Origin of the sequence: Tateyamaria sp., from assembly GCF_039945315.1 — a bacterium.
Classification (GTDB): domain Bacteria; phylum Pseudomonadota; class Alphaproteobacteria; order Rhodobacterales; family Rhodobacteraceae; genus Tateyamaria.
Genome location: NZ_JBDUXB010000052.1, coordinates 1 through 56,082, shown reverse-complemented (window position 1 = coordinate 56,082; position 56,082 = coordinate 1). Strand labels below are relative to the sequence as shown.

The 56,082-nt window shown below is 58.7% G+C and carries 56 protein-coding genes, 1 tRNA gene, 1 pseudogene and 2 riboswitches (1 of these 60 only partly in view); of the genes and pseudogenes, 31 read left to right on the top strand and 27 right to left on the bottom strand.

The features are described 5' to 3' along the window. Positions 1-535: the 5' portion of a DMT family transporter gene (locus ABJD00_RS16335; protein ID WP_413832582.1), read on the bottom strand. 335 nt of this gene lie to the left of the window's left edge; only the first 535 of its 870 coding nucleotides appear in the window; it begins with the start codon at positions 533-535; the stop codon falls past the left edge of the window. 131 nt (positions 536-666) lie between these two features. Here ABJD00_RS16335 and ABJD00_RS16330 point away from each other — a divergent pair, with 131 nt between their 5' ends. Beyond that, on the top strand, positions 667-2,034 hold the full coding sequence (locus ABJD00_RS16330) for a DUF3179 domain-containing protein (protein WP_413832580.1): 1,368 nt from the start codon (positions 667-669) through the stop codon (positions 2,032-2,034). A 57-nt stretch (positions 2,035-2,091) separates the two neighbouring features. Here ABJD00_RS16330 and ABJD00_RS16325 read toward each other — a convergent pair whose 3' ends face one another. The 3 genes from ABJD00_RS16325 to ABJD00_RS16315 all read right to left on the bottom strand — a co-directional run bounded on the left by ABJD00_RS16325 (position 2,092) and on the right by ABJD00_RS16315 (position 5,770). Then, a complete protein-coding gene (locus ABJD00_RS16325) occupies positions 2,092-2,379 on the bottom strand; it encodes an HU family DNA-binding protein (RefSeq protein ID WP_413832578.1) in 288 nt (95 codons plus the stop codon). 131 nt (positions 2,380-2,510) lie between these two features. Beyond that, the gene (locus tag ABJD00_RS16320; protein ID WP_413832576.1) at positions 2,511-3,971 is read right to left on the bottom strand and encodes an AMP nucleosidase; all 1,461 of its coding nucleotides are present in this window, start codon (positions 3,969-3,971) and stop codon (positions 2,511-2,513) included. Continuing rightward, positions 3,968-5,770, bottom strand: a complete 1,803-nt coding sequence (locus ABJD00_RS16315) for an adenine deaminase (protein WP_413832574.1) — start codon at positions 5,768-5,770, stop codon at positions 3,968-3,970. Before ABJD00_RS16315 ends, ABJD00_RS16320 begins: the two co-directional genes overlap by 4 nt. Positions 5,771-5,887: 117 nt before the next feature. On the opposite strand from ABJD00_RS16315, the gene ABJD00_RS16310 reads away from it, so the two are divergent. The 4 genes from ABJD00_RS16310 to ABJD00_RS16295 all read left to right on the top strand — a co-directional run bounded on the left by ABJD00_RS16310 (position 5,888) and on the right by ABJD00_RS16295 (position 9,575). Then, the gene (locus ABJD00_RS16310; protein WP_413832572.1) at positions 5,888-6,313 is read left to right on the top strand and encodes a VOC family protein; all 426 of its coding nucleotides are present in this window, start codon (positions 5,888-5,890) and stop codon (positions 6,311-6,313) included. Positions 6,314-6,358: 45 nt separating this feature from the next. Next, positions 6,359-7,585, top strand: coding sequence for an adenylate/guanylate cyclase domain-containing protein (locus tag ABJD00_RS16305; RefSeq protein WP_413832570.1), 1,227 nt, complete (start codon positions 6,359-6,361; stop codon positions 7,583-7,585). 213 nt (positions 7,586-7,798) lie between these two features. Next, positions 7,799-8,554: a class II aldolase and adducin N-terminal domain-containing protein gene (locus ABJD00_RS16300; RefSeq protein WP_413832568.1), complete on the top strand. Its 756-nt coding sequence runs from the start codon at positions 7,799-7,801 to the stop codon at positions 8,552-8,554. Beyond that, positions 8,544-9,575, top strand: coding sequence for a sterol desaturase family protein (locus ABJD00_RS16295; protein WP_413832566.1), 1,032 nt, complete (start codon positions 8,544-8,546; stop codon positions 9,573-9,575). The genes ABJD00_RS16300 and ABJD00_RS16295 overlap by 11 nt, the downstream gene beginning before the upstream one ends. 26 nt (positions 9,576-9,601) lie before the next feature. On the opposite strand, the gene ABJD00_RS16290 is transcribed toward ABJD00_RS16295, so the two are convergent. Then, positions 9,602-10,228 (bottom strand): class I SAM-dependent DNA methyltransferase, encoded by a 627-nt coding sequence (locus tag ABJD00_RS16290; RefSeq protein WP_413832564.1) that lies wholly within the window; start codon positions 10,226-10,228, stop codon positions 9,602-9,604. A 76-nt stretch (positions 10,229-10,304) separates the two neighbouring features. On the opposite strand from ABJD00_RS16290, the gene ABJD00_RS16285 reads away from it, so the two are divergent. After that, a complete protein-coding gene (locus ABJD00_RS16285; protein WP_413832562.1) occupies positions 10,305-11,162 on the top strand; it encodes an SDR family oxidoreductase in 858 nt (285 codons plus the stop codon). Here the strand turns inward: ABJD00_RS16285 and ABJD00_RS16280 are convergent. The 7 genes from ABJD00_RS16280 to ABJD00_RS16250 are packed head-to-tail and all read right to left on the bottom strand — an operon-like array spanning position 11,159 to position 17,056. Further along, on the bottom strand, positions 11,159-11,818 hold the full coding sequence (locus ABJD00_RS16280) for a hypothetical protein (RefSeq protein WP_413832560.1): 660 nt from the start codon (positions 11,816-11,818) through the stop codon (positions 11,159-11,161). The genes ABJD00_RS16285 and ABJD00_RS16280 overlap by 4 nt on opposite strands. Before the next feature lie 38 nt (positions 11,819-11,856). After that, on the bottom strand, positions 11,857-13,785 hold the full coding sequence (dxs, locus tag ABJD00_RS16275; protein ID WP_413832558.1) for a 1-deoxy-D-xylulose-5-phosphate synthase: 1,929 nt from the start codon (positions 13,783-13,785) through the stop codon (positions 11,857-11,859). 9 nt (positions 13,786-13,794) lie between these two features. Next, positions 13,795-14,661: a polyprenyl synthetase family protein gene (locus ABJD00_RS16270; protein WP_413832556.1), complete on the bottom strand. Its 867-nt coding sequence runs from the start codon at positions 14,659-14,661 to the stop codon at positions 13,795-13,797. 3 nt (positions 14,662-14,664) lie between these two features. Continuing rightward, positions 14,665-14,907 carry an exodeoxyribonuclease VII small subunit gene (locus ABJD00_RS16265; protein WP_108836683.1) on the bottom strand — a complete coding sequence of 81 codons (243 nt, stop codon included), beginning with the start codon at positions 14,905-14,907 and terminating at the stop codon, positions 14,665-14,667. Continuing rightward, on the bottom strand, positions 14,904-15,842 hold the full coding sequence (locus ABJD00_RS16260; protein ID WP_413832554.1) for a histone deacetylase family protein: 939 nt from the start codon (positions 15,840-15,842) through the stop codon (positions 14,904-14,906). The genes ABJD00_RS16265 and ABJD00_RS16260 overlap by 4 nt, the downstream gene beginning before the upstream one ends. Before the next feature lie 3 nt (positions 15,843-15,845). Further along, on the bottom strand, positions 15,846-16,547 hold the full coding sequence (locus tag ABJD00_RS16255; RefSeq protein ID WP_413832552.1) for a response regulator: 702 nt from the start codon (positions 16,545-16,547) through the stop codon (positions 15,846-15,848). Beyond that, a complete protein-coding gene (locus ABJD00_RS16250; protein WP_413832550.1) occupies positions 16,544-17,056 on the bottom strand; it encodes a MarR family winged helix-turn-helix transcriptional regulator in 513 nt (170 codons plus the stop codon). Before ABJD00_RS16250 ends, ABJD00_RS16255 begins: the two co-directional genes overlap by 4 nt. Positions 17,057-17,211: 155 nt before the next feature. Between ABJD00_RS16250 and ABJD00_RS16245 the strand changes: the two genes are divergently transcribed. Then, positions 17,212-18,078 carry a branched-chain amino acid aminotransferase gene (locus tag ABJD00_RS16245; RefSeq protein ID WP_413832548.1) on the top strand — a complete coding sequence of 289 codons (867 nt, stop codon included), beginning with the start codon at positions 17,212-17,214 and terminating at the stop codon, positions 18,076-18,078. 4 nt (positions 18,079-18,082) lie between these two features. Continuing rightward, entirely contained in the window at positions 18,083-18,424 is a 342-nt protein-coding gene (locus ABJD00_RS16240; RefSeq protein WP_413832546.1) for a nuclear transport factor 2 family protein, read from the top strand. Here ABJD00_RS16240 and ABJD00_RS16235 read toward each other — a convergent pair. Together ABJD00_RS16235 and ABJD00_RS16230 are read right to left on the bottom strand one after the other, a co-directional pair. Further along, positions 18,421-19,362 carry a DMT family transporter gene (locus ABJD00_RS16235; protein WP_413832544.1) on the bottom strand — a complete coding sequence of 314 codons (942 nt, stop codon included), beginning with the start codon at positions 19,360-19,362 and terminating at the stop codon, positions 18,421-18,423. The genes ABJD00_RS16240 and ABJD00_RS16235 overlap by 4 nt on opposite strands. A gap of 42 nt (positions 19,363-19,404) precedes the next feature. After that, positions 19,405-19,797, bottom strand: coding sequence for a DM13 domain-containing protein (locus ABJD00_RS16230; RefSeq protein WP_413832542.1), 393 nt, complete (start codon positions 19,795-19,797; stop codon positions 19,405-19,407). A gap of 146 nt (positions 19,798-19,943) precedes the next feature. Here ABJD00_RS16230 and ABJD00_RS16225 point away from each other — a divergent pair, with 146 nt between their 5' ends. Then, complete coding sequence (locus tag ABJD00_RS16225) at positions 19,944-20,525, top strand: TetR/AcrR family transcriptional regulator (protein ID WP_413832540.1); 582 nt, start codon at positions 19,944-19,946, stop codon at positions 20,523-20,525. Here the strand turns inward: ABJD00_RS16225 and aroC are convergent. Then, complete coding sequence (aroC, locus tag ABJD00_RS16220; RefSeq protein ID WP_413832538.1) at positions 20,522-21,622, bottom strand: chorismate synthase; 1,101 nt, start codon at positions 21,620-21,622, stop codon at positions 20,522-20,524. The two genes, ABJD00_RS16225 and aroC, sit on opposite strands and share 4 nt — an antisense overlap. A gap of 220 nt (positions 21,623-21,842) precedes the next feature. Beyond that, positions 21,843-21,943: riboswitch (TPP riboswitch) on the top strand. 39 nt (positions 21,944-21,982) lie between these two features. Between aroC and ABJD00_RS16215 the strand changes: the two genes are divergently transcribed. From ABJD00_RS16215 to ABJD00_RS16205, 3 genes are read left to right on the top strand one after another with little or no spacing between them, the layout of a single operon-like run. Further along, entirely contained in the window at positions 21,983-22,963 is a 981-nt protein-coding gene (locus ABJD00_RS16215) for a thiamine ABC transporter substrate binding subunit (RefSeq protein ID WP_413832536.1), read from the top strand. Next, on the top strand, positions 22,939-24,501 hold the full coding sequence (locus ABJD00_RS16210; RefSeq protein ID WP_413832534.1) for a thiamine/thiamine pyrophosphate ABC transporter permease ThiP: 1,563 nt from the start codon (positions 22,939-22,941) through the stop codon (positions 24,499-24,501). Before ABJD00_RS16215 ends, ABJD00_RS16210 begins: the two co-directional genes overlap by 25 nt. Further along, a complete protein-coding gene (locus ABJD00_RS16205; RefSeq protein ID WP_413832532.1) occupies positions 24,488-25,180 on the top strand; it encodes an ATP-binding cassette domain-containing protein in 693 nt (230 codons plus the stop codon). The genes ABJD00_RS16210 and ABJD00_RS16205 overlap by 14 nt, the downstream gene beginning before the upstream one ends. Here the strand turns inward: ABJD00_RS16205 and ABJD00_RS16200 are convergent. Continuing rightward, positions 25,169-25,609 (bottom strand): 6,7-dimethyl-8-ribityllumazine synthase, encoded by a 441-nt coding sequence (locus tag ABJD00_RS16200; RefSeq protein WP_413832530.1) that lies wholly within the window; start codon positions 25,607-25,609, stop codon positions 25,169-25,171. The two genes, ABJD00_RS16205 and ABJD00_RS16200, sit on opposite strands and share 12 nt — an antisense overlap. Positions 25,610-25,689: 80 nt before the next feature. Then, positions 25,690-25,849, bottom strand: a riboswitch (FMN riboswitch). Positions 25,850-25,910: 61 nt separating this feature from the next. On the opposite strand from ABJD00_RS16200, the gene ABJD00_RS16195 reads away from it, so the two are divergent. From ABJD00_RS16195 to ABJD00_RS16175, 5 genes are all read left to right on the top strand, one after another. Then, a complete protein-coding gene (locus ABJD00_RS16195) occupies positions 25,911-26,528 on the top strand; it encodes an FMN-binding negative transcriptional regulator (RefSeq protein ID WP_413832528.1) in 618 nt (205 codons plus the stop codon). Positions 26,529-26,587: 59 nt separating this feature from the next. Beyond that, complete coding sequence (locus tag ABJD00_RS16190) at positions 26,588-27,190, top strand: glutathione S-transferase (protein WP_413832526.1); 603 nt, start codon at positions 26,588-26,590, stop codon at positions 27,188-27,190. 341 nt (positions 27,191-27,531) lie between these two features. Further along, positions 27,532-28,095, top strand: coding sequence for a ubiquinol-cytochrome c reductase iron-sulfur subunit (petA, locus tag ABJD00_RS16185; RefSeq protein WP_413832524.1), 564 nt, complete (start codon positions 27,532-27,534; stop codon positions 28,093-28,095). Positions 28,096-28,109: 14 nt separating this feature from the next. Continuing rightward, on the top strand, positions 28,110-29,453 hold the full coding sequence (gene petB, locus ABJD00_RS16180) for a cytochrome b (RefSeq protein WP_413832522.1): 1,344 nt from the start codon (positions 28,110-28,112) through the stop codon (positions 29,451-29,453). A 13-nt stretch (positions 29,454-29,466) separates the two neighbouring features. Continuing rightward, complete coding sequence (locus ABJD00_RS16175) at positions 29,467-30,255, top strand: cytochrome c1 (RefSeq protein WP_413832520.1); 789 nt, start codon at positions 29,467-29,469, stop codon at positions 30,253-30,255. A gap of 86 nt (positions 30,256-30,341) precedes the next feature. Here ABJD00_RS16175 and mtaB read toward each other — a convergent pair whose 3' ends face one another. Continuing rightward, positions 30,342-31,589 carry a tRNA (N(6)-L-threonylcarbamoyladenosine(37)-C(2))-methylthiotransferase MtaB gene (mtaB, locus tag ABJD00_RS16170; RefSeq protein WP_413832518.1) on the bottom strand — a complete coding sequence of 416 codons (1,248 nt, stop codon included), beginning with the start codon at positions 31,587-31,589 and terminating at the stop codon, positions 30,342-30,344. Next, positions 31,586-32,425 (bottom strand): diaminopimelate epimerase, encoded by an 840-nt coding sequence (gene dapF, locus ABJD00_RS16165; RefSeq protein ID WP_413832515.1) that lies wholly within the window; start codon positions 32,423-32,425, stop codon positions 31,586-31,588. The genes mtaB and dapF overlap by 4 nt, the downstream gene beginning before the upstream one ends. A gap of 98 nt (positions 32,426-32,523) precedes the next feature. Between dapF and ABJD00_RS16160 the strand changes: the two genes are divergently transcribed. Together ABJD00_RS16160 and ABJD00_RS16155 are read left to right on the top strand one after the other, a co-directional pair. Further along, positions 32,524-32,599, top strand: a tRNA-Lys gene (locus ABJD00_RS16160). Between the two features lie 200 nt (positions 32,600-32,799). Further along, positions 32,800-33,843 carry a LacI family DNA-binding transcriptional regulator gene (locus tag ABJD00_RS16155; RefSeq protein ID WP_413832513.1) on the top strand — a complete coding sequence of 348 codons (1,044 nt, stop codon included), beginning with the start codon at positions 32,800-32,802 and terminating at the stop codon, positions 33,841-33,843. A gap of 24 nt (positions 33,844-33,867) precedes the next feature. Here ABJD00_RS16155 and hutU read toward each other — a convergent pair whose 3' ends face one another. From hutU to hutI, 4 genes are read right to left on the bottom strand one after another with little or no spacing between them, the layout of a single operon-like run. Further along, complete coding sequence (gene hutU / locus ABJD00_RS16150) at positions 33,868-35,538, bottom strand: urocanate hydratase (protein ID WP_413832511.1); 1,671 nt, start codon at positions 35,536-35,538, stop codon at positions 33,868-33,870. Next, positions 35,535-36,335: an N-formylglutamate deformylase gene (gene hutG, locus ABJD00_RS16145; RefSeq protein ID WP_413832509.1), complete on the bottom strand. Its 801-nt coding sequence runs from the start codon at positions 36,333-36,335 to the stop codon at positions 35,535-35,537. Before hutG ends, hutU begins: the two co-directional genes overlap by 4 nt. Further along, complete coding sequence (hutH, locus tag ABJD00_RS16140; RefSeq protein ID WP_413832507.1) at positions 36,332-37,867, bottom strand: histidine ammonia-lyase; 1,536 nt, start codon at positions 37,865-37,867, stop codon at positions 36,332-36,334. Before hutH ends, hutG begins: the two co-directional genes overlap by 4 nt. After that, on the bottom strand, positions 37,864-39,057 hold the full coding sequence (hutI, locus tag ABJD00_RS16135) for an imidazolonepropionase (RefSeq protein ID WP_413832505.1): 1,194 nt from the start codon (positions 39,055-39,057) through the stop codon (positions 37,864-37,866). Before hutI ends, hutH begins: the two co-directional genes overlap by 4 nt. A 76-nt stretch (positions 39,058-39,133) precedes the next feature. Between hutI and ABJD00_RS16130 the strand changes: the two genes are divergently transcribed. Then, positions 39,134-40,498 carry a formimidoylglutamate deiminase gene (locus tag ABJD00_RS16130; RefSeq protein ID WP_413832503.1) on the top strand — a complete coding sequence of 455 codons (1,365 nt, stop codon included), beginning with the start codon at positions 39,134-39,136 and terminating at the stop codon, positions 40,496-40,498. Then, positions 40,495-41,196: a UTRA domain-containing protein gene (locus ABJD00_RS16125; RefSeq protein WP_413832501.1), complete on the top strand. Its 702-nt coding sequence runs from the start codon at positions 40,495-40,497 to the stop codon at positions 41,194-41,196. Before ABJD00_RS16130 ends, ABJD00_RS16125 begins: the two co-directional genes overlap by 4 nt. A gap of 4 nt (positions 41,197-41,200) precedes the next feature. Here ABJD00_RS16125 and pobA read toward each other — a convergent pair whose 3' ends face one another. The 4 genes from pobA to ABJD00_RS16105 all read right to left on the bottom strand — a co-directional run bounded on the left by pobA (position 41,201) and on the right by ABJD00_RS16105 (position 47,203). Continuing rightward, positions 41,201-42,370: a 4-hydroxybenzoate 3-monooxygenase gene (gene pobA, locus ABJD00_RS16120; protein WP_413832499.1), complete on the bottom strand. Its 1,170-nt coding sequence runs from the start codon at positions 42,368-42,370 to the stop codon at positions 41,201-41,203. 59 nt (positions 42,371-42,429) lie between these two features. Further along, positions 42,430-43,959 (bottom strand): trimethylamine methyltransferase family protein, encoded by a 1,530-nt coding sequence (locus ABJD00_RS16115; protein WP_413832497.1) that lies wholly within the window; start codon positions 43,957-43,959, stop codon positions 42,430-42,432. Continuing rightward, a complete protein-coding gene (locus ABJD00_RS16110; protein ID WP_413832495.1) occupies positions 43,956-46,361 on the bottom strand; it encodes a GcvT family protein in 2,406 nt (801 codons plus the stop codon). The genes ABJD00_RS16115 and ABJD00_RS16110 overlap by 4 nt, the downstream gene beginning before the upstream one ends. Positions 46,362-46,462: 101 nt before the next feature. Continuing rightward, the gene (locus ABJD00_RS16105; protein ID WP_413832493.1) at positions 46,463-47,203 is read right to left on the bottom strand and encodes an IclR family transcriptional regulator; all 741 of its coding nucleotides are present in this window, start codon (positions 47,201-47,203) and stop codon (positions 46,463-46,465) included. 141 nt (positions 47,204-47,344) lie between these two features. Here ABJD00_RS16105 and ABJD00_RS16100 point away from each other — a divergent pair, with 141 nt between their 5' ends. The 10 genes from ABJD00_RS16100 to ABJD00_RS16055 all read left to right on the top strand — a co-directional run bounded on the left by ABJD00_RS16100 (position 47,345) and on the right by ABJD00_RS16055 (position 55,872). Further along, positions 47,345-48,184, top strand: coding sequence for a cyclase family protein (locus tag ABJD00_RS16100; protein WP_413832491.1), 840 nt, complete (start codon positions 47,345-47,347; stop codon positions 48,182-48,184). 84 nt (positions 48,185-48,268) lie between these two features. Next, the gene (locus ABJD00_RS16095) at positions 48,269-48,622 is read left to right on the top strand and encodes a cupin domain-containing protein (protein ID WP_413832489.1); all 354 of its coding nucleotides are present in this window, start codon (positions 48,269-48,271) and stop codon (positions 48,620-48,622) included. Beyond that, positions 48,619-49,416, top strand: a complete 798-nt coding sequence (locus ABJD00_RS16090) for an SDR family NAD(P)-dependent oxidoreductase (RefSeq protein ID WP_413832487.1) — start codon at positions 48,619-48,621, stop codon at positions 49,414-49,416. The genes ABJD00_RS16095 and ABJD00_RS16090 overlap by 4 nt, the downstream gene beginning before the upstream one ends. Beyond that, positions 49,413-50,330, top strand: a complete 918-nt coding sequence (locus ABJD00_RS16085) for a 3-hydroxyacyl-CoA dehydrogenase family protein (protein WP_413832485.1) — start codon at positions 49,413-49,415, stop codon at positions 50,328-50,330. Before ABJD00_RS16090 ends, ABJD00_RS16085 begins: the two co-directional genes overlap by 4 nt. 29 nt (positions 50,331-50,359) lie before the next feature. Further along, on the top strand, positions 50,360-51,631 hold the full coding sequence (locus ABJD00_RS16080) for an ABC transporter substrate-binding protein (RefSeq protein ID WP_413832483.1): 1,272 nt from the start codon (positions 50,360-50,362) through the stop codon (positions 51,629-51,631). A 6-nt stretch (positions 51,632-51,637) separates the two neighbouring features. Next, positions 51,638-52,366 carry an ABC transporter ATP-binding protein gene (locus tag ABJD00_RS16075; protein ID WP_413832481.1) on the top strand — a complete coding sequence of 243 codons (729 nt, stop codon included), beginning with the start codon at positions 51,638-51,640 and terminating at the stop codon, positions 52,364-52,366. Next, the gene (locus ABJD00_RS16070; RefSeq protein WP_413832479.1) at positions 52,359-53,069 is read left to right on the top strand and encodes an ABC transporter ATP-binding protein; all 711 of its coding nucleotides are present in this window, start codon (positions 52,359-52,361) and stop codon (positions 53,067-53,069) included. The genes ABJD00_RS16075 and ABJD00_RS16070 overlap by 8 nt, the downstream gene beginning before the upstream one ends. After that, positions 53,066-53,932 carry a branched-chain amino acid ABC transporter permease gene (locus ABJD00_RS16065; RefSeq protein ID WP_413832477.1) on the top strand — a complete coding sequence of 289 codons (867 nt, stop codon included), beginning with the start codon at positions 53,066-53,068 and terminating at the stop codon, positions 53,930-53,932. The genes ABJD00_RS16070 and ABJD00_RS16065 overlap by 4 nt, the downstream gene beginning before the upstream one ends. Beyond that, positions 53,929-54,939, top strand: a complete 1,011-nt coding sequence (locus tag ABJD00_RS16060; protein ID WP_413832475.1) for a branched-chain amino acid ABC transporter permease — start codon at positions 53,929-53,931, stop codon at positions 54,937-54,939. The genes ABJD00_RS16065 and ABJD00_RS16060 overlap by 4 nt, the downstream gene beginning before the upstream one ends. A gap of 3 nt (positions 54,940-54,942) precedes the next feature. Further along, positions 54,943-55,872: a 3-keto-5-aminohexanoate cleavage protein gene (locus tag ABJD00_RS16055; protein WP_413832473.1), complete on the top strand. Its 930-nt coding sequence runs from the start codon at positions 54,943-54,945 to the stop codon at positions 55,870-55,872. Here the strand turns inward: ABJD00_RS16055 and ABJD00_RS16050 are convergent. After that, positions 55,869-56,082 (bottom strand): annotated as a pseudogene (locus tag ABJD00_RS16050) (sulfopyruvate decarboxylase subunit beta); the annotation flags it as partial. The gene ABJD00_RS16055 and the pseudogene ABJD00_RS16050 overlap by 4 nt on opposite strands.

Genomic DNA, 56,082 nt, shown 5'->3' with positions numbered 1-56,082 from the left:
CCATCATCAGGTTGCCCCCCGCCGACATGGTGCGCATCGAAAGAGTCGCAATGGTCAAAGCAATTGTGGCGATCAGGCATAGCGCGACGCCATACATGTCCACTCCTGCCTCCATCCGCGCCGACATGATCAGAGCAACGCCCGCGATGCCGAGGATCAGCCCGATGATGCCCAGCGCCGGCAGACGATCACGAAATACGATCCATCCAGCAAAGGCCACCAACAGCGGCATAAGCGAGGCGATGATTGAAGCCAGCGACGCTTCGACCGTCTGCATCGCATAGAAATTGAGGCCAAGGTAAATCGCGTTCTGGCAGACGCCAAAGATAATTGTCGCCCGCCACTGATCCCGCGTCAGCCGCCACGACTGGCCAAGCAGTCGCGCGATGCCCACGCCAATCAGCCCGGAAACAAAAAAACGCAGAGCCAGAGACGCCAAAGGCGAGGCATCGGCCACAATGATCCGCGCCGACGTAAAGGCCGAAGACCAGATTAGGGCAAAGGTCAGCCCCATCAGTAACGCGCGAATGTCCATGAGCCTGCCCCTTCTTGCGCGGACGTTCGGGGAAATACGGCGGGGATGCAAGACGCGTCATCACGCGCCTTTGTGATGAATGTGATCATCAAGCCGTGCACATAGGAACTGTGGAGCCGGGAGGTACATCAATGCAGTTCAATCGCCGTCAGTTTACAGGTTTGGCAATGTCCACGGCCGCGCTGCCACGGGCAGCCCTTGCTCAGGATTTAACCCCAGAGGCGGCACAGCGCGCCGCTTTGTATGGAACATCATCCGAGTTCAACGACGCGATGTCCTACATTGGAGCGCGCGGCGATTTGGACATGGTCGCAGGTCTGCTTTTGTCATTGCGCTTTTCCCGCGCGCGCGGGCTGGTCATAGGAGAGACCCTCGAGGCACTCACAGGTGAGGATCATGGCAACGATTGGTTTGAATGGATGCTTTGGCAGGAATCGAACCCACAAATCGTGCCCCATGCCAGTTACCCCGCCTTCGCACGGGAAATGTATCTGCGGATCGACCCCAACTTTGACGAATTCCTGCGCACTGAACACATCGGTCAAGACCGCACGCAAATCCGGCTGGAAGAGGTCACATGGGGCGGTGTCCTAAAGGACGGCATCCCGTCGCTCGACAACCCGGACCTTATCCCGGCTGGGGATGCGGAGTATCTGCGTGGCGACGATCTGGTGTTTGGTGTGTCGATCAACGGGGACGCCCGAGCCTACCCCCTTCGGATCATGGGGTGGCACGAGATGTTCAATGAAGTGATCGGGGGCGTGCCTGTGGCGTTGGCCTATTGCACGTTGTGCGGATCGGGCATCTTGTTTGAAACGAATGTGGCCGGGCGGTCTGAACCGTTCATTTTTGGGTCTTCCGGGTTCCTTTACCGCTCGAACAAGCTGATGTTTGATCGGGGCACAAACAGCCTTTGGAACCAGTACACCGGTGAACCGGTCATCGGGCCGCTTGCAGACAGTGGGATCGTCCTGAAACAGCGTCCCATTGTGATCACCTCATGGGACAAGTGGAAGGCATCGAACCCGAGCACCAAAGTTCTTTCAGTCAACACCGGACATCGGCGCAACTATGGATCAGGCGTGGTCTATAACGAATATTTCGCCTCGCCCGATCTGATGTTCCCCGCGCAAGTCGATCAGAAATCGCATGCACAGAAAGACTATGTCTTCGCCATCCGGCAATTCGGTGCCGCACGGGCCTGGCCGCTGGACGCCTTTGACGGCATGCCCGTGATCAATGACGGCATTAGCGACACACCATTGTTGCTGGTGGGTGACGCCGATGCACGCAGTGTGCGGGCCTATGAGCGAGGCGCGCGAACATTCACGCCTGCCGCAGGGCGGATCAAGGATCAGGACGGTGTCGAATGGAGCGTCACTGAAAGCGCCGTAGTTGGCCCGGACGGTACGCGCTTGCCGCGTGTGGCGGGGCATATCTCTTACTGGTTTGCGTGGGACAACTATATGGGTGACACCGCCACCGTGTACGAAGGTTGATCGGACATCAAAAAAGGGCCGCCCTTGGGCGACCCTTTCATCAGTCTGAAAGCTGACTTAGCCGTTCACGCTATCTTTCAGCGCTTTGGCGATTGTCATTTTGACAACCTTGTCCGCGTCCTTCTTGAATTGCTCGCCGGTGGCTGGGTTGCGCACCATACGCTCGGGGCGTTCGCGGCAGTAGATTTTGCCAACACCGGGAAGAGTCACGGCACCGCCGCCGGATACTTCCTTGGTGATCAGGCCGCACATTGCGTCGAGTGCAGCGCCTGCAGATTTCTTGTCAGTGCCCATTTCCTCGGCCAGTGCGGCGACGAGTTGGGTTTTGGTCATTGGTTTTGCCATTTTCTGGTCTCCTTCGTCTGCCCGACAATTAGGGCCTCCTACCGGATTTGTAACGGTATGTTGTAGGAAAACACAACGAATAGTGGCCTGTTGCAAGGGAAAAACCGCTATTTTTCGCAGTTTTCAGCCCATTAAAGGAAGGCTGTCTCGTCAAACGCACGCAATTTCCGGCTGTGGATGCGTTCCAGCGGCATTTCGCGGAGCTGTTCCATGGCCCGGATTCCGATCATCAAGTGGCGCGCGACCTGCTCTTTGTAGAAGTTTGAGGCCATACCTGGGAGCTTCAACTCACCATGCAGCGGCTTGTCCGAAACACACAACAGTGTGCCATAGGGCACCCGGAACCGATATCCATTGGCAGCAATCGTCGCGCTTTCCATATCAAGCGCAATGGCACGAGATTGGCTGAGGCGTTGAACGGGGCCATGCTGGTCGCGCAATTCCCAGTTTCGATCGTCATAGCTCGCCACTGTTCCGGTCCGCATAATCCGCTTCAGTTCATACCCTTCCAGCTGGGTCGTTTGAGCGACCGCCTGTTCCAGTGCGATCTGGATTTCCGCCAGAGCCGGGATCGGCACCCAAGGGGGCAGGTCCGTGTCCAGCACGTTGTCTTCACGCAGGTAGGCGTGCGCCAGAACAAAGTCCCCTAAAGCCTGGCTATTGCGCAGCCCAGCGCAGTGCCCGACCATGATCCATGCGTGAGGACGCAAGACGGCTATGTGATCTGTCGCAGTCTTGGCGTTGGATGGACCGACGCCGATATTGACCAGAGTGATGCCAGACCCATCCTCACGCTTGAGGTGGTATGTCGGCATTTGCGGCATCTTCGGACTTGCGGCCAGGGGTTGGTCGCCTGCCGTGATCTCGGCATTGCCGGTTGATACAAAGGATGTGTAGCCACTGTCCGGATCATCAAGCTGCGTGCGCGCATAGGCTTCGAATTCGGACACATAGAACTGGTAGTTCGTGAACAGCACGTGATTCTGAAAATGATCTGCATCCGTTGCCGTATAGTGAGCAAGGCGCGCCAGCGAGTAGTCAATGCGCTGCGCCGTGAAGGGTGCAAGCGGGTGGATCCCGCTGACGGGTTCGTGCGTGCCATTGACGATGTCATCATTGGTGTTGCTGAGGTCAGGCACATCAAACACATCGCGCAGTGGAAAGGCCGCTGCCCCCTGTTGCGGAACAGTAATGTTTGGATCGTTGGCGACCGCAAAATGAACAGGCATCGGCGTGTCTGAGTATCCGATTTCAACGGGCTGGTCATGGTTGGCAATCAAAAGGCCAATCTGCTGTTCGAGATAGTTGTTGAATAAATCGGGGCGAGTGACGGTTGTTGAGTAGACGCCAGGATCAGCGACATGCCCAAAACTCAGCCGCGTATCCACGCGTGCATAGGACGATGTGGTGAACCGGATTTCGGGATAGTACGCCCTGATCCGGCCCTCTGGCGCGCCGTGTTCCATGGCACGCTGGAACTGTCCGCTGAGAAACTGGATCGCGTCTTCGTAAAGGTCGCACAAATGAGCAACGGCCGCCGCCGCATCGTGGAATTCGGAGTGGCCGTGTTCGGCCTGTTCTAAGGTTTTCATGTTGTTGGCTCGAGTATAGGTATGAATTCAAAGGTGCGCACATCGACCAATCCTAGGTCTGAGATGCGCAATTCGGGGATAACGACAAGTGCAAGCAACGAGTGCTGCATGTAGGCGTTGTTGAGTGTACAGCCGCAGTCCACCATGGCCTGCACCATCTTGTCGGCTTTGGCCGCCACTTCGCGCGCAGGGCTGTCGGACATCAGGCCCGCAATGGGCAGTTCGACTAGGGCCATTTCTGCGCCATCGCGCCAGATGGTAATTCCGCCGCCGACTTCTGCCAGCCGGTTCACAGCCAGCGCCATCTGCTCGCGATCGGTGCCGACGACAATCATATGGTGGCTGTCATGCGCGACAGTCGACGCCATCGCCATGCGCCCCTCGTAATTGAACCCAGCGACCAGCGCGTTCGTGACACCACCGTTTGCTTGATGCCGTTCGATCAGCGAAATCTGACAGGTGTCGCCATGGCTTTCGACCTTGCCATCGCTGACGGGCATGTCCCGTTTCAGGGCTTTGGTAGGCGCTTGGTTTTCGACCACACCGATGACGTTGGCAGTCACCGAATTACGACCCTCAGGCGCTTTTATCTCAAAGTCGACGGCGGTCTTGAATGGCCCCATATGTACAGTTTGACGTGCTGCATCAGGCCAGACCAAGTGCGGGCAAGTCACCGTCAGCGCGCCGTCCATGGCCACTGTTTGACCCCGCGCAATCACCTGTTCAATCGGAAGAGTGGTCAGATCTGACGTCAGGATCACATCCGCCCTTCGTCCCGGGGTCAGCGATCCAATCTCGCGCTCCAAACCAAAGTGTGTCGCCGTGTTGATCGTCGCCATCTGCAAGGCGACCAATGGATCGCACCCGCAAGCAATGGCGTGGCGCACGACGCGGTTCATGTGGCCTTCGTTAACCAGTGTGCCGGAATGGCAGTCATCCGTGCACAGGATCATGTTGCGCGGGTCGAGGCCTTTTTCCGTGATCGCGGTGATCTGTGTTTCGACATCATACCACGCACTCCCCAGACGGATCATAGACCGCATCCCCTGCCGCATCCGCGCAATTGCGTCGGCCTCGACGGTGCCTTCGTGATCATCTGCCGGGCCACCGGCGACATAAGCCGCAAAATCAGGACCCAGATCAGGCGAAGCATAGTGCCCCCCCACAGTCTTGCCCGCGCGTTGTGTCGCTGCAACTTCGGCCAGCATTTGCGGGTCACCTGCCGCCATGCCGGGAAAATTCATCATCTCGCCCAGACCAATGATGCCCGGCCATGCCATGGCCTCGGCCACATCATCAGCGCTGATCTCGTAGCCAGTCGTCTCCATCCCCGGTGCGGACGGCGCGCAGGAAGGCATCTGTGTCCAGATGTTAACCGGCTGCATCAGAGCCTCGTCATGCATCAACCGCACGCCCTTGAGGCCCAACACGTTAGCGATCTCATGCGGATCGGTGAACATCGACGTGGTGCCATGTGGGATCACGGCGGCTGCGAATTCTGCAGGGGTTAGCATGCCGCTTTCGATATGCATGTGCCCGTCACACAGGCCAGGGACCATGTAGCGCCCGTTTGCTTCGATCACTTCTGTATCGGGGCCTGTGCAATAGCCGGCATCGGGCACCACACACGCGATACGCCCATGTTTGATGGCAATGTCATGGTCCGGCAACGCCTCTCGGGTGTGCACGTTCACCCATATGCCGCCCCGAATAACGGTGTCAGCCGGACAGCGGCCAGCGGCAACATCAACAAGATCGGGGGCGGTGTCGGGCCACGAAGGGAAGGGCGTGTGTTCCATGTCCCGTTGGATCAAGATTTTTGACCAGACGCAAGGGGGGGGTGGCCATGTCGTCAAAGCTTCATTTCTTTGCCGTTTTTGGTTGAACGGTCGGACAGGCAAGGCAAAGGTGCAATCATGGATTACGGCAGCATAGATGCAGATACCTTCGGACGTGGACTGCGGGGAATCGGCCTGAACCTTTTGGTGCGGGATGTGGCTGTCGAGGTTGCATTTTTGCAGACCGTGTTCGGGATGCGCGCGCACCAGCCAACCGCAGACTTCGCCATCATGACCTATGGGGATCAGGTGTTTCAGTTGCACAGCGATGGGACTTATCACTCCAACCCGCTGCTTGGGCTTCTTCCGGAAAACCCTCCGCGCGGCGGTGGGATTGAAATCAGGCTGTACGATACGGATCCGGAAGAGGCCTGTGCACTGGCTGAGATGGCAGGTGGAACGATCCTGCAAGAACCAACCGACAAACCCCACGGACTACGGGAGGCATATATCCTTTGCGAGAACGGGTATGCTTGGGTGCCGTCGCGTGGGAAAGACGTTTGACGTTCTCTGCTCAGCAACTCGCAAATGATTGGTTGGAATCTTCTGATGTCTGATGTCATCCAACGCACCATTGACCTCATACTTTGGACGCCTCCGGGGATGGAGGGCACAGACGCGCGGTATTACATGTTTCACCGCCTCGGACCTTGGGTTGCAGGCTTTACTCATGGTTTGTGGGCAATTACTTTTGCGTTGAATGGCGTAACCGTGATGGCCTACTACAACATCGCCGTAACTCTTTTGTTCGTTTTGTACGGATATCTTTGGCCGCGTCGCCAGGGTCCCATGTGGTATATCCTCCTTCTCTATTTTGGTGAAATACCGCTGCACGCTTTGCTTGGGACGCTTCATGCAGGAGTAGGAGCAATGTTTTGGCTCTTCCCTCTTGTACCTGCGATCGTATGCTTGGTTACGCCACAGTTTTCATGGGTGCGCAAAACGCTGATCTGCTCGGCACTCGTTGCTTGTGCCATCTCTATTGGAGTAGTCGCGATCACATCGCAGCCATGGGTGATTATGCCCGAAATGTCCGTGATCTTCCTATTTGTCGTAAATACAATCAGCGTTAGTTCGGCATTCATCTTATACTTAGGGATCAACCAGCATCTGGTTGAAACCGCAGAGGCGGGTTTAAAACGCGAATATGAACGTGCCGAGAACTTGCTGCACAATATTTTGCCCTCGCCGATTGCACTTCGTCTGAAAAACGGGGAACGCGTCATTGCGAATGATCATCTAGAGGTGTCGGTAATTTTTTCTGATATCGCAGACTTCACTGCCGCCAGCGCAAAGCTTTCACCTAGAGAGTTAGTCGAGTCACTGAACCTGATTTTCACTGAGTTCGACATTTTGGCAGACAGATTTGGCGCAGAGAAAATCAAGACGATTGGTGATGCCTACATGGTTGTTGTGGGAGTCCCGGAAGACAAACGGAACCATGCGGAAATCGCCATAGAGCTTGCCACAGAAATGCTTGTCGCCGCAAAATCCATCAGTTCTCGCACACATTTCGACATCAATTTGAGAGTCGGCATCAATTCGGGACCTGTTGTGGCTGGGGTCATCGGGAAACGAAAGTTCGCTTATGACCTTTGGGGCGATGCGGTGAATCTGGCGTCGCGCATGGAAAGCCAAGGCACACCGGGTCAGATCATTGTCACAGAAAATACTGCAAAGCTGTTGACCAGCCGTTTCAAAGTGACCTCGGAGGGAATTCGCGACATCAAGGGTAAAGGCGAAATCCCAATTTTTAGCGTGCAATCCAACCTCTAGAAGATGTTCAGGCCTAGTGCTTCTGATTTGGGATACTGCAAGTCATCGCCGGCTGCGAGAACGCGCAATCGAAACTTCCGATTGCTACCAAATGCGCCGGATCAGCTGATGGTTCTAGCAATATGAAATGTCGTATCTGGAACAGCCTTTGGAGTTGAAGTGCGACCCGCACTTCATGCAACCTACAAGCAAAGCTGTAGGGAGCCAAACGCCATGACCGTCACCAATATCCGCCCCAATATGGACCACTGGCAGGAGCGCGTTGACCTTGCCGCCGCCTTCCGCTGGACCGTACGCCTGAACATGCACGAAGCAGTGGCCAACCATTTTTCTCTCGCGATAAATGACGATGGCACCAAATTCCTGATGAACCCCAACCAGATGCACTTTTCCCGCATCAAGGCGTCTGACCTGATCGTCGTAGATGCAAATGACCCGGCATCGATGGAAGGGCCCGATGCGCCCGACCCAACGGCGTGGGGGCTGCACGGCGGTATGCACAAGTTCTGCGCCCACGCGCGCTGTGCGATGCATGTGCACTCGCCATACGCGACAGCCCTTGCGGCGCTTGCCGACAGCACCCTCCCCCCCGTCGATCAGAACGGGTGCATGTTCTTTGACCGCGTTGTGGTAGACGAAAACTATGGAGGGCTAGCATTCGAGGAAGAGGGCGAGCGCTGTGCCACGCTGATGGATGACCCCAAAAAGAAAGTCATGGTGATGGGCAATCATGGCATCATGGTTCTGGGTGATACTGTCGCCGATACCTTCAACCGGATGTTCTATTTCGAGCGGGCCTGCCAGACCTATCTTCTGGCGCTGCAAACCGGCAAACCCTTGCGCATGATCCCCAGCGACATCGCCGAAAAGACCGCTCAGGAGATTGAGGAATACCCTGAACAGGACGAACGTCACCTCAACGAACTCAAGGCGATCCTCGACGAAGAAGGGTCAAACTATGCCAGCTGACCTCGATATGGCCGAAGCAGATCGGGCAACCGATGTTGATCCGGCCGAGGTCAAAGAAGCCGGGCGCTGGAACCACCGCCCCCCGACACCCATCGCGCAGAACCCGCTGTTCCAATGGCCGCCTAGGCCTGCTGCGATTCTCAGATGGTATGCGGCTTTCTGGTTCGAAATTTCGACCACAACTCTGTGCCTTGTGTTGGCGTTGGGTGCGTATTTCCTGATCCTGCCGCCGCTTGAAGCGATGCAGACGTTTCAACCCGGATGGATGATGCGCGTTTGGTTGGCAAACCTTGTGCCGCAATGCCTGATCGCAGGTGCACTGCACTGCTGGTTGATCACGTCCAAAGGCCAAAGTGACAAAACCAAGTTCGACCCGCGCGACCAGAACCGCAACAACGGGTCCTTCACCTTTAACAATCAGGTGCTGGATAATATGTTCTGGCATATCGCCAGCGGCATCACACTGTGGAGCGCGGCGCAGATCGGCGTGTTCTGGATGATGGCGAACGGCTTTGCTCCATCAATGCTGTTCCCGGACAATCCGGTCTGGTTCATCGCGGCCTTCGTTCTGATTCCGATCTGGTCCAGTTTTCACTTTTACTGGGTACACCGCGCGCTGCATTGGCCACCGCTGTACAAGCTGGCGCACGCCTTACACCATCGCAATGTAAACGTTGGCCCCTGGTCCGGCATAGCTATGCACCCGGTCGAACATCTGTTGTTTTACACCAATTTCGCCATTCACCTTGTGGTTCCATCCCACCCACTGCACGTGATGTTTCATGGTTACGTCCAGTCGACGCACCCTGTCTTTTCCCATTCGGGCTTTGAAGAATTGGTGGTAAAGGACAACAACCAGCTGCACATGGGTGTCTTCTTTCACCAGCTGCATCACCGCTATTTCGAGTGCAACTATGGCACTGTCGAGATGCCATGGGATCGCTGGTTCGGCAGCTATCACGATGGCACTGGCCGCGCGACGGAAGAGGCCCGGGCGCGTAAGAAGCAAATGTACACTTAATGCGCCATCAAAGTGCGCCCGCAGCGTTAGACTTTGCGGAAGGTCAGCAACAGCGATGTGTCGCCAGCGTTCGGACCAGTTGATGCAGGCCCGTAGATTGGGACTTTGGTTTCGCTGAAATCTATGATCCGCGCTTGCAATTCATCTATTTTGGCGGCGAACCCTGCGGCGCCGTAGTGCCGCGCGTTGACGGCCAAAACAATCCAGCCACCGGGACGGACGGAGTCCAGCACCGTATCAATCCCCTGTGGACCGACATGCCCGTGGGTAAATGTGCCCGAGCTCACCGCACCTTGATAGAGGCCCTCTGGAAGGGTAAGCCCAGCCAGCAGGTCGCCCTTGAACAAGTTCCGGTATGCGCCTTTTCCGGCTGCGACCTTCAGCATGTCCGGCGATATGTCTGTACCATCCACCGGACCAATCCCGCGCTCGCGCAACGCCTCACCGCATAATCCTGTCCCCGCACCGACATCCAGCACAGGCCCGAACCCGCCCATCAGCACATAATGGCGCGCGACCTCAAGGTGCAGGACATAGTCCGTCGCCTTTGCAAAGGTCTCGTCATAAGTCTCTGCCCATTTTCGATACAGTCGCACCGAGTCTTCGGGCGTCTTTAGGGTGTAGGCGATGTTGGCGCTCAGTTCTTCACTCATATCACCAATTAGGCAAAGGGCGGACACTGTTGGCAAGGGGCTTGTCGAATGCTGCGTCAGTTGGCACCTATGGACCATGACCAAAACGCTTCTTTCCTTCGGCCACGGGTTTTCGGCGCGCGCGTTGACCAATCTGCTTTTGCCACAAGGATGGCGGATCATTGGGACCACGCGCAGTGCGGAAAAGGCCGAGGCTCTGGCAGCCTCAGGTATAGAACCCGCGATTTTTCCCGGCTCTGATGTCGGTGCGGCCATTGCCGAAGCCACGCACCTGTTGATTTCCGCCGGACCGGACGCCGAAGGAGACCCTGTGTTGCGCGACGTCGGGGCACAGATCGCGGCGCACGCAACTTCGTTTGAATGGGTAGGGTACCTGTCTACCACAGGCGTTTATGGCGACCACCAAGGCGGTTGGGTCGACGAAAACGCCGCACTGACCCCGGCAACCAAACGTGGGCTTTGGCGGGTCGACGCCGAAGCCGAATGGGCGGCCATCCCGGGCCTGCCCCTGCATATCTTTCGACTGGCTGGCATTTACGGACCTGCCCGTGGTCCCTTTGCAAAGGTGCGCAGCGGCACTGCACGTCGGATCATAAAGGATGGGCAGGTCTTTTCACGGATCCATGTGGACGACATCGCCCAAGTGATCGCCGCATCCATCGCCCAACCCAATCCGGGGGGCATATACAATGTGTGCGACAATGACCCCGCCCCACCACAGGACGTGATCGGGCACACCGCCGAACTTCTGGGCCTGCCCCTGCCCCCCGCTCTGGATTTCGAGACAGCGGACATGACCCCCATGGCACGCAGTTTCTATGCCGAAAGCAAGCGGGTCAGAAATGATCGGATCAAGGACGAGCTGGGGGTAAAACTACTTTATCCAACTTATCGCGAAGGATTGGCCGCCTTGCTGGCACAAGAAACGGATTAGGCCGCCATGCGCGCGCCCTTAACCCGGCATATGGCAGCGCCAAGCAGGCCAAAGACAACCAGGAGACCCAGCGCCGTTCCCGCGTTCACGGCATAAAACATCGCCCGTTCTGGCAATTCCATGTTGTTAAGGAAGGGATAAGGCAGGCCGCTGGTCACGCTGCCCGTGGGTCGTTCATTGAACCGTTGCACAAAGAATTCGGCCCACGCAACATAGGCCGCGATGATCACCATCAGGGGCAATACTGCCCGCCACACCCGGCGAAACACGGCCGCAATGAACAATGCATCGATGATCTGCAACACAGGCCCGAGTCCATGCAGGTAGTATTCCAGCCACCACACAATCGGGTCGCCATTGTTCACCAGCGCCGGGTCCGTCAGGTAAAGCCGCCAATAAAGGAAAACGACCATGACGTTCAGCACAGCCGCGCACATCGCCGTCACCTCGTGGGACCTGGTGATCCGCCCTTCGGTGCGCGCAAGCATCCTGCTGGCCGAGAAGAAGGACAGGAACAGCGCCCATATCGTTAGGTAGCGAAATGGACCGCCCGGCCCAGTCCACTGACCGAACAGCATCTGGTACAGACAGTATCCTGCGGCCAAGACAAAAACGATCCAGCGGTAGTAAAGGACAGGGCGACTTTGGATATCCATCGTCTCAGCGTGGCGCAACTTGCGCACGCACGCAAGAGTCAGGCGCGTGCTTCTCCGAGAGACGCGATACCAAGCACACTCAGCACCTTGGTCTCGATCTGTTCAGCGTTCATGCCCGCAGCGGCGTACATATCCGCCGGGCTGGATTGATCGATGAATGTGTCTGGCAGTACCATCGAGCGGAACTTGAGCCCTTGGTCGAACACTCCCTCGTCCGCCAATAGCTGTGCGACATGACTGCCAAAACCGCCCACTGCACCCTCTTCGATGGTGATCAGGGCATCATGGGTGCTGGCTAGTTCAAGGATCAGTTCGCAGTCCAGCGGTTTTGCAAATCGCGCATCGGCCACAGTCGGCGTTATCCCCTTGGCGGTCAGGTTTTCGGCGGCCTTTTCAACCTCTGACAAGCGGGTGCCAAAGCTAAGGATCGCCACGCCTTTTCCTTCGCGGATCATGCGCCCTTTGCCAATCTCGATCGGAGTTCCGCGTTCCGGCATCTCGACGCCCGTCCCTTCGCCACGGGGAAAGCGGAAGGCGATTGGGCCATCGTCATGCGCTGCGGCTGTTGCAACCATATGTGCAAGCTCTGCCTCATCCGCTGCTGCCATCACGACGAAACCCGGCAGATTGGAGAGATACGCAACGTCGAACGCCCCGGCATGGGTTGCCCCATCCGCCCCCACAAGCCCAGCGCGGTCGATGGCAAAGCGCACAGGCAGACGTTGGATAGCCACATCATGCACCACCTGATCATAACCGCGCTGCAGAAACGTCGAATACATAGCGCAAAACGGTTTCATCCCACCGGCCGCAAGGGCCGCGGAGAACGTCACGCCATGCTGCTCGGCAATCCCAACGTCAAAACAACGGCTCGGATAGCGTTCAGCAAACAGGTTCAGGCCAGTACCATCCGGCATGGCCGCCGTTACCGCACAGATTTTGTCATCGGCCTTCGCTTCTTTGATCAGATGTTCCGCGAACACCTTCGTGTAACTGGGCGCGTTCGAAGGCGTCTTTTTCTGCGCCCCTGTGAGCACGTCGAACTTGGCCGTAGCGTGGCCTTTGTCCCGTGCCGTTTCGGCCGGGGCATATCCCTTGCCCTTTTTTGTCAGCACATGGATCAGGATGGGGCCTGTTGCGCGTTCTTTGACTGTGCGCAGAACGGGTAGCAGTTGGTCCATGTCATGCCCGTCCATGGGGCCAAGGTAACTGAACCCCAACTCTTCAAACAACGTACCGCCCACGGCCATGCCCTTGAGCATTTCCTTGGCTCGCTTCGCCCCTTCTCGGAAGGGTTCGGGCAGCATGCTGACCGCTCCTTTGGCCGCCGCCTTTAATTCATGGAACGGGTTCTGAGCATAGAGGCGGGACAGGTAGGACGACATCGCGCCAACGGGCGGTGCAATCGACATCTCGTTATCGTTCAGGATCACGACCAAGCGTTTGCCGAGGTGGCCCGCGTTGTTCATCGCCTCGTAGGCCATGCCCGCGCTCATCGACCCGTCGCCAATCACAGCGATCGCATCGCCTGTGCCCTCAGGCGGGGTACCACCCAAATCACGGGCAACGGCGAATCCAAGTGCGGCACTGATCGATGTGGATGAATGCGCAGCGCCAAACGGGTCGTAGGGCGACTCCGATCGTTTAGTGAACCCGCTCAGGCCATCCTTCATCCGAAGAGTACGGATACGGTCGCGCCGTTCGGTCAGGATTTTGTGGGGGTAACACTGGTGGCCCACATCCCAGATCAGTTTGTCCCGTGGGGTGTCGAAAACGGCGTGCAACGCAACGGTTAATTCAACAACGCCGAGGCCTGCGCCGAGGTGCCCGCCCGTCATAGACACGGCAGACACGGTTTCGGCCCGCACTTCGTCTGCGATCTGGCGCAGCTGGGAGTCTGAGAACTGTTTCAGATCAGCAGGGCGTTGAACCGTATCCAGCAGCGGGGTTTTGGGGGCGTCAGTCATGTTTGTCTTTCACGTCTTACGGGTCACAACAAAGCGGGCGGCGTCCCGCAATATGTCTGCGTTCCCCTCATATACACTTAAGGCATCACAGGCTTCCGTCACCAGCGCATCTGCGCGGCGTTTCGCCTCGTCTAGGCCCAGTAGGGAAACAAACGTGGCTTTGCCTGCGTCTGCGTCCTTGCCTGTCGCCTTGCCCATTGTTGCAGCATCGCTGGTCACGTCCAGCACATCGTCGGCGATCTGAAACGCAAGACCAAGGGCGCGGGCATAGGATTGTAGGGGGCCAAGATCGGCCTCAGCCATGCGGGCGCCAGCGGTTGCTGACCATTCGATCAGCGCGCCGGTCTTGCCGCGCTGCAAGGTGGTGATTTCGTCGAGTTTAAGCGGGTCGGAGGCAGTTTCGGCAGCGATGTCGAGTGCTTGTCCGAGAACCATGCCTTGTGCACCGGACGCGCGTGCCAGTGAAAGTGCGAGATCAGCCCGCACGTCACCAGAGCCGACAAGCGGGTGGCTGACCAATTCAAAGGCCAGCGTTTGCAGCGCGTCCCCGGCCAGAACCGCCGTTGCCTCGTCCCATTTGACGTGGACTGTGGGCGCACCGCGCCGCAGGTCGTCATCGTCCATGCAGGGCAGATCATCATGCACAAGCGAATAGGCGTGCAAGGCCTCGATCCCGGTTGCGGGCCAGATGGCCGTGTTTGGGTCGATCCCATGCAATCGCGCGCTTTCCAGCACCATGAAGCCGCGCAGACGTTTGCCACCAAGCGTTGCATGCGCCATGGCGTGGATCACCGGCAGATCACCCAGTCCCGCAAGGACAGCGTCAAACTGCGCCTGAATGGCACGGCCCGCCTCGGTTAGGTGCTCTTGGAACACGACTTAGAGGTCGCTAACCGGTTTCAGACCTGTGGGATTTCCGTCGCCGTCGAGTGTGATGGCGGCAACCTTCTCTTCGGCCTCTTTCAGCTTGGTCTCGCACCGCGCCTTCAGGGCCGCGCCACGTTCATAAAGCGTGATGGAAGCATCCAGCGCCACGTCACCGCGTTCCAGCTGGCCCAGAACCTGTTCCAATTCGGCCATCGCCTCTTCAAAGCTCATCTCGTCTACGGGGCGGTCTGTCATTGTGCGGCCTTCATCAGCGATTGGACATGGGCGCGGGCACACAGCGCCAGCGCGTCGAGATCATAGCCGCCTTCCAACACCGATACCACCCGGCGTTCGCACAGGGTTTGTGCAGTTTTTGTGAGCATATCGGTGAGAGTGGAATAGGTATCTACGGACCAGTTGAGCTGCGCCAGCGGATCGTCCTGATGGGCGTCGAACCCGGCGGAGATCAAGATCAATTCGGGTTGATGCTTGATCAGTGCAGGCAAGACCAGCCGTTCATATTCTGCAATGGCGTGCGCTCCATCGGTTCCGGGGGCCAGTGGGATGTTGAGAACCGTCCCGTGCGGGCCGCGATCAGAGGCCTCGCCCGTGCCAGGCCAAAGCGGCATTTGCTGGGATGTCACCACAAGCGCACGCGGGTCGTCCTGCAACAAAGCCTGAGTCCCGTTACCGTGATGTACGTCAAAGTCGACAACCGCGACCCGGCTGAGCCCATGCACCTCAAGCGCATGTTTGGCAGCGATTGCGACATTGCCAAAGATGCAGAAGCCCATGGGCAGTTTCTGTTCTGCGTGGTGTCCGGGTGGACGCATGGCGACGAAGGCATTGGTCACCTCATCGTCCAGCACCATATCCACAGCTTTTATCGCGCCGCCCGCTGCGCGCCAGATGGCGCTCTCGGAAGTGGGCGACAAAAAGGTTTCGGCATCCGTTTCGCGGTCCAACCCTGCAAAGCCGTCTGTCGGCATCTTGGATCGGACAAAATCGATATAGCTTTGAGGGTGGCACAGAGCGATGGAGGCGTCGCTGGCCAAAGGCGGATCAACACGCACCACATCGAGATCCTCGAGCGCACGCTGTATGTAGGCAAGCCGCGCGACCTGTTCGGGCATCCCGGTCGGGGTGACATGCAACAAACCGTCGGCATGGGTCAGAAGAGCGGTTGTCATGGCTTAATCCGGCGCCAGCATGTAGCCCGCCCCGCGCACAGTTTGGAGGTAGCGGGGTTGCTTGGGGTCGGTTTCGATTTTGCGGCGCAGGCGGGTGATCTGCACATCGACGGCCCGTTCTTGCGCCTGTCCTCGGTCACGGCCCAGATCCTCGACCAGTTGGGCGCGGCTGATGGCTTCGCCGGGCTGGGCCGAAAACAGCTTCATCAACTGCATCTCAGTGGCGGTCAGGCGCACAAGGTCCGAACCCAGCCACATCTCACCGCGTTCCATGTCGTAGCGGATGGGGCCGAGTGTCAGGATCTTTGGCGTCGCCTCGGCCTCGTCCATTTCCGGAACCCGGCGCAGGATGGCGTTTATGCGCAGCAGCAACTCTTTGGGTTCAAAAGGTTTGGCCAGATAATCGTCCGCCCCAGCCTCCAACCCCTCAATCCGGTTTTCGGTGTCGCCCTTGGCTGTCAGCAACAGGATCGGGGTGGCGTGGGTTTCGCGCAGGGCGCGACACAGGCTCAACCCATCCTCGCCCGGCATCATGACGTCCAGTACGATCAGATCAAAATCAAGTCCTGCCAGAATGCGTCGCGCATGTTCGGCGTCGCGCGCAGCCGTCACCAGAAACCCATTGCGCATCAGAAACTTCTGTAAAAGCGATCTGATCCGCTCGTCATCATCCACGATCAGCAGATGGGCATCGAATGTACTCATGTGCCGCTCTCCTTGAGGCGTGTGTAAGCGCGTTGCATTTCGCTGTCCATCATCGCCTCGAGGACCTGCCGGAATCCTGCCACCGCCTCCGGTCCTGCATCGCGGAACGCCGCGCGCATTCGAGCCCGTTGGGCGTCTGACAACCTTCCTTCAAGCAAGCGACCATCATCAGTGAGGTAGAGGTGGCGTTCGCGCTTATCGATGCGGCCTACGCGGCTTTCCACCAGTCCATCGGCAATCAGAGTGCGCAGGACCCGGTTCAGCGATTGCTTGGTCACCCCAAGAATGTTGAGCAGGTTGTTCACGGTCGTGCCCGGAGCACGGTTGATGAAATGGATCGCACGGTGATGGGCGCGCCCATATGCCATGTCTGTAAGGATACGGTCCGGATCAGCGGTGAACCCGCGATACGCAAAGAACATCGCTTCGATCCCCTGACGCAATTGTTCATCTGTCAGGAACAGCAGGTTTTCCCCACTGATCGCGGCACTTGGGCGTCCGTCGGCCATGCTTCCCCCCGTTTCACTCTTGGTCGTTTTGCAGGCAGTTTAAGTCAGCCTTGTTGACATTCCAAGAGCGAAGCGATATCGAATCGCAGGTTTTGCGCAACTTTATGTCCACAACGGACCTACATGCGCAATTTTCGCAAACTACGGAGGCTGACATGGCTGGCTATGATGATCGTGATGGAAAAATCTGGATGGACGGCCAAATCGTCGACTGGCGCACGGCCAATGTCCATGTCCTGACTCATGCCATGCACTATGCCAGCTCGGTCTTTGAGGGTGAGCGCGCGTATAACGGCAAGATTTTTCTCAGCCGCAAACACTCTGAACGTCTGCACTTTTCTGCCAATGAACTAGACTTTCAAATCCCCTACACGGTGGACGAAATCGAAGCCGCCAAGCAGCAAGTGCTGACCGCGAACGGTCTGACGGATGCCTATGTGCGCCCGGTGGCGTGGCGTGGTGCTGGTGAAGACATGGGTGTCGCGTCTGCCCGCAACCCTGTTCATCTGGCCATCGCGGCGTGGGAATGGGGCAGCTATTATGGGGATGCCAAGTTCAAAGGCGCCAAGATCGACATCGCCAAATGGAAACGCCCGTCACCCGAGACAGCGCCTGTACATGCCAAGGCCGCCGGCCTTTACATGATCTGCACCACCTCCAAACACGCGGCAGAAGCCAAGGGCTGCTCCGACGCCCTGTTCATGGACTACCGCGGTTATGTCGCCGAATGCACCGGGGCCAACATCTTCTTCGTTAAGGATGGAGAGGTTCACACCCCCAAGGCGGATGTGTTCCTGAATGGCCTGACCCGCCAAACCGTCATCGGGATGCTGGAAGACCGGCAGATCAAAGTGCACGAGCGCGTCATCATGCCTGACGAACTTGAAGGGTTCGAACAGTGCTGGCTGACCGGTACGGCAGCTGAAGTGACGCCTGTTGGTCAGATTGCGGACTACAACTTTGAAGTTGGTGCCATCGCACGCGATATCGCGGAAGGGTACGAGACACTGGTGCGCAGCTAACTGAATGGATTTCGATGCATTTGCCGAGGCGTGGGAGGCCGCTTGGAACTCCCACGACCTGGATCGCATTCTGGCCCACTATTCGAGTGACATTATCTTTCGCTCGCACAAGGCAGTGCGACTGACCGGAAGTGGCGAGCTGCACGGCAAGGACGCGTTACGCGCCTATTGGGCCAAAGCATTGGCCGAACAACCCGACCTGTCCTTTGTGGTTGTCGATGTTCTGCACGGGCATGGCATGCTGGTGATTGCGTACCGCAATCACCGCGATGTGCTGGCGGCTGAAACATTGCGCTTTGGTCCGGATGGACTGGTGGTGGAGGCTTCGGCCTGTCATCGCCCCTAACCTTTGGGATCGGTCACCTGACGCGCTTTGCGTCGGTCCATTCCCAACTGCCGTTCGCGCCAGATGATCAGCACGCCGCCCAGAACGACCAGCGCTGCACCGGCCACCATGTTCAACGTCGGCACTTCGGCAAAGACGAAGTACCCGATGATTGCCGCAAAGATCAGCGATGCATAGTCGAACGGCGCAAGCATCGACGCCCCCCCGAACCGATAGCTGGAGGTGACAAGGATTTGCGCCACACCGCCGACAAGACCGGCCCCGATCAGCAGGGTTGCATCAAACGCCGACGGGATCACCCAGCCAAAGGGCAGGCTCAGCAAGCTGAGAATCGTCGCCGTGAGTGAAAAGTAAAACACGATTGCGGCGGTGTGCTCTGTCTTGACCAGCGTGCGGATGTGGATTTGCACCAGCGCGCGCAGGATCGAGGCCCCGAGAACCATCAACGCGCCAATCGTGCCTGCCGTGCCCAGCGTATCGGCGTCCACGCTCAACCGAGGCCAGATCACGATCATTACCCCGACAAGGCCAAGGGCGACCGCGCTGATCCGAAACAGGCGCACGGTTTCACCAAGCATAACTGCCGCCAAAATGACGGTGAACATCGGCGTGGCATACCCGATCGCTGTCACTTCGGGCAGGGGCAGCAAACCCAGACCTGCAAAGGTCAGCGCCATCGCAGTGGTGCCAAACAGTCCGCGCCATATGTGACCCATCAGGTTCACAGGCACCAGCGCCTGACGCAAATCACCCCGATGCCAGATCCAAATCATGATGATTGGCATGGCAAAGAAAGAACGAAAGAACACCGCCTGCCCGGCAGGCACAGACTGCGTTGCCTCTTTGATCATCGCGGCCATGACCATGAACAAAAACACCGCCGTCAGCTTGAGGCCGATGGCGGTGCCGGGTTTGTTTTGGGTCGTGGGTGCTTTCATGTTGCCGAACTCATGAAGGGTTCCGTGTCAGGTGGCAAGGTGTCAGTTGATCGCGGCAACACCCAATGGCACGTTGAACTTCAGGCACCAAATGTAGACTTCATTGAAATCGGCGGGGTCCACACCTGCAGGCACGGTAAAGGACTGCTTGCCGCTCAGGGATTTCAGCAGGCTCATGCCTGTGGCCTTGTCATACTTGCCATCTTTGCCGAACCCGACGCGCGGGTCGGGTGCGCCATCAAGGCTGAAGTCGGCGCCAAGGACAACAGTGTGGCTGCCATCGTCGTTCTTGATGACCTCGACGCCACCTGTTGTGATGTGATCTGATGCGCCTGTGAACGTACCGGATGCGACGGCACCCGCATCTGCGGCGTTTGAGAATGCGATGAAGCCCGCCAAAGCGATGGCGAAGACGGTTGAGAGAACTTTAAACATGTCGTTGATCCTTTGCGGAGTTCGTTTGGTTGTGATCCACACTTAGAATTTGGAACCGATCAGTTCAAAACACTTTAATGTGAATTATAGACTAAACAGTTCCGAATGCTATATGAGAGGGCAAAGCCCGTTTTGGAGACAGCATCATGGCACGCCCACGTTCCTTTGACACCGATCAAGCCATCGACAAAGCTATGCAGGTCTTTTGGACCCATGGGTACGAGGGCGCGTCCCTACCTGACTTGCTCGACGGCATGGGCCTGACCCGCGGAAGTCTTTACAAAGCGTTTACCGACAAGAAGACGCTGTTTCTGAAAGTGCTGGACCACTACGAAGGCCAAGCCGTGAAGGCCGGTGTCACCCTGTTGACAGATCCTGCGATTCCCAACGGGGCAGAACGTATTCAGACGATGTTTACCAATTCTTACCGCGCCGTCACACAGGGAGACCGGCGTGGCTGTTTGCTGTGCACCGCCGCTGCCGGCCCCAGCATGTATGACGACGAAATTGCCCAAGCCGTGTCCGCAGGGCTTGGAGCGATGCGCGATGGAATTGACGATGCACTCAAGGCCTCACCCAAACACAAGGACATGTCAGACGACGCGCGCGGCGCGCTCGCCGATATGCTGATCTCTCAGTATGTGGGGCTGCGCACCATGGCACGTGCGCGCATTGATGAGGCAACGCTTGAAAATGTGGTCCGTTCGGTTGGCGTTTTGTTGTCTTAACCGATCGCCCCGCGCACACCACCTGTCTGACCACGATCCAGCAGCAGGTGGTCAAGGACCACGCAAGCCATCATCGCCTCGCCCACGGGTACGGCGCGGATGCCCACGCAAGGGTCATGTCGCCCTTTGGTGATGATCTCGGCAGGTTCGCCCGCTTTGGTGATGGTCTTGCGGGTTTGCAGAATGGACGAGGTCGGTTTGACTGCAAATCGCACCACGATGTCCTGTCCGGTTGAGATACCGCCAAGGATGCCGCCAGCGTGGTTCGAGGGATACTCTGGCCCATCAGACCCCATCGTGATCTCGTCAGCGTTCAATTCACCCGTCAGCATGGCCGCCGACATACCTTCACCAATCTCGACGCCTTTGACGGCATTGATGGACATCATCGCGGCGGCCAGATCAGTGTCGAGTTTGCCGTAGATCGGTGCGCCCAGACCTGCAGGCACGTTGCGGGCGACGACTTCGATCACGGCGCCTACGGACGATCCCGATTTGCGCAACCCATCCAGATACTCGGCCCATGTCTCGGCCGCCTTTGCATCCGGCACCCAGAACGGGTTCTGATCGATCTGGTCCCAATCAAAGTTCGCACGATCAATCTCGTGTGCCCCCATGCGGGTCATGTAACCCTTGATTTCGACCTTGGGTGCGAGATGGGAAAGGGCTGCGCGGGCCACGCCGCTGGCCGCCACGCGCGACGCGGTTTCCCGCGCCGAAGACCGCCCGCCACCGCGATAGTCGCGGATCCCGTATTTCTGCCAATAGGAGATATCGGCATGACCGGGCCGAAACTTTTCGACGATATCGCCATAGTCCTTGGAACGTTGGTCGGTGTTCTCGATCATCAACTGGATTGGTGTGCCAGTTGTCTTGCCCTCAAACACCCCGGACAGGATTTTCACCGCATCGGGTTCACGCCGTTGTGTCGTGTATTTGTTTTGGCCGGGTTTGCGTTTGTCTAGCCATGTTTGAATCATGTCCTCGTCGATCGTCACGCCGGGAGGGCACCCATCCACGGTCGCGCCCAGCGCAGGCCCATGGCTTTCGCCCCATGTGGTCACGCGAAAAAGATGTCCAAATGTGTTGAACGACATGAAGTGTACTCCGAAAACCGACCACGCGGGACATACGCTGCGGACTGTCCGTTGCCAAGTCCGTTGGGGAATCGTGGCTTGGGTGCTGATCCTTACCCTTACGGGTCCAACAAACGGGTCAAGCGCTATGACGGGTCGTACCGCGATCACTACCATAAGAGACCGTGGCTGAGTGTCGCTCCTCGGGTGCTTGCCGTTTCGTGGGCACCCTCCTATACCTCTTTTTACCTCGGGGTGCTGGCGACAGCTGAGATGCAATGATGCGAACCCGTTGAACCTGAACCGGTTAACACCGGCGGAGGGAAGGTTTGGATCATCCCAACACCTATTTCCCGCCGTCTTTCTTTATTGGAGGATGCGATGAAGTATCTGATGACGACTGCCGCGGCGCTGTGTGCGAGCGTGGCTTGGGCCGAGACGCCCGTTCTGACTGTGTATGCGGGGGATTACTTTACCTCCGAATGGGGTCCGGGCCCCAAGATCGAAGCGGGTTTCGAAGAAATCTGCGAGTGCGATCTGGAGTTTTCCACGGGCGATCTGATGCCGCGCCTTTTGCTTGAGGGCGCGCGGACCAAGGCCGATGTGGTCATTGGTCTGACCACCGACGTCACCGCCAAGGCACGCGCCACTGAATTGTTTGCCCCGCACGGGCAAGACAACAGCGCCCTGACCCTGCCGATCGAATGGGATGACGAGGTTTTCCTGCCTTTCAACTATGGCCACACCGCATTCATTTATGACGAAACCCGCATCGATACGCCTCCGGCCAGCTTCGAAGACCTGCTGGCCATGGACGACGACATCAAGATCGTCATTCAGGACCCACGCACATCTATCTCTGGCCTTGCGCTCGTGTTGTGGGTGCAAGCGGTCTACGGAGACAAGGCTGCGGACGCCTGGGCAAAGTTGTCGCCCAAGATCCTGACGGTGACCAAGGATTGGTCGGCCAGCTACGGTCTGTTCACCGATGGTGAGGCGGATATGGTTCTGAGCTATACCACTTCACCCGCCTATCACATGTTCGCTGAAGAGGATTTCACCAAAAAAGCTGCGATCTTCCCTGAGGGTCACTATTTCATGGCCGAAACCGTGGGCAAAGTCGCTGCCACGGACCAACCTGAACTGGCCGATGCCTTCATGGCCTACGTGATGAGCACAGATTTCCAGACGTTGATCCCGACAGCCAACTGGTCGCTGCCTTCGGCGTTGCCAGAGGATCAGTGGCCCAAAGGTTGGGCGCAATTGCCCCTGCCGGAAAAGGTGCTGTTCTATTCGGAAACTGAAGCGGCAGAGGTGCAGGCACAGGCCATCGAGACATGGCGCGCCACTCTCAGCCAATAAAAACTTCGACGCTCACGGGGCCAGTCGCGGCGGGATCGGTATTCTTTCTGATCATCGCGGCGCTGGCCGCCGTGGCGTCAAAGGCCCAATGGCCCGTGACATTCGGTGTCGCGGATTGGGCAGCGCTGCGTTTTACAGTCTGGCAGTCATTTCTGTCGGCCTTGGTCAGCGTAGTGTTTGCCATTCCCGTGGCACGCGCTCTGGCCCGACGCCGTTTTGTCGGGCGGGGGCTTTTGGTCACCTTGCTGGGTGCACCGTTTATCTTGCCGGTGATTGTGGCCGTGATGGGCCTGCTCGTTGTGTTTGGCAGGTCCGGATGGGTCAGCCAGGGGCTGGGGCTGTTCGGATTGCCGCCCCTGTCCATCTATGGGCTGAACGGCGTCGTACTGGCCCATGTGTTTTTCAATCTGCCCTTGGCCACGCGCCTGATCCTGCAAGGTTGGCAGGCGATCCCATCGGAGCAGTTTCGCCTTGCCGGGCAGTTGGGTTTGCCCCCTGTGGTCGTTTTTCGCACGCTGGAGTGGCCCGTTTTGCGGCAGGTTGTGCCGGGGGCCTTTGCCCTGATCTTTGTCATCTGCCTGACCAGCTTTGCTGTGGCGTTGACGTTGGGAGGCGGGCCGCGTGCCACGACGATCGAGTTGGCCATCTATCAGGCCTTCCGCTTTGAGTTCGATCTGGGCCGCGCCGCGATGCTGAGCCTTTTACAACTGGTTGTGGCCGGGTCAGCGGCGGTGGCGGCGTTGTGGATGCTGCCACCTATCGCGGTGCAAATGGGCCGCGACCGCCCGGTGCGGCGTTGGGATGCGCGCGGAGCGGGGCTGCGCGCTTTGGACGCGATGTGGATCGGTCTGGCGGCGACGTTTTTACTGGTGCCGCTGGGGGCGATCGCGACCTCCGGGCTCGCCGGATTGGGCCAGATGCCGTCGCAGATCTGGTCTGCGGCCTGGACGTCCGCGTGGGTCGCGGCACTCAGCACCATGGTGCTTGTTGCGCTGGCCTTGCCTATCTCGATGTGGCTGGCACAAACGCGCCGGGGCGGGGCGGAGGCGTTGACGCTTGTCAGCCTTGCCGCCTCTCCGCTGATGATTGGGACGGGGTGGTTCATGCTGATCAATCCATTTGCCGCGCCAACACAGTTTGCGCTGATCGTAACGGCACTGGTCAATGCGATGATGTCCCTGCCCTTTGCAGTGCGTATCCTGATGCCTGCGATGCGACAGGTGATCGCGGAATACGGACGGCTGAGCGCGGGCTTGGGTCTCTCTGGTTTGGCCTTGTGGCGCATTGTCGTGCTGCCGCGTGTTCGCGCCCCACTGGGTTTTGCCGCTGGCTTGGCGGCCGCCCTGTCGGTCGGGGATCTGGGCGTTGTGGCCTTGTTTGCGGACGGGGATCGCGCAACGCTGCCATTGCAGATGTACCGGTTGATGGGCAGCTACCGGACAGACGCGGCGGCTGGAGCAGCCCTGTTGCTGCTGACACTGGCGCTGGGGATGTTCTGGGCGTGCGATGCGTGGGGGCGACGACATGCTGAAAGTTGAAGGATTAAAGATCAGTTTGGGCGGCTTTGCATTGCAGGCCAGTTTCGAAGTGGATGCAGGTCAGCGAGTCGCTGTGATTGGGCCGTCGGGCGCGGGAAAATCGACCCTACTTGGGGCGATTGGAGGGTATATCCCGTCTGAGGGTCGCATCAACGTGGGCGGGAAAGATGTAAGCAACGCCGCCCCTGACCAGCGCGGCATCGCGATGCTGTTTCAGGACGGGAACCTGTTTCCGCACCTGACGCTGGCACAGAATGTCGGGCTGGGCTTGCGCCCGTCCTTGCGGTTGACCAATGGCGAACGGGCAAGCGTTTCCGAGGCCCTTGGTCAGGTTGGATTGGCTGCGTTTGAAGCCCGCAAACCGGGCGACGTCTCTGGTGGGCAGCAAAGCCGAGCGGCCCTTGCCCGCGTGCTGGTACAAGGCAAGCCGCTGTTGTTGCTTGATGAACCCTTTGCCGCCCTTGGCCCGGCCCTGCGGGGGGAAATGCTGGATCTGACAAGCAAGGTGGCACGCGATACCGGTGCGACCGTTTTGATGATCACCCACGCGCCCGAAGACGCGGAACGGGCGGCAGATCAGGTGATCTTTGTGGACGAGGGGCAGATTGAACCGCCCCAGCCGGTGTCCGAGGTCATGTCAAACCCGCCCCCTGCTTTGCGCGCCTATCTAGGCCGCTGAGCGCAAAGCCTTGCGTGTGTCGAGGATGCCAAGTGCGGCTTGCGCGGCCTCGCGTCCCTTGGTCACAAAGTGGTCTGCATAGATCGTCTTGTGATGGTCAGTTTCCTGAAACTGGTGCGGTGTCAGAGACACTGACAGAACCGGTACGCCGGTTTTCAAGCCAACCTGCATAAGACCATCCACCACAGCGGAGGCGACAAAGTCATGCCGGTAGATTCCGCCGTCCACTACGAGGGCGGCACAGATAACGGCGTCATACCGCCCCGACTCGGCAAGGGTCTGAGCCATGAGTGGCATCTCAAAAGCGCCGGGAACGTCATAAGCATCGACCTGAGACGGTAGGATCAATTCGGTAAAACCCTGATAGGCACAGTCGACGATATCGGCGTGCCAGCGGGCTTTGACGAAGGCGAAGCGGGTGTGTGTCATTACAATCTCCTTTAGGTTCAGACACTTCACACCCAAGGCGATTGCGCACAACGACGCGCACCCATGTGGGTGCGGCAACTGCACGTTCTCTTTCATCCGGACTATGACCGTCGGCTCAGGCCTCTCACCTGATCTGCTGGACCCTCGCCCAAGGCGAGGCGCTCGCGGGCTGGCAGATCACCAGTTGATTTGGGCCTGCATACCGCCGGTGGGGAATTTCGCCCCGCCCTGAGAACAGCATCAGGTTGCCAAGTTGCACGTCCCAAGGCAAGAGGGACGCGACGTAGGACGGACCAGAACCATGCATCCAAACCCCGTGTTTCATGACCAGACAGCGCAGGACAACATTGCCTTTGCGCGCGAGCGTGCCTTTGGCATTTTGGCTATAAATCATGATGCTGGCCCAGTGATGGCGCATGTGCCGTTCCTGATTGATGAGGATGCGAGCCATTTGCATCTGCATCTTGTCCGCTCGAATCCGATTGCCCGCGCGTTGAAGACCCCGCTTCCTGCGCGGATCGCCGTCAGTGGGCCGGATGGATATGTCTCGCCCGACTGGTATGAGGTGACCGATCAGGTGCCTACGTGGAATTATGTCGCCGTGCATCTGACCGGCACTCTGGAACTGCGCCCACACGAAGAAATGCGGGACCTTCTGGATCGCCAATCCAAACATTTTGAAGACCAGTTGACGCCCAAGGCCCCTTGGAAAACTGACAAGATGACACCTGAGGTGCTGGACAAGATGATGCGGCAGATCGTGCCCTGCCGGATGAAGATCGAAAAGGTGGATGGCACGTGGAAGCTGAACCAAAACAAACCCGATGATGTCCGGCTGCGCGCGGCGGATTACATGGATGCTTATGGGATGGGCAACGAGACGCGCGCGCTGGCAGCTCTCATGCGTGGGGCCAAATAGGGCCCGTTGGACAGGGCCTGATGCTCTGCTACGGTCCGCCCAACCGGAAAGGGACCCTTATGAAACTGTATCACTCGCCCGCCTCGCCGTTTGTGCGCAAAGTTGTTGTTTTGCTTCATGAATTGGGCAAGATCGATGATGTCGAACTGGCCACGGTCACCACCACGGCGCTTGCGTCGGATGCAAACCTGATGGCTGCGAATCCACTCGCGCGCCTGCCCGCACTGGAGCGACCCGAGGGCGTGACTCTATATGACAGTCGGGTGATAACAGCCTTTCTGGACGATCTTTATCAGGGCGGGATGTACCCCGAGGACGGTCGCCGTTGGGAAACGCTGACGTTGGAAGCCACTGGCGACGGGATCATGGATAGCGCCGTGTCCATGGTTTACGAAATCCGACTGCGGGATCCCGAGCAAGTGTCCGAGCCTTGGATCGAGGCGCAGTGGGGCAAAGTGGCGCATGGCCTTGATGCGCTCAACACCCGCTGGATGAGCCACTTGTCCGGACCAGTCGGCGCCGGGCATATCTCGGTCGCTTGCGCGCTTGGATACCTCGACTTTCGCCACGAGGCCCGGGACTGGCGGCAAGGACGCGCGATGCTTGCAGCTTGGTATGAGGGATTTTCGGCGCGTCCTTCGATGGTCGCCACAATTCCCTGAACGGCCCAATTTGCGCAACGTTCGCAGCCCCAAAACTCGCCAAGCAATCGAATCACGGGTTAACGCCATAAAAACAGGGGAATCAGGTGTGCACTGGTCGTGCACAGGACGTACACACCCTGTGCACCGGTAGTACACCCACCCCGGGATTAATGCAGCGCGCGGTCCTTGAGTCTTAACAAAGGGTTAAACCCTTTGCCCTGCGACCACGTGCGGCAGATTGCACGCTGGACGTGGCTCGCCGACGGCGCTAGATAGCTCGACAACATTGGTGACGCTTCGCGCGTGGCCGGATATGTCATTGGCCCCTCGGGGTCGCTTGGAAACTGGAGAAAACCCCCGTGTCCCACGCAGAACAAGAACACGACGGCGAACGCCGCGATTTTCTGTACTACGCCACAGGTGGCGCAGGCGCAGTTGTTGCCGGTGCCGCAATCTGGCCGCTGGTCAATCAGATGAACCCGTCGGCTGACGTTTTGGCCCTGTCATCTATCCGGGTAGACGTCAGCACCGTGGAACCGGGCACGCAGTTGACCGTCAAATGGCTGGGCAAACCTGTCTTTATCCGTCGTCGCACGGAAGAAGAGATTGCCGCGGCACGCGAAGTTGAATTGTCCGACCTGCCGGATCAGGCCTCGGAAAACGCAAACGCCCCATTGGGTGCGGATGCTTCTGACGAAAACCGGTCGCTCGATGAAGCCGGCGAATGGCTGGTTATGATCGGTGTCTGTACGCACCTTGGCTGCGTGCCTCTGGGCGATGCGGGCGACTTTGGCGGCTGGTTCTGCCCCTGCCATGGTTCACACTACGACACTTCGGGCCGTATTCGTCGCGGCCCTGCACCGAGCAACCTGCCGGTGCCTGTCGCCGAATTCGTGGACGAAACCACGATCAAACTGGGTTAAGGGAGAGCTATACCATGGGTGGAATTCCTCACGACCATTATGAACCAAAGGCAGCATGGGAAAAGGGGCTGGCAAAGCGTCTTCCTATCGTAGGCCTTTTGTACGACACATTGATGATCCCCACGCCCAAGAACCTGAACTGGATGTGGATCTGGGGCATCGTTCTGACATTCTGTCTGGCGCTGCAAATCATCACCGGCATCGTGCTGGTCATGCATTATACGCCGCATGTGGACTACGCGTTCTCGTCTGTTGAGCACATCATGCGTAACGTGAATGGGGGCGCGATGCTGCGCTATATTCACATGAACGGCGCGTCGCTGTTCTTTGTCGCCGTTTATGCGCACATCTTCCGCGGCCTCTACTACGGCTCTTACAAGGCGCCCCGCGAAATCACGTGGGTGATCGGCATGCTGATCTACCTTTTGATGATGGGCACTGCCTTTATGGGTTACGTTCTCCCATGGGGGCAGATGTCTTTCTGGGGTGCGACAGTGATCACCGGCCTTTTTGGCGCGATCCCGTTCATCGGTGAATCGCTGCAAGCCTGGTTGCTTGGCGGGCCAGCCGTGGACAATGCCACGCTGAACCGCTTCTTCAGCCTGCACTATCTGCTGCCCTTCGTGATTGCCGGTCTGGTAATCGTACACATCTGGGCCTTCCACACTACGGGCAACAACAACCCGACAGGTGTTGAGGTTCGCCGTGGCAGCAAGGAAGAAGCAGAGAAAGACACACTGCCTTTCTGGCCCTATTTCGTGATCAAAGACTTGTTCGCTCTGGCCGTGATCCTTGTGGTGTTCTTTGCGATTGTTGGCTTTATGCCCAACTTCCTTGGTCACCCGGACAACTACATCGAAGCCAACGCGCTTGCGACACCTGCACACATCGTTCCGGAATGGTACTTCCTGCCCTTCTACGCGATCCTGCGTGCCTTCACCGACGAAGTTTGGGTCGTGCAACTGGCTGGGTTCCTGACCGGTGGCATCGTAGACGCCAAGTTCTTTGGTGTGATGGCGATGTTCGGTGCGATCGTGGTTCTGGCCTTGTCTCCATGGCTCGACACGTCGTCGGTCCGTTCGGCACGCTATCGCCCGATGCTCAAGTGGTGGTTCTGGTTGCTGGTCGTGGACTTCTTTGTCCTGATGTGGGTGGGAGCCATGCCTGCTGAGGAGCCTTACAATACGATCTCGTTGATCGCCTCGGCTTACTGGTTTGCCTACTTCCTCGTCATCCTGCCATTGCTTGGCGTGATCGAGAAACCGGATGCGCAACCCGCGACCATCGAAGAAGACTTTGCCGCACATTATGGTGGCGACGATGCGGGCGCTGCCCCATCGGCGCAGCCAGCGGAATAAGGAGAGACTGCAAATGTTCAAGAAACTTGCAGCAAGTGTGGTGGCAGCGGTCATGCTGTCCACCAGCGCATTCGCAGCTGGCGGATCGTCAGGTCACGTTGAGAATGTTGATTTCTCATTTGACGGTCCGTTCGGGTCCTATGATCAGAACCAGTTGCAGCGCGGATTGCAGATCTACACAGAGATCTGTGCCGCCTGTCATGGTCTGAAATTCGTGCCTCTGCGCACGCTGGGCGATGAGGGCGGCCCCGCTCTGCCAGAGGATCAGGTTCGTGCATACGCGGAATTCTACGAGGTGTTTGACGCTGAGTTGGACGACTTTCGGACGGCCACGCCAAGTGACCACTTTCCGGCGTCTGCTCTGGAAAATGCACCTGACCTGAGCCTGATGGCCAAAGCGCGCGCGGGCTTTCACGGCCCCTACGGTCTGGGCATCAACCAGTTGATGAACGGTATTGGTGGCCCTGAGTACATCACCGCCCTTTTGACCGGGTATACCGGTGAAGAGAAGGAAGAGGCAGGCTCTGTCCTGTACGAAAATACCATCTTCCCCGGTGGCTGGATTGCCATGGCACCTCCTCTTTATGGGGATGACGTCGAATTTGCAGACGGTCACGCCACAGACCTGCATCACTTGTCTGAGGATGTCTCTGCATTCCTGATGTGGACAGCTGAGCCGAAACTGGTGGCTCGCAAGCAAGCTGGATTTGTTGGCGTGTTGTTCCTGACAGTTCTGTCAGTGTTGCTCTACCTCACAAACAAGCGCATTTGGGCGCCTGTGAAGTCGCGCTACAAAAAGTAACGCCAACGCCCTTTGAAATTTGAGAGAGCCCTGCTAGTTGGCGGGGCTTTTTCTTTTGTGGGGTGCGTACGCTTCGTGCGCCTTGGTTAGGCGACGAGTTGTGTGTCTGTCCGCGCCGTTATCGTCACGTCGACAATCGCGCCTTCAGCCTGAGGCGTCTCGAATATGACTTCGCAGAATTGCTCTGTCCGGCCCATGGTCGCGCTTTCCATCAACACGCGGTGCGTTTTGCCAACCTGTTTTGACAGGTGTTCGGTGACTTGTGCCTGCCCGGCCGCACGCAGGCGCGCGGCGCGTTCTTTGATCAGAGTGCCATTCACTTGTGGCATACGCGCTGCGGGCGTGCCGGGGCGAGGCGAATAGGGGAAGACGTGCAGCCATGTCAGGTCGCACTCCGACACAAGGGCCAGCGCATTTTCAAAATGCGCCTCAGTCTCGGTCGGGAACCCTGCGATGATATCCGCCCCAAAGGTCATATCTGGGCGCAGTTTGCGTGCCTCTTGCGCGAACTGGATGGCATCGTCGCGCAGGTGCCGCCGCTTCATCCGTTTGAGGATCAGATCATCCCCATGCTGGAGACTGAGGTGCAGGTGCGGCATCAGCCGTTCCTCGGTCGCGATGGCCTGCATCAGCGCCTCATCCACTTCGATCGAGTCGATCGAGCTGATCCGGAGGCGCGGCAGGTCCGGCACCAGTTTCAGAATGCGCTGCACCAGATCACCCAAGCGGGGCGTTGATGGCAGATCAGCCCCCCAGGACGTCAGGTCGACGCCCGTCAGCACCACCTCGTTGAACCCACGATCCACGAGGCGTTTGATCTGGTCCACAACGACACCGGCAGGGACGGACCGCGAATTGCCCCGCCCGAACGGGATGATGCAAAAGGTGCAGCGGTGATCGCACCCGTTCTGGACCTGTACATAGGCCCGGGAGCGCGTCCCGAACCCGTCGATGAGGTGTCCGGCAGTTTCGGTGACCGACATAATATCATCGACCTGAACTGCTTCAGTTCCGAAATCCCCTGACAGCGCCGCCCACGTGTTCGCCTGCATTTTTTCGGTGTTGCCGATGACAGCGTCGACTTCGTCCATTGCTGCGAATGTGTCGGGCTCTGTCTGCGCGGCGCAGCCCGTTACGATCAGCTTGGCGTCCGGGTTGGTGCGGCGCAACTTGCGGATGTCCTGACGCGCCTTTCGCACCGCCTCTGCCGTCACGGCGCATGTGTTGACTATGACCGCATCGCGCAAGCCGGCTTGTTCTGCCAGCTCTTCCATCGCTTTGGTTTCGTAGGCGTTGAGACGGCAGCCGTGGTTGGAAAAGACAGGCGCGCTCATAGCCCGTCCAGAAAACTTTGGGTCAACACCCCGTCGAAGACGTGTGCGGTTGGTCCCGACATCCAAACGCCATCGTCGCGCCAGTCGATGTTGAGAGTGCCGCCATCCAGATCGATGCGCACTGTGCGCCCTGTCAGCCCCTTGCGCGCTGCTGCGACGGCCACAGCGCAGGACGACGAGCCAGAGGCCAATGTGATCCCGGTGCCGCGTTCCCACACCCGCATACGGATGTGATCCGGCCCGATGATCTGTGCAAACTGTACGTTGGTGCGTTCTGGAAACAGCGGGTGATGTTCGATCTGAGGCCCCCGCGTTGCCAGATCTATTGCACTGACATCTTCTACGAAGAAGGTGCAATGCGGGTTGCCCATGCCTGTGGCGACAGGGGAGCCTTCGATCGGCAAGGCCAGCGTGTCCACATCGGAGGCAAGCGGAATATCCTGCCAGTCCAGCATCGGCGCGCCCATATTGACTGCCGTCACCTTGTCCGCGTCGCGTACCGCCTGCAAGGACCCGCGCCCGGTGATGGTGATGTTGAGGCGATCAGCGCCGCTTTGCGCCATTTCGCGAGCTGCGATGCAACGAGTCGCATTGCCACAAGCTGCAGAGTGCGACCCGTCCGCGTTATAAAAGGTGATCGTCAGATCGTCGCCCTCGGTGATCAGCGCAAGCTGATCAAACCCCACACCGCGATGCCTGTCAGCCAGCGCACGGACCAGCGGCGCGTCCAGCGACACAGGTTGCGCGCGCGCGTCCACAACGACAAAGTCGTTGCCCAGCCCATGCATCTTCATGAAGGGCCATTGAGAGGAGAGTGGATCATGCATTGCGCGCATATAACGCCGCGCATTTGGGGAATCCAGTATGTCGCAGAAAATGAGCACAGAATCGGCTTGACCCGACTGCCCACCCTTTCTAGATAGGCCGCCTAGTGGGGCCGTTAGCTCAGTTGGTAGAGCAGCTGACTTTTAATCAGCGGGTCGCAGGTTCGAACCCTGCACGGCTCACCACTTTTCCCATGCAAACGTTTTGTCCGTCTTTGGGAGTGAGCGACAGAACTCTCCCTCGCTTGCATCATCTAAAAACGATGAAACCCACCTCAGTTCTTGCATTTATGGAACAGATGACCGACAATTTTTGCGCACGTTAAAATATCTGGCCATGCCACGGTGTTTTTGCGAGCCAGAGCAGAGGCAGGGGAGGCCGATCTGTGCAGGAACACAAGAAACGCATCGACACGATGGAGGAACTGGCCGTCGCTATAGGTGTCTCTCGGCCCACCCTGTCACGTTTTTTTCAGGACCCCGAACGCGTCAGCAAGACATCGCGCGCGCGTATCGCCGAAGGTCTGGAACGCGTCGAATATGTTCCGAATTTTTTTGCCACGCGTCTCAATCGCAAGACGACCGGGATGATCGGCGTTATCATTCCCTACCTGAACGATCTGTTTTTTACCAAACTTCTGGAGTCCATTGAACGTGCCGCAATGGACGCGGGTTTCACTGTTATCACACAGTGTTCCCATTCCGACCCGCTGATCGAGGCCCGTGCGGCCGAAACGTTTATGTCGATGAGTGTTGATGGGGCCCTTGTTGCCCCTTTGGGCAACCACAGTGATATGAAGGTTCACGACCGGCTGCGCGCCCGCATGCCTTTCATGCTGTTTGATTCGCGTCCTAAGAACATGCCGGATGTGGATTTTGTAGGCACCAACCACGATCAGAGCACTGGCTTGGCCACGGAATACCTGTGCCGCGTGGGTGCGCCGCCTGTGTTTCTTGCCATGCCGCGCGTGAACTTTAACGCGATGGAGCGCGAGAATGCCTATATCGCCAAGATGAATGAGTTGGGCTTTGAGCCACACATCATCGGAACCGAGATGATTCAGGACATTGGGTTGTTTGAGGCCCACGGCCAGGCCGTTCTGGACCGCGAGTTTGCGGCGGGTCGGTTGATTGAGTCCTCAATTCTGTGCGTGAACGACCGTGTCGCCATTGGCGCCCTGCGTGCCGCCGCGTCCCATGGTTTGGAACCGGGTGGCAAGCGTGTGGGCGGGTTGCGCATCATGGGGCACGACGACTATCCCTTGTGCCCCTACACCGTCCCAAGCCTGACCACGGTCGCCCAGAATGTTGATGAGATTGGACGCACAGCCGTGTCCCGCCTTGTCGGTGCTATCCATGCACAGCAAATGCCGGAAGGGCAGTTTGTAAAACTGCTCGATGGGGACATAAAGGTGCGCGAATCCGCGTGATCAACCGGGCGGTTGGCGCTTCCGTTATCCCCCGAGGATTCCCGGCAAGTTCAGCCTCTGATCGCGCGCGCAATCCAGAGCATCCTGATACCCGGCATCGGCGTGCCGCATCACGCCTGTCGCCGGATCGTTCCACAGCACATTGGCGATCCGCCTGTCTGCGTCTTCTGTCCCATCACAGCAGATCACCATGCCAGAGTGCTGGGAAAAGCCCATACCAACCCCGCCCCCGTGGTGCAGCGACACCCAAGTCGCCCCGCTTGCGACGTTCAACATCGCGTTCAGCAGCGGCCAGTCAGAAACCGCGTCAGAGCCGTCTTTCATCGCCTCGGTTTCGCGGTTGGGAGAGGCGACAGACCCTGAATCAAGGTGGTCCCGTCCAATCACGATCGGAGCGGAGAGTTCGCCGGTCCTCACCATCTCATTGAACGCCAGCCCCAGTTTGTGCCGCACACCCAGACCCACCCAGCAGATACGCGCGGGTAGCCCCTGAAACGCGATCCGTTCCCGTGCCATGTCGAGCCAGTTGTGCAGGTGCGGATCGTCTACCAGCTCTTTCACCTTGGCGTCGGTTTTGTAGATATCTTCAGGATCGCCCGACAGTGCACACCACCGGAAAGGTCCAATCCCGCGGCAAAACAGCGGGCGGATGTATGCGGGCACGAAGCCGGGGAAAGCGAATGCATTTTCCAGCCCTTCTTCTTGCGCGACTTGCCGGATGTTGTTGCCGTAATCCAGCGTCGGCACGCCTGCGTTCCAGAAATCCACCATCGCAGCGACTTGTACCTTCATGGACGCACGCGCGGCCTTTTCGACCTCTTTGGGTGCGGTCTCTTGTTTGGCGCGCCACTCTGCAACGCTCCAACCCTGTGGCAGGTAGCCGTGGATGGGATCATGCGCCGAGGTCTGGTCCGTGACCATGTCTGGTCTGACACCGCGCCTGACCAGTTCGGGAAAGACGTCGGCCGCGTTGCCGATGAGGGCGACCGATTTGGCTTGGCCTGCTTGGGTCCATTCCTCAATCATCGCCAGAGCGGTGTCGAGATCATGCGTCTTTTCATCGACATACCGGGTTCGCAGTCGGAAATCGGCCCGTGTTTCATCGCATTCCACCGCCAGACAGCATGCCCCGGCCATCACGGCAGCAAGTGGTTGCGCCCCGCCCATGCCGCCCAGCCCGCCGGTCAGGATCCACCGGCCTGTTAGGTTGCCGTCGTAGTGCTGCCGCCCCGCCTCCATGAAGGTCTCATAAGTGCCCTGCACGATCCCTTGCGTCCCGATATAGATCCACGATCCAGCAGTCATTTGCCCGTACATCGCGAGGCCCCGCTTATCGAGTTCGTTGAAGTGTTCCCAAGTGGCCCAGTGCGGGACGAGGTTGGAATTGGCGATCAAAACGCGGGGGGCGTCTTTGTGTGTGTTGAACACGCCCACGGGTTTGCCCGATTGCACCAGCAGGGTTTGGGTGTCCTCGAGGTCTTTGAGCGCGGCGACGATCCGATCGAAATCCTCCCACGTCCGCGCGGCCCGGCCGATACCCCCATAGACCACCAGTTCGTGCGGGTTCTCGGCCACGTCCGGGTGCAGGTTGTTCATCAGCATGCGCATAGGCGCTTCGGTCAGCCAACTTTTGGCGGTGATGTCCGGGCCGGTGGGGGCAAAGACGTCGCGGATGTTGTGGCGGGGGGACGTCATGAGGAGGCTCCTAGAGTTGGGGCAAGCGCAGTCAGGCTTGCCAGAATGTGGGTCAGGTGGTGGCGCAGGCCTGCGGCCTTGGTCGCGTCATAGGTCCACGGGGCAGCTTCGTTTTGCAGATACTTGGATTGGGCCAGTTCCATCTGGATCGCGTGGACGCCCTTTGCTGGTTGGCCGTAATGCCGTGTGGTCCACCCACCTTTGAAGCGCCCGTTCAGGACAGATGAATACCCGGGCGCAGTCTTGCAAATGCCCTGAACAACCTCCGTGATCTGCGGTGCACAGGTTTTCCCTTGGTCCGTGCCAATGTTGAAATCGGGCAGTGTGTCATCGAAGAGGAAGGGAATATGTGAGCGAATAGAGTGGCAGTCATACAGGATTGCGATGCCATGTTTGGCCTGAACTCGGGTCAGTTCGGACCGCAGTGCTGCGTGATATGGAGCGTGGTAGTTTGCCCGTCGGGTTTCAATGTCAGCATCGGTGGGCGGGTTGGTCCAGATCGGCTCCCCATCAAAGTCGGTCAGCGGCACCAGCGTCGTGGTATTCTGTCCGGGGTAGAGGTTCGCTCCTGTCGGATCACGGTTGGCATCAATGACGTAGCGGTGAAAGTTCGCCCGCACCACACCCAACCCCGGCAACAGATCGGCGTAGAGTTGATCAATGTGCCAATCCGTATCCGGGAGCGCCTGCCCATTGCTGTTCAGGTTGGCCATGGTTTCTGGCGGCACATACGTGCCCGCATGGGGGATGCCGAGGACAAGTGGGCCGTCTCCCTGAATGACGGTGACGGGCGTCATGCGTCGTGTCCTTTGACGAAAGCTGGCAAGGTTACTGCATCACACAGCGCACCGGTGGCAACAAAACGCGCGGCGGCTTCGATGTCGGGGGCCATGTACCTGTCATTGCCAATCGCTGGCACATCGCGGCGCAGCACGTCGATGGCCTGCTGCAAGGGTTTGCTGGTCTGCAAGGGCGCACGAAAGGCAATACCTTGTGCGCCGCAGATCGCTTCGACCCCCAAAATCACGTTGAGGTTGGCGTTCATCCGCTCCAGACGACGCGCGGCATGGGCGGCCATGCTCACGTGGTCTTCCTGATTGGCGGAGGTTGGCGTGCTGTCGGTCGTGCAGGGGTTGGCCAGATGCTTGTTTTCGCTCATCAGCGCAGCCGTTGTGACTTCGGCAATCATCAGACCGGAATTCAGACCCGGATCCAGAGTGAGGAACGGGGGCAAGTCAAAGGACAGTGTCGGATCCACCATCAGGGCGACGCGGCGCTGTGCGATGGCCCCGATTTCAGAAATTGCGATGGCGATCTGGTCAGCGGCAAAGCCCACCGGTTCAGCGTGAAAATTACCCCCGGACACAATCAGATCATCGTCCACCAGCACCAGCGGATTGTCGGTGACCGCGTTGGCCTCAACCTCCAAAGTACGCCCGGCAAAGTGCAACAGGTCCATAGTGGCACCGATCACTTGCGGTTGGCAGCGGATGCAATAAGGGTCCTGCACTCGGGTGTCCCCGTCACGGTGACTGTCCCGGATTTCCGAGCCTTGCATGAGGTCACGCTGCGCGCGCGCCACGGCAATCTGCCCCGCATGGCCGCGCAAGGTATGGATCGCATCCTGTAAGGGAGCAGTGGACCCCATGATCGCGTCCGTCGAAAGTGCACAGGTGACAACGGAGGTCGCAGCATTTTGCCAAGCCCCCCAAAGGCCGACAAGCGCGCAGGCAGTCGAAAACTGTGTGCCATTGATCAGGGCGAGCCCTTCCTTGGCCCCAAGCGTGACAGGGGACAGCCCTGCCTGCTTGAGCGCCCGGTCAGCAGGCATGCGTTGGCCTTCGAAAGTTGACTCACCCTCGCCCATCATGGCGGCGGCCATATGCGCCAATGGGGCCAGGTCTCCCGACGCCCCAACTGACCCTTGGGATGGGATAATCGGCAGGACATCTTTGGCGAGCATCCTTTCGATCTGCGAGATGATGCCCATGCTTACACCCGAGGCTCCGCGCCCGAGGGACAGCAGTTTCAAGGCCATCATCAGTCGCGTAGTAGCAGAATCCAGCGGATCGCCCACGCCACAGCAGTGGGACAGGATCAGGTTGCGCTGCAAACGGGCGACGTCCGCAGGCGCAATCTTGACGCTTGCGAGTTTGCCAAAGCCTGTGTTGATCCCATAAACGGCCTGATCGCCGGCGGCGGCCAGTTCCACTGCTTTGGTAGCGGCTTTGATCCCTTCGTGGGATGACGGATCAAGGGCCACGGGGCCCTGCTCTGACCTGATGATGTTTAATTGCGCAAGCGTGGTCTCTCCCGGTATCAGGATCATAGCTGCCCCCTGAAAATTCGCGTATGCAGCGGGTTGAACCCGATGCGGTAGGCCAGTTCTGCCGGATGCTGCACGTCCCAAACACACAGATCGGCCTGCGCTCCGGGCGCGATCCTGCCTCGGTCGGTCAGGCCCAGCGCGGTGGCCGCATGTGCCGTGACGCCCAACAGCGCCTCGAGCGGGGTTAGCCGAAACAGGGTGCAACCCATGTTCATCGCCAGCAACAGCGATGCCAGAGGGGAAGAGCCGGGGTTGCAGTCCGTCGCCAGTGCCATGGGCACGCGGTGGGTGCGAAAGGCCTCGATTGGCGGGGATTGAGTTTCTCGCAAAGTGTAGAATGCGCCCGGCAGCAGAACTGCGACAGTACCTGCCTTGGCCATGAATTTAGCATCAGCTTCAGTCGTGTACTCAACATGGTCCGCGCTTAACGCCCCGTAGCGCGCCGCCAATTGCGCCCCACCCATATGCGACAGTTGTTCCGCATGCAGTTTGACCGGCAGGCCCAATTCTCCGGCGACGTCAAAGACTCGTTTGATCTGTTCAGTGTCAAAGGCGATGCCTTCGCAAAATCCATCCACTGCATCCACCAACCCTTCGGCATGGGCGGCGCGTAGCGTTGGGATGCACACAGTATCGATATACGCATCCGGATCGCCGATGAATTCTGGCGGGACCGCATGCGCGCCCAGGAAGCTGGTGCGAATGTCCACGGGGCGCTTGGCACTGATCTGGCGTGCAACCCGCAGCATTTTCAACTCAGTGTCCTGATCAAGGCCGTATCCGGACTTCACCTCGATCACCGTGACGCCTTCGGCAATCAACGCATCAACACGTGTCAGCGCATCGGCGAGGAGAGTTTCAGGGTCAGCCGCGCGCGTGGCCTTGACGGTAGAGACAATCCCGCCACCTGCTTTGGCCACCTCAGCATAGCTGGCTCCGTTCAGTCGCTGTTCGAACTCTGCGGCCCGATTGCCGCCAAACACGACGTGGGTATGGCAGTCGATCAATGCCGGCGTCACAAGCCGACCGTCCAAATTCCGTACTGGGAGAGAGGCGTAGGTATCGGGGAGGTCCCGTTCCGCTCCGACCCACGAAATGCGGTCACCGTCCAACACGACGGCGCCCGCTTCGATCAGGCCGAACGTGTCGTCGGTACGCAATGTGGTAATGGTGGCGTTGGTCAAAAGCACTGGGGCGACTCACTTGCGGTAGGTTGGCTTTAATGTTTTTATGTATGCACATATAAACCTGTCAAGCGAGGCGGTAATGCAAACGATCTGGGCTGAAACGGCTTTGCTGCCGTCTGGCTGGGCGGAAGAGGTCCACGTGGAAGTCGATGCGCATGGCCGTATTCACTCAGTTGTGTCGTCCGTTCCACGGGCCGGAACGACTGTGCCCTGCCTGTTGCCCGCCCCCGTCAACGTTCACAGCCACGCCTTTCAGCGCGCGATGGCCGGCCTTACGGAAGCGCGTGGGTCCGATCCGACCGACAGTTTCTGGACGTGGCGCCAACTGATGTACCGGTTTCTGGACCGACTGACCCCGGATCATATCGAGGCAATTACTGCGCTTGTTCAGATGGAGATGCTGGAAGCGGGATATGCCACGAATACCGAGTTCCATTACCTCCACCATCAACCGGGCGGTGCACCCTATGATGCGCTCGCTGAAACATCTGAACGCATATGTGCTGCTGCTGCACAGACAGGGATCGGGCTGTGTCTGCTTCCTGTCCACTATGAGTTTGGCGGATGTGATCGGCGTGCTTTGGGGCCCGGTCAAATCCGCTTTGGCAATTCGATGGAGCGGTTCCAATCGCTTTGTGGCGATGCGGCCACCTCTCTTCTGCACTTGCCTGAGGATGCAACATCGGGCGTCGCCCCACATTCGATGCGCGCTGTCGGGACGCAAGACCTGACCACCTACACAGACCTGTTCCCAAGTGGTCCTATCCATATGCATCTGGCTGAACAGCGCGCTGAAGTGGACGAAGTTCAGCAACATCTACAGTCCCGCCCCGTGACATGGGCGCTGGACAATATGGACGTGACGGACCGCTGGTGTCTGATCCATTGTACGCAGATGACACCAGACGAAACTGTACGACTGGCCCGATCGGGCGCGGTTGCAGGCCTTTGCCCGATCACTGAAAGCAGTCTGGGCGATGGCATCTTTGATGGGGTCCGGTGGTGTGATGCAGGAGGTACATTTGCCATCGGTTCGGACAGCAATATCCGTATTTCGCTGAGTGAGGAGCTACGCACGCTCGACTATTCGCAGCGATTGCGGGATGGGTCTCGCGCAGCGTTGGCCACGACGGACAAATCCACAGGACGGCAGTTGTTTGATGAGATGCTGCGGGGCGGGGCGCAGGCAACGGGTCGCGCCAGCGGGCAGATCGCAGAGGGCCAATGGGCCGACCTGATGGCGCTTGATACAGCGTCGGAACACCTTTGGGGTCGCAGCGCTGATCAAATCCTTGATGCGTGGATATTTGCGTCTGGCGACCGCTTGGTTCAAGACGTGTGGGCTGGCGGTCGGCACATGGTGCGTGATGGTTCGCATATCCATCGCCTGCGCATTGTCGCTGCTTACAAAAAGACCTTAGACGCCTTGCGAGATGCCATATGAATTCACCTGCCTTTCGCGACTGGCAATCTGTGCAAGACGAAGTCCTGCGCCGCATTCGCACCCGTGTGTGGGAACCCGGTGCGATGATCCCGAACGAAGCAGACCTGGCTGTCGAATTTGGGTGCGCGCGCTCAACCGTCAATCGCGCTTTGCGCAGCCTGGCCGAAGCCGGATGGCTGGATCGACGCCGCAAGGCAGGGACCCGCGTGGCCGCGCAACCCATTGCAAAGGCAACCCTAAGCATCGCCGTTATCCGGCATGAGATCGAAGAACGTGGTCAAAAGTACAGCTATCAAAGGGTCGCGCGGACCTTGAGCGTTCCTCCGCTGGACGTCAGCGCGGCGATGCGCATGCCCGCAGAAACTGTCATGCTTTACATCCGAGCGCTGCATCTGGCGGATGATATGCCGTATGCGCTGGAGAGCCGCTGGATCAATCTACAAGTGGTTCCGGGCGCGCAGGATGAACCCTTTCAAAACCTGAGCGCCAATGAATGGCTGTTGCGCCATGCGCCCTACTCAGACGGTGAGATTGCCTTTTCAGCCGTGAATGCGGGAGAGGACGAGGCTGAACTGTTGGCGTGCTCCGAGGGCGCCGCACTGTTTGCGGTCGACCGTTTGACGTGGGATAGCGATGCGTCTGTCACCAAGGTTCGATTCCTGTTTGCGCCGGGCCACCAGATGCGCACCAAATTGTAGGCGTTTAGTAGGGCAGCCCAACATAATTCAGCGCCATGGCGGCCTGCGCCTCTGGGCTGTCGCGCAAAAAGGCGAGTTCAGCCAGTTGCATCTTTTTGTCGAATTCGGTCTGGCCCGGGTAGTGGTGCATCAGGTTTGAAAACCACCAGCTGAAGCGCTGCGTTTTCCAGACCCGCGCCAACGCCTTTTGCGAATATGTGTCGATGCCGTGGCTGTCGCCGTCGGCGTAGAACTGTCGCAGACCTTGGTTGAGGTAATGCACATCCGACGCGGCGGTGTTGAGCCCCTTGGCCCCGGTCGGCGGCACGATGTGTGCTGCATCCCCGCACAGGAACAAGCGGCCCCAGCGCATCGGCTCGGTCACGAAACTACGCAAGGGGGCGATCGATTTTTCGATACTTGGACCGGTGATCAGTGTCTCTGCTGCCTCTTCCGGAATTCTGCGGCGCAGTTCATCCCAGAAGGCGTCATCGGACCAGTTGTCCGGGCTGTCAGCCGTATCGCACTGAATATAATAGCGGCTCAGTTGCGCGTTGCGCATCGAACACAAGGCAAAACCACGGGCTGAATTGGCATAGATCAGTTCATCGTTCACAGGTGGCGTTTCAGACAGCACACCGAGCCAGCCAAAAGGATAGACCTTTTCAAAATCGGTCCGCACGGCATCTGAAATTGTCTTGCGGCTAACGCCATGAAACCCGTCACATCCGGCGACAAAATCGCAATCGATGCGGTGGCTTTGACCACCATGATCAAAAGTCACGTGAGGTGAGTCTGTGTCCGGGTCGCAGATGACCACGTTTTCGACCTCAAACCGGGTGTCGCCCCCGGTGGCGTCGCGCGCGTCGTAAAGATCGCGTGTCACCTCGGTCTGACCATAGACCATGACAGTCGCATCCGTATGGTGCGCAAAGTCGACCCGAAACATTTCGCCATCATAACCGATCAGCGTGCCATCATGGACGAACCCTTCAGTCTTCATCCGGGCATCGACGCCAGCTTGACCCATCAGGTCTACCAGCCCCCGTTCGAGCACACCCGCGCGGATACGGCCCAGAACGTAGTCGCGCGATTTGCGTTCGAGAATGACCGCGTCGATCCCGGCAAGGTGCAGCAATTGCCCTAGTAACAACCCGGACGGCCCGCCGCCGACGATCACAACTTGTGTGCGCATTATCCCCTGCCCTTGATCATGGGTACAGTGCTACACGCGGCACCTTGGTGCGTGCAAGATCAGCTTTCGGGGGCGCAGCCGCCCCTTGCCGTGGCTGTTGCGATATAGCGGTCCAACTCTTCGAGCTGGTCTCCATTCCCTGTCGGAGGGACGAAGTCGCGCAGGATGCCTTTCCAGATATCGGTCGCCCGCGTGGTGGCATCGACATTACCCCGTTCTGACCATGTCCCGAAGTTTGCAAAATCAGCGACGAGCGGTTCATAGAATTCTGTCTGGTACCGTTCCATCGTATGGGCAGCTCCAAAGAAATGGCCGCCGGGTTGCACCTCTTCCAATGCATCGAGCGCAATCTCGGCGTCTTCGGCCGGAGTGGGCACGCAGAGTTCAGCAACCATTTGCAACACTTCGACGTCGGTGATCAGCTTTTCGTAAGAGATCGTCAGACCCCCTTCGAGCCATCCAGCGGCGTGCAGCGTCACTGTGGACCCTGCAAGCAAGCAACCCCACGTGCCGAACTGCGTTTCATTGGCTGCCTGCACATCGCCAAGGTTCGCCGCCGAGCCCGATGCACACCGCCATGGCAAACCGATATGGCGCGCCAATTGCCCCGCCGCGAGCGATGCCTTGAAGTGTTCGGGTGTGCCAAAGATCGGCGCACCAGATTTCATATCCACGTTGGAGGTGAAGGTGCCGTAGCACACGGGCGCACCGGGGTTGATCAGTTGTCCAAGCGTGATCGCCGCCAGTGCTTCGGCGTGGGACAGGGTCATCGCGCCTGCGACCGTGATCGGGGCCATCGCGCCCATGAGCGTAAACGGTGTGATGATCGCCATCTGTCCGGCGCGCGCAAAATCCATGACGCCTTGGGCCATAGGTACATCCAACTGCCGGGGTGAGTTGGTGTTGATAATCGTGTAGCAGTGCGGATTGGCCGCGAACTCATCGTCCGACAGCCTGCGAAAGCTTTGCAGCATCTCGAAGGACTCGGCCACTTGCCCGGCCCCACGCGCATAGATGAAGGGGACCTTGTCGGTCAGTTCCATCTGACCCCTGGTCATCGCGTAGTGGCGCAGGTGCATGGGCACATCCTGCGGTTCCACCAAAGGCGGGATCATGTGCAGCACATCAAAATGCTGCGTGAGGCTAATCAATTCGCGAAAGTCCTGCTCAGTGCCCGGACGCCGCCCTCGTTCCAGATCGGTGGCATGAGGACACCCGGCGCCGGGTTGGAATACCATGGAGCCAAGCTCCATCAGTAAATCACGCGCCGGATTGCCAGCGATCAAAGGAAAAGATTTTGGCGCGGTGGCCAGCGCCGCCTCAACAATTTCACGCCCGATATGAACCGTTTCTGTAGCTTCATCGACCTTGGCCCCGGCGGATTTGAAGGTCGTCCGGGCTTGCTTGTGCAGCACCTTGATCCCGAGCCCTTCCAGCACGTCCAGCGACGCCTCATGGATCGCAGCGATCCTGTTGTCAGCGAACACGTTCATCGGCGGGAACGGATTGCGCAACTGGCTGTAATCCGTTCTGCGCGTCTTGGTGGGTGGCGCGCCGCGCCCGCGGCGACGTGGGCGGTGTTCGCTCACCCGCGCATCGCTTTACCAGCCGGATCGTAGGGGGAGGCTGCGATGATCTTGGCGTCACGCTCTACCCCGACAATATGGACCTTGAGGTTGGACCCTTCACCGCTGTGTTCGGTGTCCACCAGCGCCATGGCCAGCGACTTGCCCGTGGTGTGGCCGAACCCACCAGAGGTCACAAAACCAACACGCACGCCGTCTTTCCAGATCGGTTCATAGCCAGACGCATCCGCTCCGTCCGCGACGATATCTAGAGTGACTTGTCGTTGCGCGGGTCCGTTGCCGTCGCGTTCAGCTATAGCCGCAGCCTTACCGACGAACTCCTTGTCCCAGTCGATCCAACGATCCATGCCCGTCATGCCGGGCGTGTAGCCTTGGGTAAATTCCGCCGACCAGATGCCGAACGACTTTTCAAGACGCAGGGACAAGAGGGCGTTGAAGCCGTATTCGATCATCCCGTGCTCGGCACCCGCTGCAAGCAGCGTGTCGCGCAACGCCTTGAGGTCGCCCGCGCGGCAGTGCAATTCAAAGCCAAGCTCACCAGCCACCGAAAGTCTGCCCACGTGGCAGCGCACGAGGCCGATGTCCATTTGACCGCAGCCCATGAACTTGAGCGCATCCGCATCGCCGTCAGTCAGCGCAGCCCGAAGCACCTCGCGCGATTTGGGCCCCGACAACGACAGGCCTCCCATCTCGTCCCCCAGATCACGGACAGCGACGCCGTCTTCTATGTGATCATTGAACCAGCGCATGTGCCACGCCCGCAGGTAGTAAGATCCTGTGATCCAATATCGCCCGTCTCCCCAGTTAAAGATCGTTAGATCCCCTTTGAGACGTCCGTCTTCACCGAGCATCGGGGCCAGTTTGACTCGACCCGGCGCGGGGAGTTTTGAGGCCATGAGCTGGTCCAGCCATGCTTGCGCATTGGGACCTGTGACCTCGAACCGCGAAAAGGCCGTGATGTCCAGCAGACCGACAGTCTCACGCACGGCGCGGCATTCGGCGCCCACTATGTCATGCGCGTTGGAGCGTTTGAGCGATGGGGTTTCGGCAAAGCCCTTGGGCGCGAAGTATAGTGGCACTTCCAGATCCCAACTTTGGCCCCAAACCGCCCCTGCCTCGGATTGATCGGCGTAGATGCCAGTCATCTTTAGCGGGCGTCCCGCGGGCAGTTGTTCGTTGGGATACGTCATCACAAAACGACGAGAATAGAACTGGCCAGTCGTCTCTTTGATGTATTGCTTGTTCTCGGCCCAGACGCCGTAGCGGGCCACATCCATGCCGTACACGTCCGCCTCTGGTTCGCCGTGGATCATCCATTCGGCCAGCGATTTGCCGACGCCGCCACCTTGCAGGAAGCCGGCCATGACCGCACAGGCCGACCAGTATCCTCGCTTGCCGGGCACAGGCCCAACCAGAGGGTTGCCGTCGGGGGAGAAGGTGAAGGCGCCGTTGACCCATGTTTTGACCCCAACATCCTGCAATGCGGGATAGCGTTCAAAGCCCATGATCAGCTCTTTTTCAATCCGATCAGGGTCTTCCTGCTGCAACTCGAAACCGTATTCCCAAGGTGCTCCGTCCATATTCCAGTGCTGGTGATCAATCTCGTAGATGCCCAACAAGACACCCTTCTGGTCCTGACGCAGATAAGTGAACCCTTCGAGGTCGACGGTCATCGGTACTTCGAAATCAAGCTCTTCGAGCGCGGGGATGGTGTCGGAGATCAGATAGTGGTGGTTGAGCGGGGAGACAGGAAGTTCGATGCCCGCCATACGCCCCACCTGCTTGGCCCAGAGGCCGGCAGCATTGACCACATGCTCGCAAGTAACGGTGCCCTTTTCAGTGACGATCTCCCACCCTTCCAGTTTTTGGTTCAGCTCCAGCACGCGGTTGTGTTCGACGACAGTGGCGCCATATTTCTTCGCAGCACCTGCGTAAGCATGCACCGTACCGGTGGTGTCAATGTACCCTTCGCGGTCCGCCCACATGCCGCCCAACAGCCCCTCACCCGACATGATCGGGTTCAGTTCGACCGCCTCTTCGACAGAGACGAGACGGCAGTCTTCAATCCCGATGGACTGAAAGGTGCGATAGGCCGATTGCAGCCATTCCCAGCGGTCGGGTGTGCCTGCCATGGTCAGTCCGCCGGTCATGTGCAGGCCAATGTTCTGCCCAGACTCTTTTTCGATCTCGGACAGCAGGTCGATGGTATAGGCCTGAAGCTGGGCAATGTTCGGGTCAGCGTTCAGCGCGTGGATGCCACCCGCTGCATGCCAGCTGGATCCGGCAGTCAGGACCGAACGTTCGATGAGGCACACATCGCTCCACCCCATCTTGGCGAGGTGATAGAGCACGGAAGTGCCCACAACGCCGCCCCCGATGACGACAACACGATAGTGCGATTTCATGACGATCCCCTGTCACTGACTTTTGAGGGAAGGCTCAGACATCAGGCCGCACATGTCCAATGGATTCGCGACACCCGCAGGACAGCCAGCGACCCGTTGGATCAGGCGGCGATACTGGTCATGTGACGGGTCATCACCTCGGCCAACCGATCTTTAACGCGCGGATAGCGGGTGCTGGGCACTGGGATGGACACAGCATAGATGTCACCTCCCACATCCCGCAGAGCAAATCCGATCGCACACACACCCTCGGTATGCTCGTTTTCATCATGGGCGAGCGCGCCCTGACGAATATCCTCGACCTCCGACAGGATCGCAGCCAGCGGTTTGTCAGGATCGCCTTCCAATTCCGCGAGGATCAATTTGGTGGCCTGCGTGGCCTCCATACGCGCCAGTGCCGCCTTGCCATTTGCCGTGGTGGTCAGCGGAAACCGTTCCCCGATGCTCGACACTGTGCGCAAACGTTGAGAGCCGACGATCTGATCGATAAACAACATGGCTGACCCCTCCAGAATGGCGAGGTCGACAGTCTCGCCTGTCTCATCAGCGATGGCCTGCATGATGGGGCGCAGCCGGTCCCGCATATCCGATGATGCGGCCTGCCCCAGACTTTGGATTTCAGGGCCAAGCCTGATTCCTGAGGCCCCTCTTTCGGTCGAAATGAACCCCTCAACCGCCAGAGCCGAAACGATCCGCTGTACCGTAGAGCGGGGCAGTTGAACGCGAGTCGCGATCTGTCCAAGGCTCAACCCACCTGTGTCTTGCCCCAGCAGGCGGAGGATGTCCGCCGCCCGGGAAATGACCTGAATGCCCTGATTTCGTTGATTATCTTGCCCGTCCAAGCCTGTGCTCCACTTTCCGATCCCGCGTGCTGGCGGATGGCCAAGCCTAGAAAACACGGACGCTGAAAACAAGACTTGACCGTTATGCGATACACTCGCACCATATTGCGAAACACCACACACCGGTTTTGGGAGGAACAGATGGTCGTCAATATTCGTGGGATCGATTTTCAGGAAAACGACAACAACGATATGGGGATCGAGTTTGTGAACCTCAGCCACCGCTATGGGTTCCAGTGCCCGAACTGGCCGTACTTCAAGGACGTCCAGATCGACCGGAAACACTACATGGCGAAGTCCGGTGTGTTGTCCCAGACCATCACAACAACCATGCACGTCACCACCCACATCGACGCGCCCGCCCACGTGGTGCAGGGCACCCCGTTCATTGACGAGGTCCCTTTGCCACACTTCTTTGGTACGGGTCTGGTAGTCAGTATCCCAAAGAAGAAGTGGGAGCAGATCACGGCGGACGATCTGGAAAAGGCCTGCGGTCATGCCATTCGAAAGAATGACGTCCTGATCATCAACACCGGATGGCACAAACAGTATGAAGACGGCGACTACTTTGCCTATTGCCCCGGCCTTGTCCCATCGGCAGCCGATTGGATGGTCGAAAAAGGCGTGAAGGTGGTTGGCCACGACACCCAGGCCAATGACCACCCGCTGGCAACGGCTATCGGTCCACAACGCAACGGCCCGATCCTGCCCCATCTTGAAGCCGAGTATCTCGAATGGTCCGGCGGCACCCCATGGGAAGTTGATTTCCCGGAATGGGAGCCTGTGCACCAGACCCTGTTCAAGAACGGTATCCTTGGCATTGAAAACGTGGGCGGCGATCTGGACCACGTCACCGGCAAGCGGGTGACCTTTGCCTTCTTCCCATGGAACTGGGATCGCGGCGATGGATGCATCATCCGTCTGGTTGCGATGATGGACAAGGATCAGGCCTATCGGATCGAAGCAGGCGCTGATTTCTGAACCGGGGGGCGGAGGACACCTCCGCCTTACTGTTCGTCCGTAAGGCGGATTTCAATCCGCCCAACCGACCGGAAAGGACATGCGATGTTAGTCAAGCGTTTTGACGATGCCACTTCTTACGAGGCCCCCAACCATTGGGGCGTGACCGGACTGCGCCTGCAAGGGTTTGAAGACGGCGGCCCGGAAAACCAGTGGATTGGCTTTTCCCAGTTTCTACCCGGTGGCGGTGCGGGCCCCGACGCGACCCCTTTTGAAAAGGTCTATGTGGTTATCGAGGGTGAGATGACAGTCACGATCGATGGTACAGACACTGTATTGGGTGCGATGGACAGCTGCACAATTCCGCCGGGTGAAGTGCGCAAGATCGAAAACCGGAGCAACCATATCTGCAAGATGCTCGTCGTCATCCCCTATCCCGAAGGAGGACGCCCGACATGAGCCCCGAGTTGAGCCTCGACAACCCACTCTCTTTTTTCGACGTCTCTGGCAAAGTCGCCCTTATCACAGGGGCTTCGGGCGCATTTGGTGCTGTTGCTGCACGCTGTTTATCCGGTGCCGGTGCCAAGGTCGTTCTGGCCGCGGGCAATGCGGACGCGATGGCCGAAGTCGCTGGTACGTGCAAAGGCGAGACACACCAGATCAACGCCCGTCCTGACTCCGAAAACGCTTGTGCGGCACTGGTCGCCGAAACAGTAGCCACCTATGGCCGCATCGATATTCTGGTCGTCGCCTCTGGCATGAATAAAGTGGCCAAGATCGGCGAAATGGAGCCATCGACCTTTGAAAATGTCATGGACGCCAATGTCACCCAAAGCTGGCTCATGGCCCGCGCCGCCAGCACGCAGATGCAGGCGCAAGGGGATGGGGGCAAGATTGTACTCATGTCTTCAGCCCGTGGACTGCTGGGCCATCCAGCGGGCTACACCGCCTATTGCGCCTCCAAGGCGGCTGTAGATGGGATCACCAAGGCTTTGGGATGCGAGCTGGGCCCCACTGGCATCACCGTCAACGCCATTGCGCCCACAGTCTTCCGTTCTCCCCTTACGGCATGGATGTTCGGGGACGACGATCACGCCAAAACGGTGCGCAGCGGGTTCCTTGCCCGTGTGCCCAAGGGACGTTTGGGCGAGCCTGAGGATCTGGCAGGGCCACTCTTGTTCCTGTCCTCAAAGGCGTCAGATTTCTACACTGGCCACATCCTCTATGCAGATGGTGGATACACCGCAGGATGAGCCGGATCGCAGTCATAGGCGGCGGTCTGATGGGCCATGGCATTGCGCTGACCTTTGCCCGCGCGAGGCACGACGTGACCGTCACCGACCCCAACGCCGACATGCTGAACAGTGTGCCAGCGCGCGTGTCCGAAAGCATGGCGTTGCTGGGCGCGGATGAGACAGAAATCACAAACGCCCTCGCCGGCATCAGTTTGGCCGCAACTGTAAAAGATTCTGTGCACGACGCCGATTATGTCTTCGAGGCTGCGCCGGAAAAGCTGGAACTGAAACAATCGATCTTTGCCGAGATCGAAAACCACGCACCCGAAAGTGCGGTGTTGGCATCCAACACATCTGTCATTCAAATCACCAGGATCATGGAAGGTCTGCACAGTCGCCATTGCGCCCTTGGCGCACATTGGTGGAACCCGCCGCACATGATCCCACTGGTCGAAGTGGTGAAAACCGAATGGACCGATCCTGCCCTCGCTGACGGGATGGTCACGCTACTCGCCGACGCAGGCAAAACGCCTGTGATGGTCGAAAAGGATGTGCCCGGCTTTATCGGCAACCGTCTGCAACACGCGCTGTGGCGCGAGGCGATCAGTCTGGTCGAAAACGGGATTTGCACCGCCGAAGCCGTCGATGATGTGGTCAAGGCCAGCTTTGGCCGTCGTCTGGCCGTGCTTGGCCCGCTGGAAAACGCGGATCTGGTTGGGATTGAGCTGACCCAAGACATTCATGCACAAGTTTTGTTTGACTTGGAGGCCTCACCTGCGCCCTCATCCCAACTACAATCCCTGCTGGATCAGGGACGCACCGGTATGGCGGCCGGGGCTGGATTTCGGGAGTGGAGGACCGAAGACCTGGCCCGCACCAAAGCGCGCGTGGCCGAACACCTAAAAAAACTAGAGGCGATATTGCCCGACTAAAGCACTGACAATTCTGGGAGGAATACCAAATGACACTCAAGACAAACAGACGCGCCGTTCTGGGCGGGTTGGCCGCCACAGTCGCGGCACCGGCCATCCTGACATCCACACGCGCCTACGCGGCCAACCCAAAAATCCGCGTCGGCTTTGTGACCCCAACGACAGGCCCTCTCGCAGGGTTTGCCGAAGCTGATGACTACATCATCGAAGGGCTGAAGGCCAAGTTTGCTGGCGGTGTCATGAACAACGGCAAATCCTATGACATCGAGATCATCAAGAAAGACAGCCAGTCCAACCCCAACCGCGCCGCGGAAGTCGCCGCCGAGCTGATCCTGTCGGACGAAGTCGACATCATCACCGCCGCCGCGACGCCAGACACGACAAACCCCGTCGCGGATCAGGCTGAGATTAACGAAGTACCCTGCGTCACCACAGACGCTCCATGGCAGCCTTACTTCTTCGGCCGCGGGGGCAATCCGGCCGAGGGTTTCCGCTACACCTATCACTTCTTCTGGGGGCTTGAGGACATCATCGCCAACTTTACCGGTCTTTGGAATGACGCGGGCGTCGCCAAGAAGGTCGGTGGGTTGTTCCCCAACGATGCCGACGGCAACGCCTGGGGCGATGCGAAGCTGGGTCTGCCCGGCCCATTGGCCGAGCAAGGCTTCGATCTGGTCGATCCAGGTCGGTATCAGCCTCTGAACGACGATTTCTCGAACTACATCGCGGCTTTCAAAGATGCGGGATGCGAGATTGTAACCGGTGTGATGATCCCGCCGGACTTTGGCACGTTCTGGGCGCAGGCCGCACAACAGGGGTTCAATCCCAAGGTTGCAACCATCGGCAAGGCCCTGTTGTTCCCATCGGCCATCGAAGCATTGGGTGATCGTGGTGTCGGTCTCACCTCGGAGATCTGGTGGTCGCCAAGCCATCCGTTCAGCTCGTCCCTCACAGGCGCCTCTGCCGGGGATCTGGCTGCAGGCTTCACGCAAGCCACTGGCCGCCCGTGGACCCAACCCATCGGTTTCAAGCACGCACTGTTCGAAGTTGTCGCCGACACGATCAGCCGGGCCGAGGATTTGGACGATCCGGATGCCATCGCGGCAGCCATCAAAGGCACGAACATGTCCACCATCGTCGGCGATGTGAACTGGTCCAACGGGCCTGTGCCAAACGTGTCCAAGACTCCGCTGGTGTCGGGCCAATGGCAAGCGGCAGGTGACAGCGTCGAGTTGGTGATCACTAACAACAAGCACGCTCCGGACATCCCTGTGGGCGGCGAATTGCAGCTGCTGGGCTAAACAAAGGTGTCCGCCCTCCTGTCCATCTCGGGCCTCAAAAAGTCGTTCGGCGCCGTTGTGGTGGCCGACGACACTAGCTTTGACGTTGCTCAGGGTGAGGCGGTGGGCATTCTGGGGCCCAACGGGGCGGGCAAGACATCTCTGTTCAACCTGATCACCGGGGCACTCGGACCCGACGCGGGTCAAATCGCGTTCGCCGGTCAGGACATCTCAAACACTTCGGCCGCGCGGCGCTGCAAACTGGGCATTGCGCGGTCTTTTCAGGTGCCCCAACCTTTTGGGGGCATGACCGTTTTTGAAAACGCGCTGGTCGGCGCAATTGAGGGCGCGGGCCTGCGTGGTCATGAGGCGGAAGCTCATGTGCTGGCCGTTCTCGAAGACACCGGCCTGCTGCCCAAAGCCAATATCCGCGCCGGAGCGCTGTCGTTGCTGGACCGCAAACGCCTGGAAATGGCGCGCGCGCTTGCAGCCAAACCAAAGCTCTTACTGCTTGATGAAATCGCAGGAGGCCTGACCGAAGCAGAATGCACCGCCTTGATAGACACGATTAAGCGGGTCAATGCGAACGGTACGACCATCATTTGGATTGAACACGTGGTGCACGCGCTGCTGGCCGTGGTTGAACGCCTGATCGTCATAGACTTTGGCAAAAAGATTGCCGAAGGCGCACCCAAAGCCATCATGGAAAGCGCTGAGGTCAAGGAAATCTATCTTGGGGTCGATCCCGATGTCTGACCCATTGTTGAAACTCAGCGGGCTTGATGCCCATTACGGGGATTTTCAGGCTCTGTTCGGGCTGGATATGGAAATCGCGACAGGCGAAGTGATTGCCATAATAGGGGCCAATGGTGCGGGCAAGACGACGCTGATGCGTTCGATTTCGGGGTTACTCAGCAACGAGGCAACGCAGGTCACTTTCAAAGGACAGACCATTGGCGCACTTCGGGCCGATCAGGTCGCCTATGCTGGGATCGCGCTAGTGCCAGAGGGTCGGCAGTTGTTCCCATCTCTATCAGTTGAAGAAAATCTACGACTCGGCAGTACAGTCGGCAGTTCCGGGCCATGGTCTCTCGACACCATCTATGACCTGTTTCCAATCCTGAAAGAGCGGCGCAATCAGCCCTCGACCTCTCTCTCCGGAGGACAGCAACAGATGGTCGCCATCGGCCGAGCGTTGATGAGCAACCCCGAACTGATCCTCTTTGACGAGATCAGCCTTGGCCTTGCCCCTGTCATCATCAAGTCGATCTATGACGCGCTGCCCAACATCATTTCAGGCGGCATGACCGCCCTGATCGTAGAGCAGGACATCACCAAGGCGCTCGCCGTATCCTCCCGGGTTTATTGTTTGCAAGAGGGCCGCGTGTCGCTGACCGGCCGGGTCGAGGATATCACGCGCGACCAAATCACAGCCGCCTATTTCGGAGTGGACGCATGATCGAATGGATCAACGCCGTGGTGCAGGGCATCCTGCTGGGCGGGCTCTACGCGCTGTTTGCCGCTGGTCTGTCGCTGATTTTCGGCGTGATGCGGTTGGTCAACATTGCCCATGGCGACCTCATTATTCTCGCCGCCTATCTGGGCCTCAGCACAACGCTGATCCTTGGGGTGCATCCATTCGTAGCCCTTCTGATCGTCATGCCTGCCATGGCCGGGATTGGCTACATCCTGCAACGGGGCCTGCTGAACCAGACCCTTGGCAGCGACATCCTGCCGCCCTTGCTGGTGACATTCGGTCTGTCCGTGATCGTGCAAAACGCCTTGTTGGAAGGGTACACCGCCGATCCGCAAAAGCTGAATGCCGGCGCTATAGAGACAGCAAGCATTGCTGTGGGTGGTTTGTCATTGGGTGTGCTGCCCCTGCTTACTTTCGGCATGGCGATCGTTGTGATCGCGGGCCTACAATGGATTTTCTATTCTACTGCGCTTGGTCGCGGGTTTCGCGCTGTGTCAGACAATCAAGACATTGCCCAACTGATGGGTCTGAATAAGGCGCATATCTACGGCCTCGCCATGGCGCTCGCGCTCGCAGTCACGGCGATTGCGGGCATCCTGCTGGGCGTGCGCACCAGCTTTGATCCGGCCATCGGGGGCGGGCGTCTGATATTCGGGTTCGAGGCTGTGATCATCGGCGGGCTTGGCAACATCTGGGGCACTTTGGCGGGCGGCGTGATCCTTGGCGTGGCCCAAACCATCGGGGCCAAGATCGACCCCGGATGGCAGGTTCTGGCGGGTCACATCGCCTTCCTCGTCGTTCTGGCCGTGCGCCCGAACGGCCTGTTCCCGAGGGTCGAGCATTGAATACCGTCACCCGCGCCACTCCTGCGTCTCGCGTTGCAATGATCATTGCAGTTCTCGCCCTAATCGTGCTGGCCGCGGCCCCTTGGTGGGCGGGCCGTGCAGATTTGCGGCTGCTGGGCGAGATTTTCCTCTACCTCTCGCTCGCCTGCCTCTGGAACCTGATGGCAGGATATGCGGGCCTTGTGTCGGTGGGGCAGCAGGCTTTTGTTGGCTTTGGCGGTTACATGCTGTTCGCGCTTTCAATCTTTGGTGGGTTGCATCCAATCGTAGCGATCCTGTTGGCCGGGGTTCTCGCCGGGCTGATGTCAGTTCCGATTGCTGCACTCATCTTTCGCCTCAAGGGGGCCTATTTTGCCATCGGCACATGGGTTGTAGCCGAGGTGTTCAGGCTAACCTTCGCGCAAATCTCCGCCCTTGGAGGCGGGTCCGGAACATCGTTGCCCGTCGACATCGTCCGTAGCCTAGCGGACTCCCGCTCGGGTCGTGAAGCGCTCAGCTATTGGTTGGCTCTTGGCGCGGCCGTGACCGTCATAACGTGCGTCTACCTCTTCTTGCGCTCGCGTCGTGGTCTGGCCTTGACAGCCATCCGCGACAGCGAAGTGGCAGCCAGCGGCCTTGGCATCGACATCTGGCGAACCAAGCTGGAGGTCTATGTGGTCACCTCGGCCTTTACCGCTATCATCGGAGGGCTGCTGTTCCTGCAAAAACTGCGCATCTCTCCAGACGCGGCATTCTCCGTCAACGACTGGACTGCTTTTGTGATCTTCATTGTCGTGATCGGCGGTATCGGCACGCTCGAAGGACCCATCATCGGCACGATCCTCTTCTTCCTGTTGCGCGAAACCTTGGCGGACTTTGGCACCATCTACCTGATGGTGCTGGGCGCTGTTGCCATCGTCGTGATGCTCAAAGCGCCCAAGGGCGTCTGGGGCCTCGTGCGCGACCGCTACGACCTCGAACTTTTCCCGCTCAGCTATCGAGTGAACACCAAACCAAAAGGCGACTGACCCATGGCCAAATCCAAGACGATCATCACCTGCGCTGTCACCGGGTCGATCCACACGCCCACAATGTCTGACACGCTGCCCATCACGCAGAACGAGATTGCCGAACAGGCGATTGCAGCGGCGGAGGCCGGGGCCTCTATCCTGCACCTGCATACGCGTGATCCAGATGACTATCGGCCATCCGTCAACCCGGATCACTATGCGCCCATCCTTTCTCGGGTGAAGCAATCGACAAATGCTGTGGTCAACATCACGACGGGCGGCGCACCGACCATGTTGATCAAAGAACGGATCGAGGCAGCGACCAAGTTTTCGCCAGAAATGTGCAGCCTGAACATGGGATCGATGAACTTCGCCTTTCATCCGCTCGCAGGGCGCTATGACACGTGGAAATACGACTGGGAAAAGGACTACATTGAAGGGTCAGAAGCGAACATCTTCCGCAACACCTTCGCTGACATCCGTGAGGCAGCCGAGACGCTCGCCCCCCACGACATCAAGTTCGAGCATGAGTGCTACGATGTCGGCCACCTCTATAACCTCAAATTCTGCATGGCTCAGGGCATGTTCAAAGCGCCTGTGTTCATCCAGTTCATCTTTGGCATCCTTGGCGGGATCGGACCCGAGGTAGACAACCTGATCTTCATGAAGCGCACAGCCGACCGTCTGTTTGGCGATGACTACCGCTGGTCCGTTCTGGGTGCCGGTGGCGCACAGATGGGTCTGGCGACCACGGCCAGTCAGATGGGCGGGAACGTACGTGTCGGTATGGAGGACAGCCTGTTCATCAAGCGGGGTGAGTTGGCCGAGTCAAACGCCCAACAGGTCACCAAGATCCGCCGTATTGTCGAGGATCTTGGCAACGAGGTCGCGACGCCAGACGAGGCGCGCGAGATCCTCGCCCTGAAAGGCGGGGACCGGGTAGGCTTTTAACTCGCCACAGCCTTCATGAACCGATCTTTGATGACGACGGGGTCCATTGTGATCACCGGCAGCTTGATATTGCCGCTGTCGCATTTCACCACGATGATCGTCATCTGCTTGCTGTCGATCGCCGCTTGCAGCGTCGCGCCCGTGTCCACGTCCTGACAGGTGACGACGTTCTCGCATCCGCAGGCAGCCGCCACTTTCTCAAGCGCTGTC

Coding starts and splice junctions, on each gene's coding strand:
- ABJD00_RS16330 (WP_413832580.1), top strand. CDS start 667: ATGCAGTTCAATCGCCGTCAGTTTACAGGTTTGGCAATGTCCACGGCC.
- ABJD00_RS16325 (WP_413832578.1), bottom strand. CDS start 2,379: ATGGCAAAACCAATGACCAAAACCCAACTCGTCGCCGCACTGGCCGAG.
- ABJD00_RS16320 (WP_413832576.1), bottom strand. CDS start 3,971: ATGAAAACCTTAGAACAGGCCGAACACGGCCACTCCGAATTCCACGAT.
- ABJD00_RS16315 (WP_413832574.1), bottom strand. CDS start 5,770: ATGGAACACACGCCCTTCCCTTCGTGGCCCGACACCGCCCCCGATCTT.
- ABJD00_RS16310 (WP_413832572.1), top strand. CDS start 5,888: ATGGATTACGGCAGCATAGATGCAGATACCTTCGGACGTGGACTGCGG.
- ABJD00_RS16305 (WP_413832570.1), top strand. CDS start 6,359: ATGTCTGATGTCATCCAACGCACCATTGACCTCATACTTTGGACGCCT.
- ABJD00_RS16300 (WP_413832568.1), top strand. CDS start 7,799: ATGACCGTCACCAATATCCGCCCCAATATGGACCACTGGCAGGAGCGC.
- ABJD00_RS16295 (WP_413832566.1), top strand. CDS start 8,544: ATGCCAGCTGACCTCGATATGGCCGAAGCAGATCGGGCAACCGATGTT.
- ABJD00_RS16290 (WP_413832564.1), bottom strand. CDS start 10,228: ATGAGTGAAGAACTGAGCGCCAACATCGCCTACACCCTAAAGACGCCC.
- ABJD00_RS16285 (WP_413832562.1), top strand. CDS start 10,305: ATGACCAAAACGCTTCTTTCCTTCGGCCACGGGTTTTCGGCGCGCGCG.
- ABJD00_RS16280 (WP_413832560.1), bottom strand. CDS start 11,818: ATGGATATCCAAAGTCGCCCTGTCCTTTACTACCGCTGGATCGTTTTT.
- dxs (WP_413832558.1), bottom strand. CDS start 13,785: ATGACTGACGCCCCCAAAACCCCGCTGCTGGATACGGTTCAACGCCCT.
- ABJD00_RS16265 (WP_108836683.1), bottom strand. CDS start 14,907: ATGACAGACCGCCCCGTAGACGAGATGAGCTTTGAAGAGGCGATGGCC.
- ABJD00_RS16260 (WP_413832554.1), bottom strand. CDS start 15,842: ATGACAACCGCTCTTCTGACCCATGCCGACGGTTTGTTGCATGTCACC.
- ABJD00_RS16255 (WP_413832552.1), bottom strand. CDS start 16,547: ATGAGTACATTCGATGCCCATCTGCTGATCGTGGATGATGACGAGCGG.
- ABJD00_RS16250 (WP_413832550.1), bottom strand. CDS start 17,056: ATGGCCGACGGACGCCCAAGTGCCGCGATCAGTGGGGAAAACCTGCTG.
- ABJD00_RS16245 (WP_413832548.1), top strand. CDS start 17,212: ATGGCTGGCTATGATGATCGTGATGGAAAAATCTGGATGGACGGCCAA.
- ABJD00_RS16240 (WP_413832546.1), top strand. CDS start 18,083: ATGGATTTCGATGCATTTGCCGAGGCGTGGGAGGCCGCTTGGAACTCC.
- ABJD00_RS16235 (WP_413832544.1), bottom strand. CDS start 19,362: ATGAAAGCACCCACGACCCAAAACAAACCCGGCACCGCCATCGGCCTC.
- ABJD00_RS16230 (WP_413832542.1), bottom strand. CDS start 19,797: ATGTTTAAAGTTCTCTCAACCGTCTTCGCCATCGCTTTGGCGGGCTTC.
- ABJD00_RS16225 (WP_413832540.1), top strand. CDS start 19,944: ATGGCACGCCCACGTTCCTTTGACACCGATCAAGCCATCGACAAAGCT.
- aroC (WP_413832538.1), bottom strand. CDS start 21,622: ATGTCGTTCAACACATTTGGACATCTTTTTCGCGTGACCACATGGGGC.
- ABJD00_RS16215 (WP_413832536.1), top strand. CDS start 21,983: ATGAAGTATCTGATGACGACTGCCGCGGCGCTGTGTGCGAGCGTGGCT.
- ABJD00_RS16210 (WP_413832534.1), top strand. CDS start 22,939: ATGGCGCGCCACTCTCAGCCAATAAAAACTTCGACGCTCACGGGGCCA.
- ABJD00_RS16205 (WP_413832532.1), top strand. CDS start 24,488: ATGCTGAAAGTTGAAGGATTAAAGATCAGTTTGGGCGGCTTTGCATTG.
- ABJD00_RS16200 (WP_413832530.1), bottom strand. CDS start 25,609: ATGACACACACCCGCTTCGCCTTCGTCAAAGCCCGCTGGCACGCCGAT.
- ABJD00_RS16195 (WP_413832528.1), top strand. CDS start 25,911: ATGCATCCAAACCCCGTGTTTCATGACCAGACAGCGCAGGACAACATT.
- ABJD00_RS16190 (WP_413832526.1), top strand. CDS start 26,588: ATGAAACTGTATCACTCGCCCGCCTCGCCGTTTGTGCGCAAAGTTGTT.
- petB (WP_413832522.1), top strand. CDS start 28,110: ATGGGTGGAATTCCTCACGACCATTATGAACCAAAGGCAGCATGGGAA.
- ABJD00_RS16175 (WP_413832520.1), top strand. CDS start 29,467: ATGTTCAAGAAACTTGCAGCAAGTGTGGTGGCAGCGGTCATGCTGTCC.
- mtaB (WP_413832518.1), bottom strand. CDS start 31,589: ATGAGCGCGCCTGTCTTTTCCAACCACGGCTGCCGTCTCAACGCCTAC.
- dapF (WP_413832515.1), bottom strand. CDS start 32,425: ATGCGCGCAATGCATGATCCACTCTCCTCTCAATGGCCCTTCATGAAG.
- hutU (WP_413832511.1), bottom strand. CDS start 35,538: ATGACGTCCCCCCGCCACAACATCCGCGACGTCTTTGCCCCCACCGGC.
- hutG (WP_413832509.1), bottom strand. CDS start 36,335: ATGACGCCCGTCACCGTCATTCAGGGAGACGGCCCACTTGTCCTCGGC.
- hutH (WP_413832507.1), bottom strand. CDS start 37,867: ATGATCCTGATACCGGGAGAGACCACGCTTGCGCAATTAAACATCATC.
- ABJD00_RS16130 (WP_413832503.1), top strand. CDS start 39,134: ATGCAAACGATCTGGGCTGAAACGGCTTTGCTGCCGTCTGGCTGGGCG.
- ABJD00_RS16125 (WP_413832501.1), top strand. CDS start 40,495: ATGAATTCACCTGCCTTTCGCGACTGGCAATCTGTGCAAGACGAAGTC.
- pobA (WP_413832499.1), bottom strand. CDS start 42,370: ATGCGCACACAAGTTGTGATCGTCGGCGGCGGGCCGTCCGGGTTGTTA.
- ABJD00_RS16110 (WP_413832495.1), bottom strand. CDS start 46,361: ATGAAATCGCACTATCGTGTTGTCGTCATCGGGGGCGGCGTTGTGGGC.
- ABJD00_RS16100 (WP_413832491.1), top strand. CDS start 47,345: ATGGTCGTCAATATTCGTGGGATCGATTTTCAGGAAAACGACAACAAC.
- ABJD00_RS16095 (WP_413832489.1), top strand. CDS start 48,269: ATGTTAGTCAAGCGTTTTGACGATGCCACTTCTTACGAGGCCCCCAAC.
- ABJD00_RS16090 (WP_413832487.1), top strand. CDS start 48,619: ATGAGCCCCGAGTTGAGCCTCGACAACCCACTCTCTTTTTTCGACGTC.
- ABJD00_RS16085 (WP_413832485.1), top strand. CDS start 49,413: ATGAGCCGGATCGCAGTCATAGGCGGCGGTCTGATGGGCCATGGCATT.
- ABJD00_RS16080 (WP_413832483.1), top strand. CDS start 50,360: ATGACACTCAAGACAAACAGACGCGCCGTTCTGGGCGGGTTGGCCGCC.
- ABJD00_RS16070 (WP_413832479.1), top strand. CDS start 52,359: ATGTCTGACCCATTGTTGAAACTCAGCGGGCTTGATGCCCATTACGGG.
- ABJD00_RS16065 (WP_413832477.1), top strand. CDS start 53,066: ATGATCGAATGGATCAACGCCGTGGTGCAGGGCATCCTGCTGGGCGGG.
- ABJD00_RS16055 (WP_413832473.1), top strand. CDS start 54,943: ATGGCCAAATCCAAGACGATCATCACCTGCGCTGTCACCGGGTCGATC.